Below are 57,110 nucleotides of genomic sequence, written 5' to 3'. Positions count from 1 at the left end.
CGAGCCACCGGCCTCCCTCCACGTGTGAGATGAAACCCGCGCGCCAGGCCTTGGGAGGACTTGGATAGAGGAAGAGCGCCTTCCATTCCTTCTGGAAGTGGGGCGGCGGCTCGTGCAGGCACGTCGTGTAGGAAAGGTCCACGATGACCTGCTCTTCCTCCGGGCGCGCGTAGCCGATGGCTTCCAACCACTGAGGCATCCGCGAGCCCCGGCCACTGGCATCCACGACGAGGTCCGCCTCCCACGACTCCTCGCCCTGGGGTGTCTTGACCCGGACGCCCGTGATGCGCCCCGTGCCCTTCTCGTCGGAGATGAGCCCTTCGATGGAGCAGCCCTCGCGCACCGCTACGTTGGGCCGCGTCTTCACCCGGCGCAGGACATTCCACTCGAGCAGGGGCCGGGTGCACAACAGCCCGGGGATGCCGCTGGTGTGGCGCAGCTTCCACACCCCGAAGTGGTGCCAGGCGAGGTCTCCACTCGAGTCGATGAACTCGGCGCCCTGGACCTGGAGCTGCTCGAACAGGTCCGGGAAGTACTTGTCGAGGATGCGCCGGCCCGTGTCCAACAGCACGTGGATGTGCGGCCCTTGCGGAACACCCTTGCGCGCGGCGGGCCCCTCCACCCGGACATCCCGCTCCACCATCGTCACCTTGTCGAAGTGGTCCGCGAGCACCCGCGCGCTCAGGAGCCCCGCCATGCTGCTGCCGATGACCACGGCGCTTCCGAATCTGCGTCCAGGGGTTTCCAAGTCCCAAGCCTCCAAGGTTTCATGTCGTGGCGCTGCGGGTCAGAGGGGTCCGCCTTCCCCAGAGCCGCTCGCCCCCGCCGAGGAGATTGCACATCACCGGTCTGACATGCCCTCTCGGCCCCGGGGCTGGAAAGCTTCACCGCCACCCTGGACGAAGCGCTCGCCCGAGAGAGCGACGGAGCGAGCGAGCCGCTACGGCTCCGCCCAGGCCAGCAGACTCCGCCGCCCGGCATCGCTTGAGAAGTGCCGGGCCCTGGGGAAACTCGCTCCTACGCTTTGACAGTGCCGGGGCTCACGGCCCGTTCGGCGAATTCGGCGCGATGAGAAGCTGGTAGTCGCCGCCGGAGGGGCCTCTGTAGGTTTCCTGATTCCCGAACGAGAACGTCCCGCTGTTGTTGAGCAGGAAGATGTTTCCCGTCGTGGAGTCACGCAGGCCGATGTCCTGCCTGCTGTCTCCGTCCCAATCGCCGGTGATGGGCTGGTAGTTCGAACCCGCTGCCCATGAGAACGTGAGTGCGTTCGAATAGGTATAGGGGGCGACCCAGTGCGCGAGGTACCACGCGCCACTGGCGGTATCGCGCAGCCCGATGTCGGTACGGCCGTTCTGGTCGAAGTCGCCGATGAAAGGCTGGTAGTTCCCCCCGGCCGCCCACGTGAAGCTGTTGTTGTGCGCGTACGTGTAGGGCCCGACCTGGCGGGCGAAGTGCCAGGCGCCGGTCGTGGTGTCGCGCAGGCCGATGTCGGTGCGCCCGTCGTTATCGAAGTCGGCGACGAGGGGCTGGAATTGAGCGCCCGCGGCCCAGGTGAAGCTCACCGTGTGCGAGTACACATACGGAGCGATTCGCCGCGCGAAGTGCCACACGCCGTTGAGTACATCTCGCACGGCGATGTCGCTGTACCCATCGTTGTCGAAGTCGCCGGTGATGGGCTGAAACTGGCTTCCGGCCGCCCACGGGAACGTCGTGGTGAAGTTCGAGCCCCCGAGGTCGTTGCCGCCCGCGTAGTACTTGAACAACCAGTTGCCTGAGCTGATGCTCCGGAGCACGAAGTTCGGGGCATTGCGCTTGTACTGCGCCACCTTCGCCTTGAGCTGGTCGTAATAGAACGTGCCGTGTCCGCCATACATCGGCTCGAAGTCCGATGAGAACTCCGGATTCCACTCGTCGGTCAGGAGCGGGCGCAGGCGCGGATACGGGCTGGACAGGTTGCCGGGGTTCACGTTCTGAGAGCCCCACTCGTTCCAGCCGGTCACGAAGACGTAGGTGGGGTTGCTGCCCGTCACGCTCGACCACTGCTCGTTCAGGGTGGCCCCACCACGGCGCCCCAGCGCATTGCCGAGGCAGCTGTTGATGTAGTCCGCCTGGGTCGCCGGCACCACGGAGATCTCCTCGGGCCACCCGTTGCTCGAGTAGTACGGCTGCGGCGTGCGCTCCTTGAACGACCAGGTGGCGGTGCTGTTTTGCAATCCCGCGATGGGCTTGCACGTGAACTGGGTCGCTCCGGTGCAGTCATTGGACATCAGGAGCGGCTTGCCGCCGACGTGGAAGAAGAGACTGGCGGGGAACGCCGTGTAGAACGTGTTGTAGAGGGTCGAGTGCGAACTCCCCGAGTTGAAGAAGGCCACCTTCGGTGTGGCCTGGCCCGCGGCCATCCGGTCTCGAAAGCGTGTCAGCAGTGTGAGGGTGGCGTTGTTGAAACGCGAGTCCCCGAGGTTGCTGTTCGAGTAGTCGATGGTGATGAAGTCGATTCCGGCGGCGGCAAGGAGGCTCGCGTGATTGTCGATGAGCGCGTTGTTCGCGGTGCCGTCCGCCTTGCGGAAGCGGTACTGGTTGATGTCCCCGTTGAACAGCGCTGGCGCACCCCACCAGTGGAAGGACGTGTACGGGCACTCCGCCACCGATTGATCCGCCACCGGGCAGCTCGCGTCGTAGGGGGCTGGCAGCCGGCACCACGTATTCGCCGGCCCGAAGATTGACAGCCAATAGTCCGCCCACGTCTCATACAAGATGGTGACGAACTTGTTCTGGGTGGGCGCCGCGTGGGCAGGACTGGCGAGAATGAGACAGGACACACTCAGGGCGAAGGCATGTGGAAATCTCATCTTTCCAGGTTCGCCGCAGTTGCGCGGAATGTCAAAGGGCTGCAATCGCTGCCTCAGCCCTCAAGCAGCCGGTGCTGGCCCTGCGCTCACTTTCCGGTGGGCACGCCAAGCTTCTCGAGGACCTTCACCGCATTGGCATTGCCCGCATCCAGTGCGAGTGACTTCCTGTAGCTCGCGATGGCCTCTTCCTTCTGTCCCAGCTGGAGCTGTGCCTCGCCCAGGCTGTCGTAGGCATTCGCATCCGTGGGGAAGAGCTTCACGTTCGCTTCGAACACCCGCACCGCTTCCGCGCCCTTGCCGTCGCCCAGCAGCCGGTAGCCGAGCTGGTTCAGCTGCCCCGACTCCAGGCCCTTCACGCCCTCGCGATGTTTCGCGGTGTACCAGGCGAGCGCGGTGTCGATGCCCTTGAACCGCATGAGCACATCCACCTGGGCGGACGGCGACACGGGCTCGGGCTTGAACGCGGTCCAGGCATACTCGGCCGCAACGCTGGCGATAAGGCGGTCGAAGAGCAGGAATCCGTTGTCGGAGTTGGCCATGACGACCACGCCGCTGCCCGTGTCACCGAAGGACATGAACGCGGCCTGGAAGCCTTCGTCCGCGCCTCCGTGCCAGAAGCGGTCGGTGCCGGGTTCCACCTGGAAGCCCAGCCCGAACCGCTCCGACTGCAGCGTCAGCATCTGCTTCGTCATCGCTTGCGACAGCACGCGCTTGGACTTCCCCGCTTTCGCGTTGGACACTTCCAGTGCGACCCGCGCGAGGTCGGACGGCGTGGTCCACAGTCCGGCCGCGGCCATCTCCGGGTACACGTGCCAGCGGCCCGCGACGCTCTTCCCGCTGGAGTACGTACCGGTCGCGGTCCTGGCGGCGAGGGCCGGAGGCAGGGGCTGCTCGTAGGAACTGCTGCTCATGCCGAGCGGCTTCAGCACCGTCTCCCGCATGACCTGGGGGAAGGGCTTCTGGAGCTGATCCACCATCATCAGCTGGACGATGGACGTACCCCCGCCGCTGTAGCGCGTCTTCGTCCCGGGGACGAGGTCGACGCGCACCGGGCCGGTGTTCGCGGGCGCCGCGCCCTCCAGCACCTGCACCAGCGTGGGCATGGGAGCGTCGACGGCGTACCCGGGGAAGCCATGCACGGTCGTCCCCGCGCTGTGGCTGAGCAGCCGGCGCAGGGTGACCTTCTGCTCCTTCGTGAAGTCGTTCTCGGGGACCTTCCACGAGCGCAGCCTGTCGTTGATGTTCTCGTCGAGCGACCATTTGCCGGCCTCGACGAAGTGCAGCGCCGCCAGGGCGGTCACCGGCTTGCTGATGGAGCCCGCCTGGAACAGCGTCTCCAGGGTGACGGGCTCCGAGCCACCGGCCTCCTTCACGCCATAGGTCCTGGCCCAGACGATGGAGTGCTTGTCGAAGACGGCGATGCTCAGCCCGGGGATCCGGTACAGCGCCATCCACTGCGGGAGCGTCAGGCTCTGGGGCTTCTCGCCTTCGATGACGACCGGGGCCAGGCCGGCCTCCACTCGCGCCGCGCGGGTCGCCTGAGCAGGGCTGGCCAACCATTGCGTGGCGGGCTTCTTCGTCCCCTCCGCCGCGAGGGCCGCACCTCCCGGGCTGAACAGGATGGCCGCGAGCACGAGGCGGGACAGGGAAGGGCGCATGGGTTCACCGAAGGAAGGGGTGGGACGCGAGGTGTACGCCTGCCCCTTCGTTCGATTGCCGGTCCGGGACGCGCCCTGGTGCTCGACCCGGCCGGTGGCGAGCTGGTGGTCAGAGGCCCTGAAAAGCGAAGGGCCCGGAACCTTTCGATTCCGGGCCCTTCTCAGTAGCGAGGAGTACGGGACTTGAACCCGTGGCCTCCGGCGTGACAGGCCGGCGTTCTAACCAACTGAACTAACTCCCCGTAACGGCGCCGATCTACCGCTGATCCCTGGATGAGCACAAGAGGAATGAGCGCCCTCCTGCTGGGCCGCGGGTTCAGCGGTTGGGCGGCCCACGAGAGCCTGGCCGGGGAGGCGCGTCGAGGGATTCGACGCGCGATTCCAGCCGGTTTCGGGTGGCTCAGGGCGCCAGCGGCGCAAGAGCCGTGAAGTTCACAATGGTGCTGCCGTCGCCCGCTGCGGCAAACCGGGTAGGCCTGGGTCCGTCCAGCGACCTCAATGTCTGCGCTGCGGTGTGCACGGTGCTCCAGGTGCTGCCATTGAAGAACGCGATCGTGTTCGCGGTCGTCACCGCATAGATGCCATTCTTGCTGAAGGAGAGCACGTCCAGGATATCCGGGACACCCGGCGCACCGTTGGGAATCGGGAGCTGCGGCAGGGGATGCCAGCCTGCTCCGTCGGTCCACTCGAAGGCCCGCCCATTGTCGCCCGCTGCGTATGCGTAATGACCGTTCAGGACATGCACCGATCTCATGAAGGCTGTATCCGAAGCCCCCAGAGGCTCAGCCGCCCATGTGGTTCCTGTCGAGTTGACACGATAGGCCTGTGCCTTGAGGTCCGCGTTCGCATTGCCTACCGCTATGAGTGAATCCACTGACTTCAAGCCCCCAATTGCACGGAGGTTCGCGGGGACCTGCGCGATCTCAACCAGGTCGCTTGCGTTGATGTAGGGCGAAGCCCAGCGATAGATCTTTCCGTTGCTCGCGACCGCGAAGATCGTGGCACCGACAGCGGGGTCATCAATCCCAAAGATGCCATTGAAGTCCGTATTGTTCTTGTCGGTCGGCACCTGCGGCGTGAAGCACTCTTCATTGGCTTCGACGAACTTCCGCGTCGACAGCCACCCGTCCTCTCCGACGACGAAGACCCGACCATCCTGGGCTGCCCAGGCCGCATTCCAGGACTTCCTACAAGAGCCACTCGTGAACTCCTTGATGCCAGGGCTCGCGCTGTCCAGATGAGCGAGCTTGTTCGGGCCCGCGATCCATCCCTTCTGCCCCTGGTCGTAAAGGGCAATGGAATTCAGCCTATCCGTGGGTCCGAGAGCCCCTTCGTCTGTCGTCCAAGTGAGGGGAGCGCACCCCTCATCCACGCCGCCGACGCAGTTGTTGTCCAGCCGGTCGCAGACCTCCGGCAGCCCATTCCGAACGTAGGTAGAGCTCTCATCGCAGTCGTCGGATGGGGTGGCGGCGCCAGCCACGGGGGGCTCACATCCCATCCCCGCAGCCTGGCCCTTGGACCCGTCGCCGTCGCCATCCACGTACCAGATCGCCGGGTTCGCCCCTGGGAGTCGCACACAAGCTGTCTGGCTCGGAGTGGGGGCACACGCGACCGTGCCTACGCACTTGAGTTCATCCATGCAATTGTTGCCGACGCCGAAGTCCTCGTCGTTCATGCCATTGCAGTTGTCATCCTTGCCATCGCAGCGAAACTCCGCCCGATCGGGCCGGACCTGCGCATCGCTGTCGTTGCAGTCACCGCCAGCTGTCACGGCCCCTGTAGGTAGGACACAGGCATTCACCTCGGTGCTTCCGTAGCCGTCCCCATCCACGTCCGTGTACCAGCTCAGCTTGTCGATCGCGTCCGACTCCCCGAGGGTGCAGTTGTCATCCTTCCCGTTGCACACCTCCGTGGCGCTGGGGTTCACCGCGAGGTCCCCGTCATTGCAGTCAGTGCCGCTGACGACACCTTCAGCATCGGCGCTGCTGAAGTAGCCGTCCCCATCCGCATCGATGGCCCTCACGGTGAAGGGCACGTCCAGTGTGCCCTCCTCGGGAACCTGAGCCCTCGTCTTCTGCGGGTCGCCCACCAAGGGGCCCGAACAGTCGAACTCACGCAGCTGCGCCGTCACGCTCAGCATGCGGCCCCAGTTCTTCTTCCGGTACACCGTCACCGACACGGTGCCCGGCGTCTTGCCAGGGATTGCCACGTCGAGGCTCCTCGTGTTCCCCGCGTTGTCCGCGTCCGTGGCGGTCACCGTGACGCATCCGCGCATGAAGCCGCTGTATCCGAGGGTGACGTTCAGCGCTCCGGACGTGTCGTCCAGCTCGTCACACCGTTCGGGGTACTGCTTGCACAGCTTCTGCTTTTCCAGGTCGAAGTCGGCACAGGCCGCGCTCGCGAGCACGAACATGGCCATCGCTGCCCGCAGTGGAATGAAGCTCATGGCCACCTCCCGTACACGAGCGCCGACCGTCCATCCGTCCCCATTTGCATGGCGAGGTTCTTCTCGGGAGCACCGATCAGATACATGCCCGTCGCCAACCCCAGCCCAAGTACACCGACCCCCAGCAGGCCTACACCCGCGGCTTGTAGTGTTCGCCCACGCGACGCGGCCCGGTCGATGTCCGCGAAGTTCGCCAGGGACGGGTCCGCGTTGCGAAGCTTTGACAGCTCTCCACGAGACAGGGCCCAGGAAATCCCACCCGCGACGGTGAGCGCGCCGCCGGCGATCGCGGGGATATAGGCCTTGGATCGCAAGGAACTCGTCCGCGTCTCCTGTGTCACCTGGAGCGGGGGCGCGGTGGGCGCCGATGCCGTCCCGACGCTGGACGGGGAGGCGATTCGAGGCGGTGCGGACGGCGGAGGCACGTCACGCGGTGCATCCGTCGCCTGCCGCGGCGCGGGCGAGGGATTGGGAACGCCACGGCGCGTTAGTTGTGTGCTTTTCACGGCCTTCCGCAGCGATTCGAACTGGTTCGACACCTTGGGCGACACCTTCACGGGGAGCTGGGCGTCCGGCCGCAGGAACAGGGCTGCCGTGAAGGCAGCGGCAGACTCCTCCGTCCGGCTCAACTCCGCCATGAGCAGGCCTTCCCAGAGGGAAAGCTCGAAGTCGTCATCCGGTCCGCTCACCTGCCGCCGTGCCGTGGCGAGTTGGTCGAGGGCGCTTTCAAACTCGAGTTCCTCGTAGAGGCTTGCGATGGCCTCCAGATGGCGCTTCACCTGGCTGCTTGGAGCCGCCAGCCCGACTGACGGTAGGATGACAAGTAAGACCCAGCAGAGGGGTGGCCCCAATGTCTGACATGAACGCATGAATTCCTCCCGGAACCGGGCGGCTCCCTAACATGGGGAGCATGGGAGGGGAAATGAGAGCCGTCCACTATCCCCTCCCAACCCGTCTTCGTTTCCGGGGCACTGCCCCAAGCCCGCGCCGTGGCTACGGAGCAGGCAACGGCTGCCAGTTCGGATCGGGCCAGACGAAGGGGTTCCCACCCTGACCCGGAGCCGCGTTGCCGAAGAAGCGCTGGCAGCCTTCGACGTTCTGGGGACTCCCGAGGATCCCCCAGAAGCCAGGGCAGACGTCCCGAGGGATTCGCGTGCGGCAGTCCTCCATCGTCCGCTCGCCCGCGCCAGGCTGCGCGTAATAGGCGCTCACGAACTCCCACGCGATACGCTGGAGGGCCCGGACGGTCGTCGCGTTCTCTCCAGACGGCACCCGGGCCCCTTCGGGCGACTCCCGGAACACGGACGCATGGTGGACCGCGGCCATGTAGTACGCCCCCAGGGACGTCAGGTGGACGTTGTCGCTGAAGAGCACGTTGAGCTTCTGCGAGGTCGAACCGGTGATGCCAGGCACCTCGTTCGCGATGACTCGCTCCACCAGATGGACCAGGGCCGTGCTCCCAGGGAGCGCAACGACGCGGTCCGACCGTCCATCATTCTGCAACGTGAGGTTCACCTTGGAAGACACACACTCCCAGGCAGACCGGGCGTTCTTCTCATAGGTCATCCATTGAGACGGGTTGGATTTATCGATGTCCAGCCACGTGTGATAAAAGTATGTAACGGCCTGCGGGTTGCCGGCGATCAAGCGGTCATGGAAGTGCCGCAGGTAGCCGATGGTGTTCTCCCACTCGATGGTGCCCAGCAGGTCATGCCGCTCGGTGATGAGAAGGGTGTCGTACTTCTCTCCTGGGCCCAGCGTCTGGGGAGACAACAACTCCTGGACCACGTTCATGCTGTCTCCCGAGCGGTTCTTGCCCGAGCGGTACCCCTCCCATCCGTTATTGCCCCAGGTTCGCACCCGCAGGGGTGAACCAATCACGTTCTGCTGGTTCCAGTTGAAGTCCTTGCCTCGACTCGTGGCGATGTCGTCGAAATGGTCGGGCATGGGGTTGTCGAGCAGGCTGTGTCCGGAGAAGAAGACCCGGGCGCTCGTGATGGAGGACATCCCAGCATCGGGGCTGCCAGCATCCGGCACGCCCGCGTCACCAGCCCCGGCGTCCTGCTGTGTCCCAGCGTCGTCCTGGGGATGCACGCCTGAATCCGGAGGGCCTTCCGCGGGAACGTCCTGGCCGAGCTGACCCGTACATGCGAGCCAGAAGGAGACCGCCAGGAATGCGCACGGCTTCAGTCTTGATGTGTTCACGGCCCCAAGCATAGATGAAGGCACTCCACCCTGGATGGAACGGACGGCCGGGCCTCCTGCTATGAATGCGTGACGCTCAAGGAGCCTCATGGGAAACGCATCCGGCAGACAGAAGCAGAAGCCGCTCATCCTCGGTCCAGCTCCTGGCTCCGGGATGGGGGCCTACGCGGTGGCGTTCGATGAGCTGGAAGACCGCGAGCTGGCCACGCTCAAGGAGAGCGAGTCCCCTGATGCCTTCTACCTGCCGTGGAAGACCGGTGACGTCACGGAGGGCGATATCGATCTCACGACCGACACCCTCGCGTACTTCTTCACAGCGAACCTGAGTGGTTGCAGCCTCTGGTACAAGTTCCAGGATGGCCGCATCTTCATCCGGCACGAGGCGCGCACTGACAGCGCCTCGCAGAATCTGCACAAGCTTGCCGGCTTCAAGTGCGTCGTCGACAGCAGCCTGAACCCGGACGACATCCAGCTCTCGGTCGACGAGGAGACGATGGTCCGCAAGGCGCGGTACTACGTCGTCTACGCGCTCTTCGACCACGATGCGCGGCAGGTGGAGTTCCGCGCGCAACTGGTCGCGCAGCAGACGAACCTGCTCAACCGGCAGGAGTCCTACGACCTCGTCAAGGTCACCACCGCCGTCGTCAAATTCCCCAAGCTTTAGAGCTGGAGGGCGGGCTACTTCTTCTTGCCCTTGCCCTTGCCGCCCTTGTGGTGGTCGTCGTGATGATCATCGTGGTGATCATCATGGTGGTCCCGGTCCCGGTGGTGGTCGCGCTCATGGTACGACGCGGGCACGGCAACATGCTTCTTCTTGTGCTTCCACCGCTTGTAACGGCCGGGAGGCACCTTGACGACGGTGACGGGGACTCGCCGCTCCTCCACGTACTCCCAGCCTCCGTGGTAGTCGCGCGCCCTGAACCACCGCCCATCGCGGCGCACCCAGTACACATTGTCCACGACGTAGAGGTCCTCGTCGTAGTCCTCCACCACCTGCACGCCAGGCTGCACGACGACGAGTGGCGGCGGGGTCGTGAAGACGATGTCAGGCAACTTCACATCGATGCGCACCTGCCCGAAGGCCATCGAAGGAAGAAGGATCAACGCTGCAAGCAGTCGGGTCATCGGGCGAGCGTAGAGGCGGGCCTCCTCGCCAGCCAACCTCCATCTATCGCGGAGGGATGGATGAAAACTTCGACTCCGGTTGTATCAAATTTCCACGAAGCGTCCTGTTGATCGACCCGACCCCGCACTGTGTGTCGTTGCGTCCGGGCTCGCTGCTCAATCGGTGCGCTTGCGCCGCCGCGACACGATGCGGCTCAGGCCCACCTCGGTGATGCCGAGGTAGGCCGCCACGTCACGCTGGGGAATCCGTCCCTTCAGGTGCGGATGCTCCTCCCAGAAGTTCACGAGCCGCTCCTCCGCGGACAGCTCCAGGAACTCCTGCTCCCGGCGCTCCTTGAGGAGGAAGTGCTGCTCCGCCACCCGACGCGCCAGCCGCTCCCAGCACACGTGGCCCTGCTCCAGCGTCTGGAAGTCCCGCGTCTGGAACACCAGCACGCGGCTCGGCTCCAGCGCTTCAATCGCGGTCATCGAAGGCTTCCGCTGCAACATCTCCGCGTAGGCGCCAATCAGCTCGCCCTCGGCGCGGAAGGCCTTGATGGACTCGCCCCCGCGTGGTGACACGCGCACGCCCCGGAAGACGCCCTGGAGCACCACGGCGAACCGGTCCGCCGCATCCCCCGGACGCATGAAGAACTCCCGCTTCGCGAGCGACTGTTCCTTCGCCACGGCCTCGGCCTTCGCCCATTCCTCGGGAGGAAGCGGGGCCAGCGTGGCGAGGCGCTCGAAGAGCTTGGGGAATCTCACGTCTCTCAGGACCCTGGCTTGACCTGGGTTAAGGCGCAGGCCGCTCGGGGGACCATATACCGGAGACATGTCCATCAACGTCTACGCCGTGGCGACGCCCTTCGTCATCGTCCTGGCCCTGACCGAGTTCGCCTGGTGCGTGGTGCGCCGCAACGGCTACTACAGCTTCCAGGACTCCATCGCGAGCATGGGCACGGCGGTGATGAACCAGTGCGTCAACATCGCGGTGGCCCTGATGGTGCTGCCCCTCTTCACGCAGCTGGGCCAGTTCGCGCCGTGGCGGCTGGACGCATCATCGCCGCTGTCACTGGTGGCGCTCTTCCTGGGGGTCGACTTCCTCTTCTACTGGTTCCACCGCTTCGGGCATCGCACCAACATCGGTTGGGCGGCCCATTCGCCGCACCATTCCACCGAGGAGCTCAACTACGCGGTGGCCCTGCGCGCGAGCGTCACGCAGCGCCTCTTCTCGTTCCTCTTCTACTGGCCGCTGGTGCTGGTGGGCTTTCCGCCGGAGGCGGTGCTGGCGATGGTGGCCTTCCACCTGGTGCTCCAGTTCATCCCCCACACGCGGGTCATCCCCAAGCTCCCGCGGTGGGTGGAGTCGTGGCTGAACACGCCGTCGCACCACCGCGTGCACCACGCGCGCAACGACGCGTACATCGACAAGAACTACGCGGGCTTCCTCATCATCTGGGACCGGATGTTCGGCACCTACGAGGAGGAGACCGAGCCGTGCTCCTATGGCCTGACGACCCCGGCGAACACCTGGGACCCGACGGTCATCAACTTCCAGGCGTGGGCCCGGCTCTTCGCGGACGCCGTCGCCACGAAGAGCCACTGGGACCGGCTGCGCCTCTGGGTGATGCCCACGGGCTGGCGGCCCGCGGACCTGCCTCCTCGCACGTTGGGCTACTGGAAGCAGGAGGGCGCGGAGGTGAAGTACCACTCGCGCGAGCTGCCTGGCGTCCGGGGGTACCTCGTCTTCCAGTTGTTCGCGTCGATGCCGTTCATGCTCCTGGTGAGCCACCATGCCTCGCCGCTCTCCGGCTGGCAGAAGGTCGCGTTGAGCCTGCTGCTCTGGGCGATGGCGACCGCCTGGAGCGGGATGCTGGAGTCGAAGGCGTGGAGCGAGCCACTGGAGCTTGCCCGGGTGCTCGCGATGGGGGTGGCCGTGACGCTGTGGTTGGTCTGGGCCAGCGCGCCCCAGACATGGAGCGCGCTCACGGCGGCGTGGCTGATGGTCTCGCTGGTGTGGCTGCGCGTGGCGCGGGGGGCCACTGCCCGGGGGCCCCAGTCGAATCCCTATCCAAGCTGAGTCATCAGGCCTGGACCCCGGTCTGGGTTGTCGCGGTCGTGTCGGCCCCCCACCTTCCGCGCCGTCCCGCGCCACGCGCGGGCCCATTCGGAGAGGCCGATGAACGCTCAGCGATTCACCCAACAGAACGTATGCCGGTTGGGTCTGCTCTATGCCCTCTGGGCACTGATGGCTGTCAGCGCCATTCCCTCCCAGGCCGTTGCAGCCGAAGACGAATGGAGCACCGGCTGTCGTCGCAAGCCCACCATCGTCCTTGTCCACGGCGCATTCGCCGACGCATCCGGCTGGGCCGATGTGATCAAGCGGCTGCAGAAACAAGGCTACACGGCCCACGCGTTCGCGAATCCCTTGCGAAGCATCTCGGGTGATGCGGAGTACCTGCGGTACTTCCTGGGGACCCTTACCGGTCCCATCGTCCTGGTCGGCCACTCCTACGGTGGCGCCATCATCACGAACGCAGCCACCGGGAATACGAACGTGAAGGCGCTCGTGTACATCGCCGCGTATGCACTCGACGAGGGGGAGACCATCTCGGAGGCGAACACACTCGGTGGCGGCCATTCCGAACTCGGCGAGCACCTCATCTTGCGCCCGTTCCCAGGGGGTGGAACCTCGGACGCCGACGCATATATCGACCCCGCCTTCTTCCAGGAACTCTTCGCGGCAGACCTCCGTGAGAAGGACGCGGCGGTGGGGGCATCGAGTCAGCGCCCGGCCGCGGCCTCTGTCTTCAATGAGCCATCCGGACCGCCTGCGTGGAAGGTCATTCCGTCCTGGTACATGGTTGCCCGCGACGACAACACCATCCCGCCCGAAGCCGAACGCTTCATGGCCCGGCGCGCTCGCGCCCGTACCGTCGAGATTCGCAGCTCACACGTTGCGATGATGAGTCACCCCGAAGCCGTCACCGAGCTGATCTTCAAAGCGGTTGGCTGCCGTTGATGAGCGCGGAAGGTGACCAGGCAAGCGACGGGCCGCTCCTCACGCCTTGATACAGTGATGGGCAATGAACACCGTTGAGTCCGTCCACCTGCCACCTGGAGGGACTCCGATGCCTCGTACACACAGCCTCACGCTTCAACGACAGCTTCCTGTCACTCCAAGTAAGGCGTTCGATTTCTGGGTGAATCCTACGAAGGTCGCCAGTTGGTGGGGGCCCAACGCGGGTGACACGAGCGACGTGCGGACGTTCGAGCTGCGCGGCGGCGGTAGGTATCGGGTCGTCACCCACGCGCCGAACGGCGACACCTACGATTTCACCGGCGAATTCCGAGCGCTCGAGCCCGGCCGGAAGGTGTCGTTCACCTGGGAGATCGAAAAGAGTGGCCCCTCTCAAGTCACCGTCGCTTTCGACGAGCAATCGGGTGGCACGAAGCTGACGCTTGTGCACGAGGGCCTTCACTCGGAGGAGGAACGGGACGACTGCATCGACGGCTGGAACGGAGCGCTCGACAAGCTGGAGCTCGAGGTGCGCCAGTGGGGAGGCGCTCAGGGTGAAGCCCCCGCTCCACCTTGACCTCGTCCGACAGGTCCACCGACGGCGGGCCTTGTCGAGGTCGATTCCCGCCAGCCGGGTCCCGTGACCAGCACGTGTTCAATCGGCGTGGGGAACTCGTCAGAGAACCTCCCGAGCCGTTCAAAGTCGGTCGCGTCAAAGGCCGTGATAATCGGTCTGACTCACGTCGGCAGCTCCGTCCCGGCCCGCTCCGCGGCCATGTACGCGGCGTACCAGTCAGGCCAGTTCGTGTCCCTCTGCCCGGTGCGCTTCTCGTGCTGGCCGTGGGCGGCCTCCGCGCGTCGCAGCGCGCTCGCCAGATCGCTCGCGGAGCCGAACGCCGTCTCGGCGGGGTCGACCCGGCCGGGCAGCCGCGTCGTGACCTCCTGCAGCAGCCAGCCGTTGCCGTCGGGGTCGCTGAACGAGGCGAAGGTGCGGTAGCTGCCCTGACCGGGCTCGGGCCCGCTCAACCGGCCGTCCGCGCCGAACTGAGCCCCTGGCTTCCCGGCGTGGAATACCTCGCTGACCTCGACACCGCGGCGGACGAGGTCGTCTCGCGCGGCCTGGATGTCGGAGACAATCAGGTAGAGACCCTGGGCCGTGCCGGGCGCGGCTGACGTGACGTTCGTCCCGAATTGGATGGAGCCCCCCGAGCCAGGCGGCGTGAACTGGATGACCCGGAAGCCGTTATCGAAACGGAAGTCGGCGTCGAGCCTCCACCCAAGCTTCCCGTAGAACGCCTTCGCGCGGTCGACATCCGAGACGGGGATGACGGCGGCTTCGAACTTCATGTCGACCTTCCCGGCGCGCGCGTCGGTGGTCGCATCCTGACTCCGGGTTGCGGTGGTGCTCATGGCTGCCTCCTGGCAATGGCATCGCGTGCGGACGAGCGCATGAGGGCTTCCTCATCGCTGAGCGCGTAGGTCAACCCTGTATATGGACGCGAGGGAAGACAATGCAGGCGCCCAGGCCAGGCGCTCGGGAGGCGTACTTGGCCTCTACCGGAATCAAGACACCCACGGCGGGCCCACGCATCAGGCCCGCCGCGAGTCACGGCGGTAGCACTCTCGTGCTCAGAGCAACTGCACGTTGCCGCCGAGCGAGGCGATGTACTTGGTTCCGCCCGAGTGCACGACCGTGGTTCCGAAGAAGGACCGGATCGCGCTGCCGGTGGGAACGACGAGCGAGTAGGGCTTCGCGCCATACACGTTCGCCATCGTCCCGTAGGGGCCGTAGGTCTTGCCCCGCGCGGTCTTGAACGTGACCTGGGCAATCTGCGTCATGCCGAAGTACGTGCCCGTGTAGCCCGTCATCGACACGATTCCGTCGTCCGTGAGGTCAATCGTGTGCGCGTTGCCTCCAGGGCCGCCCTGGTAGGGCGCGGCGTTGGAGCCATAGCTCGGCTGGATGGCGTCGATGATGTCGCCCGAGCGCACCAGGAGGCTCGTCATGGGACCCCAACCGCTGACCGTCGGCAGGTTGTCCCAGGCGGTTCCCGGCCCGCCCTCGGGGCCCATGGGGCCGTAGGGCATGCCCCCGTTGAACCAGTTCAGGATGAGCTGGAGCTTGATGGCGGACAGGTCGCGGCTCACCGGCATGTGCAGCGGCTGGCTGATGTCCAGGCCGAGCACCCGCGCGATCTTCTCGCGGTTGCTGATGACGCCGTCATAGGTCCACAGCTGGAAGCGGCCCATGATGGGGTAGAGCATGCCGTACTGCCGCAGGATGTCTCCAATGCCATTGACCCACGTCGGCGCGCCGGTGATCGGCGTCTGCTGGTAGATTTGAACGCTGACCAGGTCGTTGGGGTCCGCGTTGTAGTCCGCGACCGTGGGGCTGAAGGTGTACTGGGTGAAGTACACCTGCCCGTCCACGTAGCCTCGCGGATTGCCTGGATCCGTGCCGGTCAGGGTGACGGTGGCCTTGCCTCCGGTGACGCTCACGACGTTCGAGGAGAGCTGAAGCTTGCCCGTGGGCGTCGAGATGTTCGCCTCGCTGATGCCATTGGTGCCCGACGTGCCCAGGGTGCTCAGGGTGTATTGGGCCGCAGCGCTCGGGCTGAGGGTGTTCAGGGCCACCTTCAATTGCTCCGTCCCCTCGACGCGGCCGAACTTGCGCACGTAGAGGTTGACGGTGTTGGTCTCACCGAGCCGGAAGCCAGGCGTGGTCTGCATGCCCGGGTTCATGCGGTAGATGAACTGGTCCGCGCGCAGGCTCAAGCCCTCGGAGTTCTCCTCCAGCAGGGTCTGCGTGCCGCTGCTGGTCGTGCTCCGGAGCGCGAGCGGCAGGCTCGCGAGCGTATTGGGATCGACGCCGCCAAAGTTCGTGACGACCAGCATCCCGGACTGCTTGTCGATGAAGTCGGGGTTGCTGTAGTCAATCGACGGGACGATGGTGGTGTACGTCTTGGAGGACCCTGAGCCCGTGTAGTACGCGAGCGACAGCGTCCCCAACTGCTCCGACCAGAGCGGACGCCCCGGCAACCGGACGGGCAACGAATTGCCCAGGTCGAGCGTCAACGAGGGCGTGGAGCCCAGGTTGAGCTGCGCCGGGGCCCACCACGCGCTCAAGGCAGGACTCGGGTTCTGGATCTGTGCCAGGGTGCGCGCCGGCACGGCGAAGACGGGCTCGTCGTCCAGGCAGGGGCCCACGGAGCCGACGAGCTTGCCGTAGTTGAAGTCATAGAGCGGCTGCTCGGGCAGGGGCTCCTTGGTGGTGTAATTGATCCACGGCTTATAGGGCTGCTTGGTCGCCGCCAGGATGGTGGGACCGTACTGGTCAGCCGCGCTCTGGCCCAGCAACTGTTCCAGCAGGGAGCTGACGTACATCTGCGTGGGGATGTAGCCCCGTCCCGGAGCCACCGGCTTGCCGGTGCTGTCCACGTTCATCACGTAGTCCTGGAGGCTCGCGATCTTGTCCAGGATGGCGGAGGGGACCCCCTGTGCCTGCATCGTCTGGAAGGTGGCGGGGATGAAGGCGAAGAGCTGCGGGGCGTTGTTGTGGGCGCTGACCACCAGGTGGATGGACAGCCGGTTCGGCGACGCCTTCTGCAGCGCCTGGAGGACCGCCGAGTTGCCGACGTTCCACTTCAGGTTCGTGAGCGTCGTCTGGTAGGCGGCGGAGCCGCTCGCGGAGTTCCGGGGCGTGTTGGGGCCCTGCGAGTTCCCCCAGATGCCGTTGAAGGCGACCGGCGTGAACACGCCCTGGACGTAGGCGCCGCCGAGGTCGCCGATCAGGACGGTGAAGCCCCAGATCTCACTGCCGTTCTGCTGCATGGGATCCAGGTCCACCATCTTGGGCGGAGACCCTGTGTAGAGGGCGCTCACCCCGGTGCCCACCAGGGAGTCGCTTCCGCCGCCGGGCAGCTCGACGGTGGTCACCTTGCAGTTGAGCAGGTCGAAGATGCTGTCACCCTTGGGCTCCCAGTAGAGCTCGATGTTGTTGGGCTTGAGCGAGTCCGCGTTGTAGTTCGCCGGGTTGTAGTTGTTGGGCGTGTTGTTGATGGTGGCCGGCGAAGCCTGGAATGAACCGGAGAAGTTGATGCGAGGCGTATCAAGGTAGCTCATGGAGGTCTCCTCGGGGTTCTAGTTGCCGCTGCCGATGTAGGGGGCGCATGCGGCGGGAAGCGAGCCGTTCGTGCATCCGCCGGGCATCTGGACTTCGTCGAACAGGTGGCTCAAGCCCGCGGGCGGCAGGTTCTGGCTTCCGGTGGGGCCCTCCATGTTGTGGCAGCTCAAGCAGTTGTAGGGATTGCTCACGGCCGCGACGCCGTTCTGGACGAAGGTCTCCATGGAGGTATTGGCGGCGGACAGCGAACCCTGCTGCGCTTGCAGATAGGGCGGGACCGTGCCGTTGACGGTCCACACGTTGCCGACGAGCTCGTAGTTGGCCCAGACCTTGTTGATGCGGCTGGGGTTGGCCTGGATCAACGCCTGGACGCTGCTGTTGATGGCGTTGAGCGCCTGGGTGCTCTCCGCGAGCATCGTGCGGGTCTTGTCCTGACAGGCGAACTGGTTGGGATTGACGCTACAGTCGACGCCGCCGGGGAAGGTGCCGATGGCCGAGTCCCCCTGCGGGTGCATGCGGCAGACCTGGGCGGGCTTGCCGGGTTGATACGTGTTGGTCACGCAGTCGGTACAGCTCGGGTTGTAGAAGTTCCATGTTCCTCCGAGCGGAGGCGCCGCGGAGAGGTTGCTACAGTCGGGCGCGTTGTTGCGGTGCTCGAACGTGGCCCAGATCATCGCCGGGAAGCTGGGCGTCTTGGACACGATGTGCATGCCGGTCAGTCCCAGGTTCACCTGCCGGCAGGGGCTGTCCTTGACCTGGATGAGGCCGGGAACCACATAGAAGAGGCCCGAGCTGGCCGTCGCCTCGTCGAGCACCATCCAGCTCGTCTTCAGCTCGACGGCCGTGTCCGGGTACGCGAGGTTCGGATACTTCTTGATGATGTCGATGCCGTTGTTCCCGGGCTTGAGCTGACCCGCGCAGTTCGCCTGGTAGAGCTGACAGGACGTCAGCATCGTGTAGGTGCTCTGGTTGACGGACATGCCGTAGTAGACGAACTCGCCCTTCAGGTCGATCAGCGGCTGATCCGCGCCGGCCTGCTTGATGATGTCGGTGTAGAGGCGGGGCGGCTTGCCACCCGCCGTGGGCTTCACGGCGTTGGTGCAGGAGACAGGCGGTTCCTGGCCCCAGGCCGTCGGCACCCCGTCCTTGATGAAGATGCCGTAGGACGGCATCCACGTCTCGAACTGCACCATGTCGGGCTTGCCGCTGGCAGGCTGGACGAGCGCGAGCATGCTCTGCCACATGAACTGCTCGAAGTTGCAGATGGACTTGTTCCCCGGCACTTCGCTGGGGAGGGTGGAGCTGTTGAGCCAGGCCACGTCCGCCGGGCAGTCATTGGCTTCGAGCGCCGTCGCCTTGGGGGCGGAGGGGCCCGAATCCATGAGCGACGTCGTTGGGCAGGCCAGGAGGCCGGTGGCACCCAGTGCCACTGCGAACAGGACGCGCGGTTTGTTGGACAAAGGCATTCTCCCCCATGCGGTTGAGCCCGACGAGACGCCGGGCTTGGGCGCAAGAGTTTAATCGCTGCGGGGGAGAAGCCGTCGAGGGCTAAACAGATGAAAAGCGGACTTCGCTGAAATTCGTGCTGGGGCGGCAAAGTCCGCTGTCAGTCCATTGTCGATGTCTGGGTTGCGGGACGCCCGGGTAGAAAGCGCCGCACCAGCCAGAGCGCGAGTCCAGGCAGTAAAACCATGCCCAAGAACAATGTCAGGAATGACCCGAGTCGCGCCGAGTACGCACCCACCGCCGCGTAGGTGGCGCAGACGCCCAGATTGGAGAGCGCGCAGGCTCCGAGGAAACTCCCCAGAGGCATGCGGCTGGCGCCAGCGAAGAGGACGGAGGACTCCGCCAGCATTGGCACGCCGCGCAATGCAATCAGCAACCAGGCCCCCCGGCGTTCGGCCAGACGTGACAGGCGTTGGAGTTCCACCGGACCCAGGGTGCGTCGCAACGCCGCCTCGCCGCCCCTGGCGCCCATCAGGTAGCCCCAACCACAGCCCACCATCATTCCCACCCAGCAGGCCGTCATTCCGCCCCAGAAGCCCAGCAGCGCCCCGGACGCCGTGCCGACGAGGCTGGAGGGCACCGGCAGGACGATGTCGCCCGCCAGCAACCCTCCCAGCACGAGCGCCACCTGCCAGTCGGGTGGACGCGCCTCCAGGAAGGATTGGGTGGCGGCCTCCAGTTGTTCGCCGAAGAGGAGGAAGGGAACGAGGATGGCCGCCAGCACCACGCAGACGCAGAGGCTCCAGCCCACCGCCGCGCGCTTCGTTCCAGGGCTCGCCAGGGTCATGGTGCGGCTCAGAATCCAACGCCGAGCGTGAACGAGGCGCTCGGCTGGAAGCGGGCCTGCGGTCTGATCAGCTGTGGCGCGGCGTTGAAGTACGCGGCGCTGAACCCCAGCTCTCCCACGAACTCAAAGCCGGAGGAGATGGGCAGCAGGGCCCGGAGGGACGCGCCCACCTCGGGGCCGGCGGTCTCCACGCCGGTGGGGCCGGAGCCCCCGAAGTCGAAGCCCGAGCTGTCCTCGCCAATCTGCAGCTCGGCGAAGCCGGCGCTCAACCGGGGCTGGAGCCAGCCGATGCGCGTCTTGAAGGAGGTGAGCGTCAGGTTGGCGCGGAAGTGGGCAATCTCCGGCTCCGGGTCGCGGTGGAGGAACCCCGAACCCGTGCCGCAGGCCTCCACGCCGAGCCGCGCCAGTGGAGACAACTCCAGACAGATGCTGGGACGCCGGCCAGAGGTGGACGCTCCGGCGCGCAGGTTGCCGTAGTTGCGCGGAGGCTCGTCCCGCCGGTCCTCCGCGACGCCCACCGGGGCCTCCTCCGCGACCGAGAAGCCGCCACCCATCAGGGTCGCGAACACCAGGAGGCGCTGCGGAAGACCAAGGCGTGTCATCAGGCACCAGGGATGCGACCGCGGGGGAAGGCTGGCCATGTTGCCCGAACGGAGCAGGCGCATCCAGGCCATGTCTTGAATTCGCGCCCGGCGGTCATCATCGACCCCTGTACGACAGATTTGTCATTCCTCCCCCCGATTCTTCCTGGATGTTTTCACCCTGGCTGTCTTCATGAGCGAAAGACATCCACGTCTGGCCGGCGCCGTCGTCAAGGCCGGGTCAGGAGAAACCGCGGCCCGGGCCCACCCGGTCCGGAGCCACACCTGGATGACGGCAGGCCGCATGTCAGAGTCAGAAGAGAAGATGGCCGGTGTCGATGTACGAAAGGAACCGTCCATGTCGAGAGCTGGCTTGTTGCTGTCAATGTTTCTCATCGGGTGTGGCGAGCCGGCGAGCGAGGTTCGCCCGGAGGCTGTCGCCGGTACGTCGGAGGTGGAGCTCGCGCTCGCGCCTGGGGAGTACCGCTGCGAGGCGATGACGGAGGCCGCACGCGCCGCCGTGCCTCCGCCTCCCCCCAGCGTGGAGAAGGCCGCGTTCGCCCCCCGTGTTCGCGCCGTCTGTCCCCCGGGCCAGGTGCCGATCTACGCGCAGGCGGAGCTCCGGACGCACAAGGCCGGTCCGCCGTTATCTGGCTCGGCCGCCAGGCACTCGCTGGCGGGGTCGTACTGGTACGCCGGAGTGATGAAGCCCACGGACGCGTTGAGCCAGAGCGGCGTTGGAGCGTCCATCCTGTTCTCCAACCCGACGGTGTACGACCAGAGCGACATGGTGACGTCCCAGATGTCCATCGTCCGTGGCGCCAACTATCACCTGGTGGAGATGGGCCTGCGGAAGTTCTGGGACGCCTTCCCTCGACTGATGATCTCCCAGTGGAGCTACGGCCAGTTCAACGACGCCGCCGGCTTCGTCCAGGTCCACGGCGTCTACGGGCCCGGGATGCCGCTCTCCAGCTATTACGGGTACTCGGTCCAGCAGTACATCCGCTATGACAACGGCAACTGGTGGATCTGGTTCAACGATGCCTGGGTCGGCTACTTCCCCGGCACGCTCTGGAATGGCCAGTTCACTTCTGGCGACATGGCGCACTTCTACGGCGAGGTCTATTCGGCGCAGAGCCGCGTTCCTCCGCTCACCGACATGGGCACGGGACAGTTCTCCGGGACCTTCGGCACCGCGTCCATGCAGGGGATGTGCATTCACACCGCGGGCCCCAACTGCACCTTGCTCACCGACGGCTGGCCTTTCCAGACCAACGCCGCGTATTACTCCCTCTCGTATTGGAATGGCTCGTATATGGAGTTCGGCGGGAACGGCGGCGGCTGAGCTATGCCGGCGCCGTGGTGCGTTGGCCCGAGCCGTCATCCCGGCGCATCGGCTGGGCCTTTCCATACGTCAGCGACCGCCACACCCACTCCGCGGGGCCGAAGCGGAACCTCGCCAGCCACAGGTGGCTCCACACCCCCTGGACGCAGAAGATGGCCAGGCAGTACGCCACGCACGCCGCGGGGCCCAGCTTCGTGATGAAGCCCAGTCCGTATCCGTAGAAGAACAGCACGCTGATGATCGACTGTGACAGGTAGTTCGTCAGCGCCATGCGGCCCACTGGCGCGAGCAGACCCAACGCTCGCTGCCAGGTGGCCCGCTGGAAGAGCAGGGTGATGCCGGACACGTAGACGGCCGCGAAGCCCAGCTCGCCCAGGTTCCGCAGCGGCGCCATGGCGAAGGACACCCACGCCGGCAGCGTCTCCGGCGTGAAGACCTGCTTCAGCATGAGCTGTTGCAACACCAGGCCGCTGCCGCTGCCAATCACCCCCGCGACGAGCCCCCACCCGAGGATTTTGCGGAACAGCCCCAGGTGCTGGGGCACGTCGTGGAAGATGCGGCGCTTCCCCGCCAGCAGGCCGAGCAGGAACCGGCCAAACGTCGAGAGCGTGATGGCCAGCAGCAGCGGGAAGTAGTCGCGGAAGAAGAAGTGGAAGGTCGCCTTCGTCACGTCCAGCCAGCTCCCGCTGGCGTAGGCCGCGAGCGTCTGCGCCTTGATGGCCGCGGACTTCTCGGTGGCCGCCTTGGCGATGGCCGCGCCGGCCTCCGGCGTGTCCGCCATCAACTGCGGGAGCTTGAGGATGGCCACGCCGACGACGGACCACCCCAGGGCGAACAGCAGGGCCCAGATGAGCAGCGTTCGCTCCGAGCGCCCCCGGAACAGGAGCAGGCCGAATCCCAGCACCGCGTAGGTGCTGAGGATGTCGCCGTACCAGATGAGGAACAGGTGGGAGAGCCCCATCACCAGCATCACCCCCAGCCGCCGGACATAGAGCGGCGTGATGGAGGTCCCTCGCGCCTCGGCGCGGCCCATCTGCACCGCGAAGCCGAGGCCGAAGAGGAACGAGAAGAGGGTGATGAACTTCCCGGCCACGAGGAACGAGAACGCCTGCCAGGCGACGGTGTCGGCGAGCGACGCGTTGTTCATCGCCGTGAGGACCTGCTCACGCGGCAGGAAGACCCTGCCGCTGAACCACACCATCACGTTGGAGATGAACACGCCGCACAGGGCGAAGCCGCGCAGCGCGTCAAGAAGCGCCAGTCGCTCGCCGGAGTCCACGGGACGGGCTTCGGCGCTGGGGAGCGAGACCTCGGAAGGAGCTGGGGGCATGCTCGGAGAAACTGTGGGCAACGTGAATCTGCCTGCCCGTATTCCACGCGAGCGATGCTCTTCGGATTCACGAACCCCCAGGCGTCCGTCCTGGAGTGAATCCTGAACGCCAGGGTGGATGCGCGACCCTGACGTTCACGAAGCTTGGCCCGGGCTACAGATGCCCGCCGATGTAGCGGCAGGTCCACGTCGCGCTGCAGTAGAAGTTGGGCGGACAGCGGCCCTCCGCGTCACAGGAGATGGCCTGCTGGTGGGGGCCCTCGGGCTGGGACTGCTCGATGCCCGGGGGCGACACCTGCTCCTGGGCGTCGGTCTCTTCCGGGCCACCACAGGCGCCCACCGCCATCGCCACCGCGAAAATCGCTGCACTCAGCCATCGGCTCTTCATGTTCGGCCCCTTGTGTCTGTTCAATGAAATCCTGTCGAAGCTCACGCTCAGCGCGTGGACCAGTTCTGGGCGTTCGTGCCGTTGCACTCCCAGACTTGAATCTTGGTGCCGGGGGTCGTGCTGGCATTGAAGACATCCAGGCAGAGGTTGGGGGCCAGGGCGCTCCGCAGCGTGGCGCCTGCCACCGTCCACCGCTGGGCGGCCGACCCATTGCATCCATAAATCTGGACGCGCGTGCCCGGCGTCGGGTCACCGTTGAAGACGTCCAGGCAGAGATTGGGCGCCAGGCTGCTTCGCAGCTCCCCTTGAGCGGTCAGGGTCCACTGCTGCGCGGCGGTACCGTTGCACTCCCAGAGCTGGGTGGCCGTTCCCTGAGTCGCGCTGCCACCGGTCACGTCCAGGCAGCGATTCGGGTCCAGGGCGCTGACCAGGGCGGGGGCGGAGGCAGCCGTGTACATCGCGGCCAGCGCGGTGCGGTCGCTGGCGGTGAACTCGCCCGTCTCGACCGTGCGGAAGCAGGAGTTCATGATCGAGGCACCGACGGTCGCCGTGGTCGGCGTGCCCGGGATGTGGATCGCGCCGACACCGGCGTCACCCTCGTTGCCGCCGGAGCCGCAGCTGATGGCGCGGTTGTAGTAGTCCGAGTGCCGGAAGCCGATGGTGTGGCCAATCTCATGCGTGATGACGTGCTCGATGACGTCGACGCCGTACTGGCTGAGCAGGCCGCCGATGGTGATCTGTCCGAACGGGTTGCCGTTCGCCGGGAACCCGGCCACGCCGCCATTCATGCTCGGGTCGATGACCGCATTGATGGTGAAGCTGCAGCCGGTGCTCGGCGTGCGCGCCATGGTGAAGGTGAGCGGCAGTTCGGCGTAGTTCTGGATGGCGAGGTCCAGCGCCGTGCTGAACGCGCCGGTGAACGCCGAACCGTTGATGCAGATCTTCGTCAGGGAGGGGCTGACGACGTTGTTCGTGCGGTACTGCTCCCCAGGGGTTGGGCCGGCCTCGAGCATCTCGCGAGAGGCCTCCAGCGACACCTCTGCGTCCCGTCCGACATAGACCTTCCCCTCGACGACCATGATGTCGTTGGACGGGAACCCGGCGCTGACCAGGTTGCCAACGATTTCCTGCGTCTCATCCGCGGGCTCGCCACACCCGAGTCCCAGCGCGATGCACCCTGCCGCGAGTACGAGGCTTCTTGAGAACATGGAGACTCCTTTGTGAATGGGAACGAATGGCAGTCCAGTATGAGCAATACCTTTAAAAGCGGATATAGCCCACTACCCCGCTCGTCTCGTTCAAGGGCCTACTGTCAGGGGCCTGGAGTAGAACCGGCGGCGCACGCTGTCAGACCGCGAGGGCTACCCCCCACATCCCTCGTGGCCCCCGTCATCCGCCATGCTCGCCGCCTGGGGGAGCGGAACTGGCCGGAGTTTCGCGCCTGGCACGAAGACGCCATGAAACCTCGTGAGGATCGCCCGCGGTGGAGGCACCAGTGATGCCACGCGCCGTAACAGGTCCATCCCGGTGAAGAGCTGGATGGCGTGGATTCGATGGAGGACTTCCGCGAGCGCATGCTGTTCTTCAACCTGGACCGGACCGGTTCGCGTCCCCCCCAGACGCGGGTGGTGCTCCTGGCGCTGCCGGACGGAGGGCTGTGCGCGAGCAGGACGTGCCGCTGAAGTACAACGTGGAGACGGACGTGGATGGGGCCCCGCAGGGCGCGGTGTGACTGCTCCTGCCGGACAAGCTGGCGCGCACGCGGGTGGAGGAGTCGGGGCCCGCGCACGCAAAAGCGACGTGGGCCCGGCAAGCGCGGACGCCGGTCTTGAGCTCAGGCCCCAGGGGACATGGGGGGGACGAACGAACGCGCGGCGTCAAGGGGCCGGAGATACGACCGCCGGGCCCCCCCGTGAAGGAGGACCCGGCGGCGGAATGCGAAGGTTCAGCCGGAGCGACAGGGACTACCGGGCGTCGCGCGCGTCCACGGTGAGGCAGGGCTCCATCTTCTCCGGGGCGACGAGGAACAGCTCCTCGCGGCCCAGGTCCTGGGTGAGGCCCGACGTGGCGAAGCCAATCTGCCCGCCGCCGTCATACGCGAGCGCCGTCCAGTCGTTCTGCGACGCGGGGAAGATGTTGTTGGGGCTGCCGGAGCGGTTGAAGTCCCGGGCGTAGCTCGCGGCCTGGATGCTCCCATTGGCATTGAAGTCCAGGTTGGTACTCGCGTTGCCCGTGACCTGGATGTCGTTGAAGCGAAGCCCGCTGATCTTCGCGAGGTCCGCTTCGGTGGTGGGGGCGACGGGCGCGAACCCGGAGACCTCGTTGACGCTCTGCTCGCTGAAGGAGGCCACCTGCACGCGCGAGTAGTCGAGCACGTTGTTCAGGCCGCCAATGCCGAAGCCATAGAACTGGTACTCGTAGTTCATGATGCTCAGGTAGTTGGGCTTGTAGTTCGAATCGTCGTTGCCGCCGTGGCGCAGGCCGATGTTGTGCCCCAGCTCGTGCATCAGGGTGCCGGCCAGTTGCAGCTCCGTGATGCCGGCGGCGAAGCCCAGCGTCACCACGAAGTCATGCGCGGGGATGCCGCGCGAGATGCCGCTGGAGTTGCCACCGCCGTACCGGTTCGCGAACAGCATGTAGTGGAAGTAGGGCGCGCGGTTCGCGGCGAAGTACTTGCCCTTGATGACGTCGAAGTCCGTCCACACGGGGTTCAGGTCCAGGTCCGCGTCCGCCGCGGTGATCTGCTGGTCCACCACCAGGTGCAACGTGATGCCCGTGGAGCCATCCGGGTTGGACACCGGCGCCTTGGAGAAGGCCGTGATGACACGGTTCAGCATCGCCTGGGTCGGCTGCTGTCCCGGGTAGTAGTCCACCTCGATGAAGATGTCCTTCTTGCGCGCGTTCGCGCCGAGGGCCGTCAGGTCCAGGCCGCCGCCGAAGCCGAACGACTCCGCGTAGTCGTTGAGCCGGTCCCCATCCGTGTCGGGGTTGTTGGGGTTGGTGCCCAGCAGCGTCTCCACCAGGTCACAGACGCCGTCGCCATCCGTGTCCAGCGCGCCCGCGCAAGCGGGGATCGGCAGCGGGATGGCCGCCGCCACCTGCATGCCCTGCTGGGCGGTGGCCAGCTCCGGCTCCGGAAGCTCCGTGCCACCACACCCGTTCAACCCCAGGAGCGCGACGGAAGCGGTCAGCAGCGTTTGATGAAGCTTGGACATGGAATTCCCTTTGTTCGCAAAGGATTGGCATCGCGCCAATCACCCCGTACTTGCTATCCACTGGCTTTTTTGGCTATTCATTTTTTACATGAATAGGTCGATTTGCTGGAATCGGGCTATATTTGCTGCCGATGCGGAACCGCCGGAGCCCCCCTGACGCGGGGCCCGGCGGTGGAGTGCGACTTCCAGGCATGTGGGATGGTGACTACCGGGCACGTTGTTCACACCGCCCATGCGAAAGCCATACACCTGATACTCGTAGCGCCTGAGGCTCAGGTGGCTGACGCGGAGCGGCGCTCAGTAGCAGAGATAGTTGTTGTTCCAGCCGTGAGCGGAATCCGCGGGCTCGTTCCACGCGATGCAGGTCTTCCCAGAGATGGGGCCTGCGCTGGACCACTGGAAATTGAGCAGGCTGAGGTTGGGCACGCAGACGTAATTGTTGTTCCAGGTGTTGGGGTCGCTGGGCTCGTCAACGAGCGTGCACCGCATGCCAGCGATAGGCCCCGCGTTGCTGAAACGCACGCCTTCGTCCACCTCGGAGCACAGGAAGTTGTCATTCCAGCCATTCGGGTCGGCCGGCTCGTTGACCGAGACGCAGGTGGTACCCGCGATCTTCCCCGCGGGGGAGAACGCGAACCGCTGCGTGTAACACAGGTAGTTGTTGTTCCAGGAGTCGGGGTCGCCCGGCTCATTCCACTGCGTGCAGCGCATCAAGGGGATCGGGAGCAACGAGGACCAGACGAACTGCAGGGGGCTGTAGGTGGGCACGCAGAGGTAGTTGTCATTCCAGCCATCGGGGTCGAGGAGCTCGTTGATCAGGGTGCAGCGCTGGCCCGCGATGGGGCCCGCATAGGACCAGCTCACCCCCTCCTGACCCGCGGTGCAGAGGTAATTATCATTCCAGCCGTGGGAATCGCCCGGCTCGTTGACCAGGGTGCACGTGGAGGGGAACGCGTAATGCTGGAACTGGAACTCGAGGGGAGACACGCCATAAACCTGGCGCAAGCCCTGGATGTCCAGGGCGCTCAAGGTCGGCCGGCCCCAAGCGGCGCAGTAGTTCATGGTCGAGAGAGGGTCATACGCGGTGATGACCTCTCCATTGGCCTGCTGAACGATGGTGTTGTCGCAGTAGCCCGGCGTGTTGGGTTGATTGCCCGGAGAGTCCTGCTCATGCCAGAAGCCCAGGGCGTGGCCGAACTCGTGCAAGGCGACGCCGCGGATGCAGTATTCGCGGTCATCTCCCGGCAACGATGCGTCATCAACACCGTCGTTGCAGACGTGGCTCCAACTGGCGAAGTTGAAGTTGAGCCACATGCTGGGGCTGCTGTTCGAGCGGCCGACGATGGAGCGCGGGCCGCTCTCATCCACCTGGATGCGGATGGCCTGAGCAGGAGTAAGGATGTCGCAGGCGCCCCAACCCGTGAAACGCAAACTGCTGTTCGTGTCCCACTGCGCCTCGACGATCTGCCTCACCCACGTTTTCTCCGAGTTCCAGCCTGCCGTGGTCCAACAAACGGGGACGTCGGTGAAGCCCGCGGCGTTCGTGGGCCAATAACCGGCGGGATTGCCATAGAGTTCATCCTGCCGTGAGTCCACTGCCACGACTTCCATGTCCGGGAAGGGCTCGGCCGCGGGATTGCAAGCCACGAGGAGCGAGGAGAGCAACCCAAGGACCTGGGTCACTCCAATGACACGCAAACTGTTTTTCATGAATTCCCCCGGTGAAGCATTTTTCACTTCGGGTCATTGTCTAGCACGGAATAAAAACCGGCCCCAAGCGAAGACTTGTTGCCTTCCAGGGCGATAAGAATCGTCTGGCTGGAATAATCCACAAAGTCAGACGGAAGGTGCGCCGGGACTCCAGGGCTCGAACACCTGATGCGTTTTGACGTGCAAGTGTATGTCGACCCCCAGCTCCCTCCCGGCTGCGAGGACACGCCCCCACGCCCCTCCTTCGACGCGGGGACCCCGGATGCCGGCCCCTTTGTCTGGGGCGGCACGTACTCCGAATTGGAGGAGCACGGAGATTGGGGGGCCGGGACCCCTTCGCGCCGTGCGGCTTCGATTCGCGGGACGCGTCCAGCAGCGGCTGCGAGGAACTGTCCCGCTTCGATGTCTCGAATTGCGACCCGGCGGCGCTCGCCATGCTTTCCCAGGAGGGCATCTGTCTGGCCAACACCCGGGATGAGCGGCGCCTGGAGGACGGGGGCACCCTCATCAGCACCGGCCCTGTCGGCTTCCAGCTCCGGAGTGACGGAGGCACGAGCACGTTGTACGACGAGCCGCTCCGCTTCCGGGACACGCAGCGTGGCCGGCAGCAGGAGGGGCGTCCTTGTCTACGACCTCGCCAATCCCGCGCTGCCTGTCTTTGCGTATAGGCGGGATAGCGGCCATGTGGAGGGTGAGGGCAGGAGCGGAGGTGCCGCGGAGGGCCGCGGACGGGGTCGCTCAAGCAGTGTGAGCCAGGCGGGTGGAGGAGCGGCTTGAGCCCCTTGGGGTACACGCTGGCCCTGGCCGCCCGCTCATGAGGTGCGCGGCAGGGGCCTGGCTCTCTGGGCCCTGGCGGCTTGAGCTTCAACACCCTGCGGCTTGGATGGATCCGCGCGCCGGGGCGAGCCTCGCACCTGCCGTGGGCAGGCCCAGGTGCTCTAGAATCGCTCGCACCCCTCCTGCCTCGTTCACGTACGCCAGCACCCGGCGCCTGCCGTCACACCTCGCGCGGGCCCACACGTCCAGCGCCCTGCGTGCGGCGTCCCGTTGTACGAGGTGCTCCAGGGACCTTGAGCATCCCGCCTGGGGTAGAACCACCGGAGCAGGCTGTCAGACCGCGAGGGCAAGCTTCCTTCGACTGGCACCGAGCGAAGGACGTTCATGGCAACCCTGAAACAGCTGGCGTTCCGGATGGCGCGGACCCCCGCCTCCGGCTCCCTGGTGCGCTTCGGCTTCGCGCACGCGGACCGGCTCCTGCCCCTCACCTCCGTGGACCGCTCGGAGCAGGCCGCCATCTACCGGCACCCGCGTCCCGTCTACGGCACCTTCCACCACATCGCCGTCCCCCTGCGGGGAGTGCCGGACGTCTTCGCCCTGGCGCATCCGCGCCATGCCGGGCTTCGCACGGGCCTCTTCGCGCTCATCGCCGGAGCACGGCAGCGGACCCCCGTGTCGGTGCTCGTCAACGCGGGGCCTCGGCAGGACGTGGGGCAGGTGCACTTCCACCTCACGGACGACACGCCCTTCAGCGACGCTGTCCGCTCGGAGCACCTCACCTGGCCGGACTGGGACGCGGCAGTCCGCGCGCTGACCTCCGTGCCCGACATCCAGGAGCGCTACCGCGCCGGCTTCTCCCTGCTCCAGGACGCGGGGGACCCTCGGGTGCGCCTCATCTGACCGCGGCATGGATGCGGCCGTCTTCCCCCTGGCTGGCGGTGAACCCACTGCAATCGCTCGCACCCCTCCTGCCTCGTTCACGTACGCCAGCACTCGCCGCCTGCCTCCACACCTCACGCAGGCCCACTCGTCCAGCGCGAACGTCCTGCGTAGCAGCCCCGCTGGCGCGCCCACTTGGCGGGTGGGCGCGCCGTTTCACCGGGCTTCCATCACTGCCAGGACGGTTCGACGTCGTTCGCGCTCACGGTATTCGTCAGGTTGGTCAGGGTGCCGTTGACGGACCGCATGAAGATTTCGCCACTGCTCGCGCTGTTCGTGAAGCGTTCGAACACCAGGGTATCCGCAGTAGGACTGTAGGCCGGGCATTGGTCGTCCTCCGGCCCGTTCAGCAGCGCGACCAGCCCCGTCCCGTCCGCGTTCATGGAGTAGAGGTCCCGCTCGTACAGGCTCTGCACCGAGATGCTCGCGGTGAAGGCAATCTTCGTCCCCGCCGCGTTGTAGACCGGGAAGAACGAGGTCCAGTTGGACGGGCCTTCGTTCAGCCTCACCAGGCCCGTCCCATCCACGTTGATGCGGTAGATGCCCCGGAAGGGAATATCCGACGTGCTCAGCGCCTCGTAGCCGAACACGACCTGCAGGCCATCGGGGCTGAAGCTCGGCGTGATGTAGCTGCCGGCGCCTTGCAGGTCCGTGGCCAGGAGGGCCAGGTGCTGGCCGTTGGCGTCCATCAGGTAGAGGCTGCACCGGGAGGTGCAGTGGACGAAGACGATGCGCGTCCCGTCGGGGCTGAAGGCGGGCTGTTCGTCATCACCTTCCCAGTTCGTGAGCCGCTGCATGTTGCTGCCGTCGATGTTGGCGGTGACGATCTCGAAGTCGCCAAAGTACGGATACGTCTGGCCGTAGGCGCGCTGCCAGACCACCTGGGTGCGCGCCTTGTTGAGTTTGGGGCGCCGGTCCATCACGAGGTCGTTCGTGAGGCGGTTCAAAACGGTGCCATCGGTGCCCATCACGAAGATGTCGTAGGTGTTGATGGGGTGGGCGGGGTCGCTTCCCCGGTTTGACGCGAAGGCGATCTTCGTCGGCGGTGGGCAGTTGGGGAGGCACGTCTTCGCCGTGACATCGTCCTCCGCGACTTCCTGTTCAGGGTTGGAGACACCACACGCGGCCGTCAGCAGGACTGCTCCAAGGATGCAGCTTCTTCCCATCATCATGGCACTGGCTCCCAGCTGTGTTTCAGGTTCGCCGTCCTGGCCCCGGCCTCGCGAGGCTCACCCTGGAAGGGGGTTCCCAGGCGGACCGGGACGGAAGGGCGGACATGACGTCGACAGAGCAAGGGCAGGGCCAATCCACGTTCCAGGCCGCTTCCCCTGGAGCAACCTGCGAGGACGGCAAGTCTTGCCGCGATCCGGCGCTTCGGGCTGGCAAGAGTTGCTGTTGCCGGCTGGGTTTGCCGGCCGTGGACCTGCTCCAGGACGCCGGGGACCCGCGGGTGCGCCTCATCTGACGGCTGTGGGGGACCAGAAGCCCGCCAGCGCTCCCGAGACGTGGGCCTCGGTGTAGCGGCGCAGGTCCTCCGCGTTGTCCGCCTCCAGCCAGCCGGACGCGATGGGCACGGCGTGGACCGCCACGCCCTCGGAGATGAGGTCCTGGAGGAAGGCCGTCATGGAGATGTTCCAGTAGCGCGGATCCGTCGCCACGCGCTGGTCGAAGCGCTCCAGGAGCGAGTGCAGGACTCCGGGCCCGAACCGCAGCAGCCCGATGTATTGCCCCTGCACCTCCTCCACCGAACGCACCCGCGAGCCGATGTCCACGATGCGCTCGCCTTCGAGACGCAACGACTCGCAGTCCGTCGTGGGGTCCTCCATCCGCAGCTCCCAGAGGCGGCGCCACTGCGTGTCGATGGCGACTTCGACATCCCGGGACGCGGCGAGCATCCGCCCCAACACCTCGTGAGAGAAGACGATGTCCCCATAGGAGACGAGGACCGGCTCCGTGCGGGACACCACCGGCAGGCTGAAGCGCAGCGTGGAGACCATGTTGCCGGTGGTGTAGGCCGGGTTCACCACGACGCGCACGTTGCGGCCCGCCCCGGTCAGCTCGGGATACGCGCCGGCCATCACCGTGACGTCCACGCCGAAGTGCGCGTAGACAGCCAGCTGATGGTCGAGCAGCGGGGCTCCCGCCAGCTCCACCAGACACTTCGGCCGGTTCGCCGCGAGCGGCCCCATGCGGGTGCCCAGGCCCGCTGCAAGGATGATGGCTTTCACGGTTCGTACGCCTCCATGACTTCGAGGACCGAGGGAAGGTGATGGGGCGCGCGCTCGGGGTGCCAGAGGACGCCCAGCGAGCGCCGCTCCCTGTTCGCGAAGGCCTCCACCGCTCCGTCCTCCGAGCGCGCCAGGACGTCCCATCCGTCAGGCAGGGAGTCCTCCGCCACGCCCCAGTGGTGGAAGCTCGCGACCTCTGTTGGGCCCCGCCACGCCTGGGCGAGTGGACCCGTCAGCACGTGGCGCACGCGCACGTGGCCTTCGACGGGCACCAGCCGCATCCCCGCGAAGAGCGCGAGCATCTGCGCGCCCCGGCACACGCCCAGCACCGGCGTCCGCGTCCGGAGGGCGAGCGACAGCAGGACCGACTCCGTCTCGTCGCGCGCGGGAACGGAATCCGGTCCCGTTCCCGGAGCGTCGTTGCCTCCACTCAGGATGACGAGCCCGGGACGGAGGGCTTCGAACTGGGCCACGGCCGCGGCGGCCACGTTCACCGCGGGGAACGGCACCCAGCCGGCCGCCCACAGGCCCGAGGCCCAGGAGTCCTCGAGCGCATCCCGCACCTCCAGACGCCCCGGGACACGGTCGCTGCGCTGGGTGATGAGTGCCACGCGGCGCTCACTCATGGACGAGCCTGCGCCCCCCGCAGTCCAGCGTCATCACCCGCCCACCTGACAGCCGCCGGAACTGCTCCCGGCCCACGCCGATGGCGGCGGGCAGCTGCAGCTCGGTGCAGCGCACCGCCATGTGCGAGTTCGCGCCTCCGTACGCAGTGACGATGCCTGCGACGCCCAGCGCGAGCAGCCCGTCGTAGCCGGGGTCGGCGCGCTCCAGCAGCACGATGTTGCCGCGCACGCGCTCCGGGTCTGGCAGCCCGTCCGCGACCAGCACCGGCGCGCGCACGCACGCCTTGGTGACGAACAGGGGCTGCTCTCCACTGCTCACGTGGAAGAGCAGATGTGACGCGCGCGTCAGGATGTCCGGCAGCTCGATGAGGGTGACGGCGGCGGCATGCTCGCGAGCCTCCTCCACGGCGTCGCGGCACCACGACCGGGCTTCGAGTGGCGGCAGCGCCAGGGCGGTCTCCACCTGCTCCAGCGACAGGTGCGCCAAATCATCCCGGCTCAGCCCCAGCGGCTCGCCCCACTCCGCGAGGTGTTCGAGCACGCCACTCAGCGTCTTCGTGAACACGTGCTTGCCGTACTCGCGCCCCGCGATGCCCGCGCCCAGGTGCGCGAGAAACACCTCGCTGGTCATCGACAGGCCGGCGCTCCGGAGGCCCGCGCCCAGGCGTTCGTGGAGGCTCCGGGACAGGGGGGCTTCGTGCCTGAACGGTTCCTCCGCTCCGGAGATGAGCGGGCCTAAGTAGCGCTCTGGATCCGCGCCATAGCGTGGCACCCGGATGTCATAGGTCCCGGGGCGCAGGTGCCCGAACTCCGCGACGAGCGCCTCCAGGCCCAGCTCGCCCCGCCGCACGCGGAACGCGTCCGCTTGCAGTTGGCCCGCAACCGTCCGGATGCGCTGGAGCACTTCGCGCTGCTCGCTCGAATTCATCACGCCCTCGCGCACGAAGCTCTTGAGCAGCGCGGTCACCACGAACGCCGTGCGTGCCAGGTGCGCGAAGGGCAGGGTGCCCAGCTTGCGCAGGCGCGCGAGGATGGGACCGAGCCCGCCCTCGAAGCCCGGCGCGAACGGTTCGGCCCGCAGCCGCTGCACCTGCTCCACCTGCGCGGGCAGGTCGCGAAGCCCGTGGAGCGTGATGTCCCGCAGCGCGGTGGCCAGGGCATCCAGCTCGCCTGCATCCAACGAGGACGCATAGAGCCTCCGGAGCCGCTCGCGCAGGCCGAGGCTCGCGCACGTGTCCGCGATCTCGAACTCCACCTTGTCATGCAGCTCGGGGGCGCTGGACAGCCGGGCCAGCTGCTGGGAGACCAGGACCTCCGCCACGCGCGCCGGGGTGACGGCCGGAATGAAGGAGTTGAGCGATGCGCGCACGTCCACGTAGGCGTGCCCCGCGAAGTCGCGCAGCAGGGGCGTGCCGCGCAGGTCGCGGTACCCGTAGGCCGCGCGCTGCTCCGCCCAGGTCTGGTCCGTGATGAGCCTGCCGTAGAGCGTCCGCGCGAGCGGAAGCGGACGCCGGCCAATCATCTCCGCCGGGTTCCAGTCCGTCATCGTGCTGTAGACGGGCCCGTCTCCGACGACGGGGGCCTTGGGCCGCAGCAGCGCCTGGTGCGCCGTGCAGGCATCCGCCAGCAGCATCGCCCGGCGGACCTCGCCTCCCTCTGGCAGCGACGAACCCTTGGCGATGGGGCGCACCTGGAGGAGGTGGAAGTCACCGCCCGCCAGCGCGAACTCAATGTCCAGCGCCTCCACGCCAACGAGCTTCACCAGCTCACGCCCCACGGTGACGACGCGACGGAGCGAGTTCGGCAACAGGCCCCGCGGCACGCCGTGCTCCACGTACGCGGAGGAGGGCTTCTCCAGGGCGCCGGACGTAATCTGATCCGTGCGCCCGCTGGAGACGTCCGACGCCACCACCCAGTACGAGGCCAGCGTCTCCGGGTGCCGCGCCATCAGCACGCCGCTTTCACTCACGGGGTGGACGTAGGACTGGAGGAAGACCTTCTCTTCCCGTGCCCCCGGACCGTACGAATCGAACACGTCCGCGATGGCGCCGCCCACGGCCACGGCATCGCCCGCGTCCACGTCGAGCACGGAGAGGAAGCGTCCCGCGTTCGACGCAGTCCACGCATCCTCCGCGGAGCAGGAGGAGCGCACCACGATGCGCTCGCTCCCGAAGCGCTCCCGCACGCGCTGGAGCACGGCGTCCCGGTCCTGGGCCCAGTCCCCGCTCCACACGATGTGCGGCCGGGAGACGCGCCACGGCCCGTGCAGCTCCGACAGGATGTCGAGCGTGCGCGCCTTGTCCCCCAGCACGAGCCGGCCCACGGGGGCCTGGGGCTCGCTGGAGACCTCGTCGTCTTCCAGCTCGAAGCGCGCCACGTCTCCGGCCTGGGCAAGCCGGTCCGCCACCTCGTCCAGGTCCCAGCCCTCCAGCGCCTCACGCACCGCCTGGGTCCTTCCGACGATGAAGCGGCACTCGCCCCTCCAGGTCGCGATGACGGCGGAGGCCTCATCGAGCAGCACGCGGAGCGCGCGCGGACGCGGGAGCACTGTTCCCTTGAACGCGAGCGTCAGCGGCACGCCGTCGTACGTCTGGGCGAGCGTGCTCAGGACGCGCTCGGCCCAGGTCCGCATGGAGGCGTGCACGGGGCCTGCGCCGCGGATGCGGCAGTCAGGAGGAATTCCAATCGGAGGGGTAGGGCGAAACGTCTCGACTTCGCATTCCAGGGCTGTCACAGGCGACCTCGCACGAGCGGACGTGGTGCATGGCGCGTGCGCGGCATCGCATTGTGGCCTCTGCCCACGTGTGGTGGATTCGATGCATGAGAACCTTCGCCACGGATGAGCGGCTGACGTACCGCCGCGCGGGCAATGAGCTTCAGCCCCGCCCGTCCGAGGACCATGTCCTCTCCTACGAGTACCGCTTGATGCAGCTGCCGCTGGTGCGGCCGGACCACCCGGAGGTCGTGCCGTTCGACCTCAAGGCCGGCTACGACTGGCTGGGCACCTACCGCGCGCCCCGCGTCTCGCTGGTGGGCTTCGTGGACTTCGGCGCCTTCGCGCAGAGCCCCCAGTTCAACCGCTTCATGAACGCCGTGGCGATGACCGCCGCGGCGCGGAAGATCGCCTGGGACATCGTCGAGCGGCGCAAATACAGACACCACTTCACCATCTGCAACGGGCTGCATGAACGGATGCCCATCGCGGACATCGTGCCCTTCGTGAAGCAGCGGCTGGAGGGCTTCCCCCGCTTCCGCATCCAGGTGAAGGGCGGCTGGCTCTGGGGCAAGAAGAACGGCCGCATCTACTTCCCCGTCTACCCGGAGCTGACGGACGGCCCGAACCCCGTGGACCACCTCACCGAGGTCCAGACGCGCCTGGGCCATTCGCTCCACCCGGGCTTCTACATCGGCTGTCTCCAGTTGATGGACCACCTGCGCTTCAACTCCGAACTGGACGTGCACGAGGCGGACGAGCTCTTCGGCGTGCTGAGGCGCTTCCGCGAGACGACCATCGTGGAGCTCGACGTGACCGAGCTCTCCATCCTGCGCACGCACGACGACCTCATCCTCAAGAGCCGGGTGCTCGAACGCGTGCCGCTGGGGGGGTGACGGGTTCATTCGAACTCCTGGAGCGCGCTGCGCAGGAGCACGCGCTCGTAGGCGTTGCGGACCAGCGCCCCCAGCGGACCGATGAGCCGCGTGAGGTCCGTCTCGCGGTACAGCGCCGGGTGGTGGAGCAGCTCCAGCACCGTGGCGACGAGCGCCGGCTCCACGCGGTAGTCGAACATCCCGGGCCGGCGTGGGTGCGAAAGCCCCGCCTGGACCGCGTCGTTCACCAGCGCCGCCTCGCGGGCCACGACCCGCAGGTACACCTCGCGGGACGCAGAGGGTTCGGAGCGGAGCCCCTCCAGCTCATTCGCTGCCTCGCGCCACGGAGAGACCAGCTCCTCGGGGAAGGGAGCGACGAGCTCCACCTCTTCCGCGAGGCGCAGGCGGAGGTGGACCAGGAACTCCAGGGGCGAAGGCCGCCATGCCCGCCCCACGACAGCCCCTGGCAACTGCTGGATGGCGGAGTTCGCGCGCAGGGTGGGGCGACCTTCCGACTCCAGGAGCATGCGCAGTTCACGGGGATCAAAGGCCGTGGCGGCCTCTTCAATCATGGCGCGCGTGTCGTCCGAGGAGTGCATGAGGCTCAGCGCACGCGTCGGGGCCTGGAGCCGGCTGCGCAGGTGGTGCGGTGAGCGCTTGTTCGGATCCGCCGACCCCTTGAGCGACTTGAACGCCTCGCAGGCCGACCGGCTCGGGGTGCGGAGGATGAGCGCGCAGGAGGACTCCAGCAGGTACACCTCGCCAGGCACGGCCCACGTCTTGTCGAGCGCGATGGGACGGTTGGGGCTGTACACCGCCTCGATGCTGCTCTGCGTGTATTGGACGAAGCGCCGGTCCACGACGCGGAAGCCCTCGCGCTCCAGGAACGCGAGCGCCTCCTCCGCGAGCCCGAGCCCGATGGCGTACGGGTCGAAGAACGTGAAGACGAACTCCTCGCTCCCCGGACGCGAGCCGAAGGCCTCCACGAGGCCGGACACACTGGCAACGTTTCTCATGTGAGGTCTCCACTCCCGGCTTCCACGAGCCACAGCACTTCTGAAGGCGCGAGCAGGACGTCCCCCTGGCCCTGACGCCCGCCGAGCAGGTCCGTCCACTTCCGCAACGGCACGGGGACGGACACGGGCTCCCCGCCGAAGTTCACCAACACGTGCAGGGGCTGACGGCCATGGCCTCGCGCCAGGTGCACGACGTGGGGCGCTGGCTGCCGCGCCACGCAGCCGCTGTCCTCCCTCATCGCGGGCGTCCGGTCGCGCAAGTGGATGAGGCCCAGCAGGGACTTCAGGATGCGCGCGTGCACCGGCTGTCGGACCCACGCACGCAGGGCTCCATCCGAGTACCGGTGCCGGTTCGCGGCGCGAGGATTGGAGGGCTCGACACCCACCGCGTCCGGCAACCCGAACAGCGTGGGGAAGTAGAGGCAGGGAGTGGAGGGGAGCGCGAAGAGCAGCGCATGCGCGGCCAGGTATCGCTCGACGTCGAGCCCTGCCTCCGTGGAGAAGATGCGGTGCAGGGAGCTGTTGAGTTCGTACGGCCGGGGTTCGCCCCCCACGTCCGCGTGTGACACCCGGACCCCGGCACGCTCCAGCCGCTCCATCACCCGCTGCAGGGTGGGAGCATCCAGCGGCGGATCCATGGGACGCAGATGCACGCCGTCATGCGTCTGGAGGAAGGCGTAGCCGTCGCGGCCGTGGGCATCGGCCGCGGATGCGTTCACCCAGTCCACCAGCGGACCTCCTTCGCCCGCGAGCGCCGCCGCGAAGACGAGCAGCGGCACCGCGAGGTGGTTGTCGTGCTGCGCCAGCTCCTCGCCCAGGTAGCACCGCTCGCCCGTGCGGTGGTCCGTCTCCGCGAGCAGGCGCACCGACGGGTCCACCAGGTCGGCCACGGCGCGCAGCGCTCGCACCAGCAGCTTCGCCTCCGGCTGGTGAGGCCCTCCAGGAACGCGCTTCCACACGTGGGGAATGGCATCCAGACGCACGACCCGCGCACCCGCCTCCACCAGCCGCAGCAGCGTGCCCGCCATGGACAGGAAGACGTCCGGCGAACCGTGGTTCAGGTCCACCTGCGCGCGCCCATACGTGCACCACGCCCAGACCGCGCCGAAGCGCTGGAGGATGGAGGAGGTCCGCACCCGCGTGCCCCATTCGATGTCCCGCGGCTCGGAGAAGAGGTGGAAGTCCCCGGGCCGTCCCTCCCCGCGCAGCACGTCACGGAACGCCGGGTGCGACGTGGACACGTGGTTCATCACCAGGTCGAGCATCAGCCCGCCGCTGACCTCCGACAGCCGCTCCAGGTCCTCCCACGCCCCCAGGCGCGGATGCACGGACTGGTGGTCCACCACCGCGAAGCCGTCATCCCCGTCCGACACATAGGGGGGGAGCACATGCAGCAGCGCCGGCCCCACGCCGCCCACCTCCTCTTCGAGGAATCGCCGCAGTGCCGCGAGCGGAGCCATGCCTCCATCGAGCACATGGTCCGGATACACGGCGATGACCGCGGGACGCGCGTCCACCGCCGCGCGCCCGGGCCGCGGGCGAGCGCGGACGCCCTCCGCCGCCTGGGCCAGCTCCCGGACGAGCGCCTCCGCGCGCTCCGCCCCGTAGAGCTGTCCCAGTGCGTCCCCCAGCCGCGCCCTCGCGGGGGCGAGGACCGGATGGGCCGTGTATCCGGAGGCGCTCATCCCTGGTGCTCGAGGACGTAGTCGATGCTGCCCTGGAGGAACTCCACCGCGCGCGCCAGCTCCGGCTCCGCCGACATGCGTTGGGCCATGCGCTGGTGGAGCGCTTCGATGCGCGTGAGGCATCCGCCCAACGGGCCCGTCGCGCAGTCCGCGTGCAGCAAGAGCCCTTCCTCGAGCAGGCCCCGGTCCACCTCACCCGCGGTGGCCATCGCCTTGCGCGACTCGATGAGCAGCCACTTGCGCGCCGCGCTTGTTATCCCGAGGGCCGCGAGGATGGAGACGAGCGCCTCCTCCACCGCGATGCGCGCCACGTGCCGGCTGGACTCCTCGCTGATGGCGCGGTGGCTGATGGCGTCCTCCAGGTATTCGTGGACCTCCATGAAGTGCCGCACGGTGAGGTAGGTGGGCAGCAGCTCCACCAGGAACTCGTCCCGCCAGCTCGCCACCAGGCTCGGGTTCATCAGCGGCAATCCCACGCGCAGCCGGTGCAGGAAGCGCAGCTCCGGGCCGTCGATGATGGGGATGAACTTCAGCTCGGACGGCTTGTAGAGCGCCGGCGCGATGGCCGTCATCCACGTCATGATCTCCGCGACGCGGCTGCGCTCCGCCAGCTCGATGTTGACCTCGATGCCGTCGCAGTACTGGAGCGCTTCACTGAAGCGGCTGTTCTTGAAGCGCACGCCCTCCTTCGTGGAGATGAGCGACGTGCGGTGCGGCACCAGCACCATCAGGTCCACGTCCGAGCTGGGCGTGCCATTGCCGGCCGCGAGCGAGCCCGTCAGCAACACGCCGCACGAGGCGGGGTCGCTGACCAGCTCCGACAGGATGCGTTCAACGTCCACGCCGTGAGCGCGAAGCGTCTGCGTGGTGAGCGTTTGACCACTGGAAAGCTGATGCGTGCGCTTCATGATGCCACCTTCCCCCGTCCCTGATGGGACAGCTGCAAGTCCGAGAAAACGTCCGCGCACGCGTCCGCGACGGTGCGCACCATCTGCTCCTCATGGGTCCGCATCACGCTCAGGCGCAGCAGGCCGTGGCCCGCCGGAACGGCCGGGTGGATGACCGGGTTGGCGTAGATGCCCCGGTTCCACAGCAGCCTCCATGCCTGGAGCGTGTCGAAGTCCGCGCCCACCTCCACGCTGACGATGGGACCGTCGGACGGAATGGGGCGCAGCCCGCGCTCCACCAGCGCCTCGCGCAGCGTGCGCACCCGTTCCTTCAATTGGGACACCAGCCCCGGGTCCTCATGGAGGATGCGCAGGGCGGCCAGGGCCGCGGCCACGGAGGCCGGCGTGTTGGCGGCGGTGAAGAGGAAGGGCCGCGTGAGGACGCGCAGCGCTTCAATCTGGTCCTTGTCCCCGATGATGGCGCCGCCGCAGGAGCCCAGGCTCTTGGAGAAGGTGATGGTGATGAAGTCCGCGTCCTGGACGACGCCGTCCTCCTCCACGGTGCCGAGTCCCCGAGCGCCCACCGTGCCCAGGCCGTGCGCCTCGTCCACGACGAGCGCCAGCCGCGTCTCGCGGCACACCTCCAGGAACCGGCGCAGCGGGGCCCGGTCTCCGCGCATGGAGTAGACGCCCTCCACGACACAGAGGCCGGAGGCGGTGTCGTCCTTCGCCTGGGCCAGCAGGTGCTCCGGGTCGTTGTGGCCGAAGCGCTTCATGTTCGCGCGAGCCAGCCACACGCCGTCCAGGACGGAGGCGTGCATCTCCTCGTCCACCCAGGCGCGGTCATTGCGGCCCAGCAGCGAGCTCATCAGGCCCAGGTTGGCGCCGTAACCGGTGGAGAACACCATGGCGCCGGTGCGGCCATAGAAGCGCCGCAGGGCTTCCTCCAGCTCCTCGTGGAGCGCCAGGTTGCCGTTGAGCAGACGTGAGCCCGTCACACCCGCGCCCCAGCGGGCGGAAGCCTCCTGCGCGGCGGCGATGACGCGAGGGTCGTTCGCGAGCCCCAGGTAGTTGTTGGAGCCGAAGTTGAGGATGTCCCGGCCCTCCATGCGGGTGATGGGGCCGGTGGCCGACTCCACGCGCGTGAAGTAGGGGAGGCGGCCAATGCGCTTGCCCAGGCGGGCCTGCGCCACGCGCGGGTCCCCGAGCAGCCGCTGGATGACGGGAGCCCGAGGGCGGCCCGCGGTGTCTTGTTCAGGTCGTGTCATGTTTTTGATCCCGGAAGTCGAACGCCAGGCTCGCGGCGGTCGCGCAGACAGCGGTGAAGGTGAGGATGACGGCGGTGCTCTGGAGCACGACGCTCCAGCGGCCCGCGCCGAAGGTGGCTTCGTTGAGCGCACGCAGGGCCCAGTAGTGCGGCGTGGCGTAGCCGAGCGTGCGAGACCAACCCGGCAGCGCTTCGGTGGCGACGATGGCGCCACCCACCGCGCTGAACGTCACCAGCACCAGGTAGGAGAGGTTGGAGAGCGTGGCGGTGCTGCGCGTGATGGCGAAGAGGAGGAAGCCCAGGGCCGAACCGCTGGTCACCAGCGCCGCGCCGGTGAGGGCCACCTGGAGGACGTTGCCGTTCAGCGGCAGGCCGAGGAACGCCGCCGCGAAGCCCGTGAAGAGCAGCAGCTGCACGAACGACATCGCGCACGCGGGCAGCACCTTGCCCATGGCGAACGCGAGCCGGGAGGGGCGGACCAGCGCCTGCCTGCCGTGGGTGTGGTACCAGAAGTCCCGGTAGAACGCGTGACCGGAGTAGGTCACCACCATGTAGCTGAACATCACCGCGAAGCCGATGGTGGCCCGGCCCATGGCGCCCGGAGCTGTATCGAGCCCGGACACACCCGGGCCCAGGATGGCGGAGAGCACCGCGGGCAGGATGAAGATGAACACCATGGCCGTGCGCTCGCGCGCGAGCACCCGCCACTCCGTCATCGCGTAGCAACGCACCACGTTGACAAAGCCAGCCACGCCGCTGGGAGCGGATGGGGCACTGGAAGCGATGTCGTGATTCATGGCCCTTCCGCCTCCCGGGCGAAGGCGCTCAGGGACGGGTCCCTCAGCAGGATGTCGCGGAGCCGGTTGCCGGACAGGCGCAGCTCGGACAGGTGGACATCGGAGGGGACCTCGCCCAGCTTCGAGCGGACCTCCTCCATGGTGCCGGTGGCGAGCGTGAGCTCCCACGAAGCCTCGGGACGCGCGCCACGCAGCGACAGCGTGCGAGCCTGGTTCGACAGCACGGTTCCCAGTTCACCCAGGTCGCGAGTCTTCCCGTCCCGCAGCAGCACCAGCTCCGTGGACAGCTCCTCGATGTCCTCGGGGTAGTGCGCCGTGACGAGCACCGCGGCGCCTTCCTCACGCCACGCGCGCACGCGGCGCACCACCAACTGGCGGGCCTCGAAGTCGAGCGCAACGGTGGGCTCATCCAGCAACCGGATGGGTGGCGCATGGACGAAGCTCGCCGCCAGGTGCACGAGCCGCCGCTGCCCACCCGACAGGTGATGCACGCGCATGCGGGCAATGGAACCCAGCGCGAACTCCTCCAGGGTCCGTTCGATGGCGGCCTTCGCCTCGCCGCGTCCCAACAACAGCCGGGCCAGGTGCCCGACGTTCTCCTCCACCGTGAGCACGGGATAGAGCGCGATGGCCTGCGTCGCGAACCCGATGGCGCGGCGGGCGTGCAGCCCACCCACGTCGAGCCGCACCGAGCCGCCAGTTGTTCCCCGCACGGTGCCGGTGAGCGCTCCGAGCAGCGTCGTCTTGCCCGCGCCATTGGCGCCGAGCAGTCCCACGGATGTTCCCCCCTTCAAGCAAAGGGAGACATCGCGAAGCACGGGCGTCCCCTGGGGGAATGCGAAGGAAAGCCGCTCCGCGGAGAGCAGGGCGGTTCCGTGCGCGGACCCCATGGACTGACGAAGACGCCCAGGTGTTTTGATTGGATCCTGAAATGCTGTTTCTTCAGGAAAAGTGATTTTGTCGGTCATCGTCGGGATGACCTTCTACAGATGCGGTCTGACATCCAGCGTCAGCACGTCGCGTCGAAGATGACGCGGACGCAACCCATCACGGCGCCCTCATTCTGGAGGGCGGTGATCCATTCCCCGATGCCATGCTGAGGGGCGAAGTGACACGAGGACTCCTTCTGGACACGGGGCTACATGGGAGGCGTCGTCCCCGTTCTTCCGGCTCCGGCTCGTAGTAGGACCGCCCCGATGTCCGAACTCGACGACGCCGCGCTCCTGGAACTGCTGGACCTGACCTTCGACGCGCTCTGCGCGTCCCGCGTCTCGGATTGGGTGGACCCCGATCGGGTTCTCGCCGCGGTCGACCTCTCCCTGACGCCCGAACGGGTGACGGGCTGGCACGCCCGGTTGGGGGTCCCCATGCGCACGCGCCTGCTCGCGCGCGCGGCGAAGAGCCGCATCAAGATGGGCGCGTGGCTCCCCGCTGAGGCCACCGCGTCCCTGACGGCGCTCCTGGGCCAGCCGGTGCACCTGCCTCGCAAGGCCATCGATGAAATGGTGGCGTCCGAGCAGGTACGGGAGACCGTGCGCACCACGCTCCAGGAGACCCTGTCGTCCCTGGTGAGCAAGGTCATTGCGGGAGCTCCCGGGGCTGGCGTCTCCGGGCTGAGGGATGCGCTGAGCTGGGGCGCGAGAGCGGCGGCCTCGGCGGGCAAGGGAATCCTGGGGGGCCTGGGCGGCAGCTTGCAGGACCGCGTGCGCGAGGTCATCGACGGCTCCATGGCCCTGGTACAGCGGCGGATCGCCGAGCGGCTCGCCAGCGAGGAGACCGCCCGCGCGCTGGGAGCACGGCGCCAGAAGGTCTTCCTGTCCACCCTGGAGAAGACGGAGGCCGAGGCCGCGCAGGCGCTGGGCCGGGTGCCCCACGAGCACCTCGACTCCCTGGGGCCTCAGGTGCTTGCGCACAACCTCGCGCGCCCCGAAGTGCGCGAGGGGCTGAAGGCCGAGCTCCACGCCGTCCTGGAGGACCTGTCGCGGCACACCGTGGGAGAGTTGCTCGAACAGGCCGGACTGCGTGAAGCGACACGCCAGTGGCTGCATGCGCACGGCCTGCCCTTCGCGCGCACGCTGGTTCACTCCGCCCCCTTCATCGCCTGGAGGACCCTCGTGAAGCGCTCCGGGCCGTAAGCCCCGCCGACGCAACGCGTGTGGCCCCCAGCGTCTGGGAGAGCTCCACCCCGGTCAAACCACCCGAGCATTCGTGCTCCGAGCGTCCTGCCGCCCTTGGTCGCGGCGTACCGGAACTCCTCGCTGAAGTGCTTCCAGGGAACTGGCAGGGCCGGAATCCCCCATGACTGCGTGTGGGTTTCCCAAACGAGAGACGCTTCAAGTTTCCGTTCACCCAGCGAGCAGAGGAGCTTCCCCATGCGGATCGCCAGGGTTCTGGCTGCACTGGTTGGCACGCTGCTGATCTCCAGCACGCCGATCACCGCAGCCGAGCAGCCGGGTTCCGGCGTGCAGACTCGTGCGGAGGTCCGCACCTCCGGTGCCACGCTCGAGATCTCCTGGGACCAGCCGATGCCGGCCGCCGAGGCGGAGGCGTTGACGAAGAGCCTGCAGGGCGACGGAGAGGAAGAAGGCGTTCAAACCTTCATGCCGAAGCCCAACGGCCATGGGCCGCAGTACGACGTTGTCAAATGCGATGAGGCCAACCACATCTTCACGGACCGGAACGGCATCTTCAGCGCCCGCTACAACTGCCGCTTCAACAACGTCAACTGGGGGTTCAAGGTTTCGCACAAGCTCGTGGCCATCGCTGTCGGAGACATGAAGGAGTCTGGGATGGTCTGGCATACAGCCACGAAGAAGCTGGGCCATAACGGGCACCACACCGTGCCCGTCTACTACCAGCTCCACGGCACCATCAAAGGAGTCAAGGATGGTGACGTCTTGCATTGGTCCGACAGGATCACCTTCCGCGTCAATGCGGGGGGCCGGGAGGGGACCGCCGTCCTCAACATCGGTGGAACCTTTAAAATCTCCCGCCGTTGAGAGCCTCTGCCAGGGGACAAGGTGCGCCGAGGACATTCAAGGAGGTCGTCATGAAACGCTCGATTCTGACCCTGCTGTGGGCCGTTCCCTTGTGCTTCCCTGCGTCATTCGCGGAGGCGCGTTCACTCCAGACTTCCAACGCCAATTACTGCGTCGGTGTCAATCACGCGAGCGAGGTCGCTGGTGCGAATGTCAAGCAGTTCAGGTGTGATGGCGGAGAGAATCAAGGGTGGGCCCAACGGGACGAAGGGGGCGGATATTTTGCCTTGCAGAATGATAAGAGCCGCCTGTGTATGGGAGTGAATCACGCGAGCAAGAAGCCTGGCGCGGACCTCAAGCAGTTCGAGTGTGACCACAAGGAAAATCAGAACTGGAAGTTCGAGAGGTGTCCTGACGGGAGCGGCAAGTGCCTGATGAACCAGAAGAGCGGGCTCTGTGCCACTGCCGATCCTTTGGCGCACGACGTCCAGCTGGAGCAAGAGCAGTGTATCGGTGGGCCGACCCAGGTCTGGAACGACGTCTAGCCTCGGCGGGTTCGAGGCCGGTGGAAGGCGGGGTTTCGAACGGTGGCCTCGGCGTGGCTGGTCTTGAAGTTCGCGCTGTCCGCCATCCTCTTCCGCATCCTGGGGCAATGATTGTCAGGTGGGCCCGCGGTTCACTGGAGTAGGCTCGCACTGTCCGTGAAGGAGACAGGAGCCACCATGAAGCTGATATCGAGCAGTGCCATTGTGACGGGAGCGGGCCAGGGCATCGGACTGGGAATCGCCGCGCGCCTCATGCGGGACGGAGCCAACGTCCTGCTCTTCGGGCGGACCCCGGAGAAGGTGGAGGCGGCCGCCAGCGAGCTCAACCGGGTGATGGAGGGGCGCGCTCGGGCCGTGCCCTTCGCGGGCGACGTGGTTCGCGCGGAGGATGTGGCGCGGGCCATCGAGGTGGCCACGCGTGAGTTCGGCCTCCCGGGGATCCTGGTGAACAACGCGGGGTCGGCCACCCTCCGCCCGCTCCTCGAATTGCCGGCGGAGGAGTTCGACCAGATCCTGGCCATCAACCTCAAGGGGCCCTTCCTGTTCACCCAGGCACTCGCGAAGTCGCTCGTCGCCGCGAAGCAGCCGGGCTCCATCGTCAACATCTCCTCGTTGAACCAGACGGCCGTGACGGACGGGCTCGCCCACTACTGCGCCTCCAAGGCGGGGCTCGCGAACTTCTCGAAGGTCGCGGCTTCGGAGCTGGGGCGCTACGGCATTCGTGTGAATGTCGTGGCCCCGGGTGCCATCCGCACCCCCCTGGCCGAGGGTGCCGGCCTCATGAAGGGAGCCATGGGGCGGGAGTTCCTCTCCCACACGCCGCTCGGAAAGCCGTGTGGCGAGCCGGAGGACGTGGCGAAGGTGGTGTCGTTCCTCTGCAGCGACCTCGCGTCATGGATGACCGGCGACACGCTGGCCGTCGATGGTGGCAATCACATTCGCGGGCTGCACAGCTACGCGGACACCCTGGGCCTCACCCGCCCCGTGGAAGGCTGAGCCGTCCGCCGCTGGTGGTCCCCGGGTGCCTGCCTGTCAGGTGCCCGGAGTCGGAGGCGAAGGCGGTGCGGCTGGACGGCATGGATGTCTCGGCTCCGACGTCCCGGGAGGACAGGGAAGGTGGAGTCAGTCACCGGCCGCTCCACGTGGGCATCGCGCCCATCAGGGCCGGCAGGACGAGGCCCACGGCCAGCCCGCCGAACGTCAGCGCCGTGGGCGGGGGAAGGCCCAGCACCCGCCGTAGCGGGGGGAGGGTGAGCGCCGCGATGTGCACGGCCGTGGCCCCCCCGATGAAGACGGGGAGGCGCCACTCGCCGTCCGCGGGGAGGTTGCGCCGCGTCTCCCTCGGCGCCCGGCACACGGCCGAGTAGCCCAGCTGCACCGCGGTGAGCGTCCCGAAAGCCAGCGGCGGCCCGCCCAGCGCCAGCCCCAGCCCTCCCACGCCCGCCATCAGCGCTCCGTCCCGCACCACGCGCCGCACCGCCGGGCGCGTCAGCAGCGGCATGCCTGGCGGCGCGGGCGGCCGGTCGAGGATGGCCGGGTCTCCGGGCTCCATCGCCAGGGCGATTCCCGGCAGCGTGTCCGTGAGGAGGTTGATCCACAGCAGCTGCAGCGGCGTGAGCGGATCCGCAAGGCCGAGCAGGCCCGCGCCCAGCACCAGCGCCATCTCCGAGAGGTTGGTGGCGAAGAGGAAGCGCAGCGCGCGGCGCAGGTTGTCCTGGACGATGCGGCCCTCGCCCACCGCGGACATGATGCTGCGCAGGTCCTCGCTGGACATCACCACGTCGGCCACCGCGCGCGCCATGTCGCTGGAGCGCACGCCCACCGCCACGCCCACGTCCGCCGCCTGGAGCGCCGGGGCGTCGTTGATGCCGTCACCCGCCATGGCGACGATTTCTCCGTGCGCGCGCAGCGCCTTCACCAGCTCCCGTTTGTTCTCCGGCGTCACGCGCGCCAGCACCGCCGTGCGGTCGAGCCTCCGGCGAAGCTCGTCACCCGTCAGCTCGAGCATCTCCGCCAGCGCCACCGGGGTGAGCGTGTCGCCCTCCAGCCCCACCTGCCGGGCGATGGCATCGGCCGTGCGGGGCTGGTCTCCCGTCAGAATCACCGTGCGGATGCCCGCGCGGCGCGCCTGCCGCACCGACTCCGCCGCGCCGTCGCGAAGCGGGTCCCTCAAGCCCACGAAGCCGATGAAGGTGTAGCCGCCCGTGGGCGCGTGTTCCCCGTCTCCGGGGAGCCTCCGCCAGGCCAGCCCCAGCACCCGCAGCCCGTCCTCCGCCAGCGCGTCGTTGCGCCGCGCCAGCCGCTCCCGCGTGCGCGCGTCCAGCGGCCCCTTCAGGTCCCGCTCGCACAGGGTGAGCACCTGCTCGGGGGCCCCCTTGACGAAGGCCACCATGCCGTCGCCGGGCACACGGTGGACGCTCACCACGTAGTGGATGCCCTCGGAGCGCTCGAGGAGGTGGCAGCGAGGGAAGTCGCGGCGCAGCGTGGCCCCGTCCAGCCCCGCGGCGTGCGCGGCGGCCACCAGCGCCTTCTCCGTGGAGCTGCCGGACACCGCCATCTCCTTGCCGTTGCGGTGGACGTCCACGTCGCTGTTGAGCAGCGCCAGCGCCAGCGCCAGCGTGGGTGGGTCCTCCAGCACGGCGTCGGGCCTCAGGCGCAGCGAGGACAAGTCCAGGGGGCCGTCCCCGACGTCCAGCACGTCCAGCCGCATCTCGTTGCGGGTGAGGGTGCCCGTCTTGTCCGTGCAGATGACGGTGACGCCTCCGAGCGCTTCGGCGGAGGAGACGCGCCGCACCACCAGGCCGCGCGCGTGAAGCCGCTGCATGGCGCGCACCAGCGCCGCGGTCGCCACCAGGGGCAGGCCCTCCGGCAGCGCCGCCACGCCCAGCGCCACCGCGCCGCGCAGCACCTGGGGCCCGGAGCGGCCATGCGCCAGCCCCAGCAGGGCGGACAGCCCCGCCGCGCCCACGGAGGCCACCGCCACGCGCTGGTCCAGCTGGCCCAGCTTGCGCGTCAGCGGCGTGGGCGGCGCGGACTCCTGGGCCACCAGCTCCCGCACGCGCGCCTGCTCCGTGTCCGCGCCGGTGGCAACCACCAGGGCGCGCCCATGTCCCGACGCCACCGTCGTGCCCGCGAACAACAGGGACGTCCGCTCCGCCAGCGGCGCCCGCGCATCCACGGGCGCGGCCTGCTTGGTCTGCGGCTCGCTTTCTCCGGTGAGGGGCGCCTCGTCCGCGGAGAGCCGGTGCGCGTCCAGCACGCGAGCGTCCGCGGGCAGCACGTCCCCCGCGCGCAGCAGCACCACGTCCCCGGGCACGAGCTCCGCCACCGGCACCGTGAGGAGCACGCCGCCGCGCAGCACCTGGGCCGCGCCCGCCTCCAGCTTCTGCCACGAGGCGAGCATCTCCTGGTTTCGGCGCTCGATGCGGTAGCCGATGCCCGCGTTGAGCCCCACCACCGTGAGGATGGCGGTCGCCTCCACCGCGTCACCGGCCAGCGCCGAGGCCCCCGCCGAGCCCATCAGCAGCAGCGTGGGCACGGAGGCCAGCTGCGAGCCCAGCATGGCCAGGCGCGAGCGCGGCTTCTCCACCACCGCCAGGTTGGGGCCGTAGTGCTTGAGCCGCCGCGCCGCTTCCTCCGACGTGAGCCCCTGGTCCGTGGCGTCCAGCCGGACCAGCACCGCCTCCACCGTCATCGCGTGCCACGACTCCTGGGGAGCGCTCCGCGTGCCTTGCACCGGGCGGGCCTGATGCGGGACGGGCCAGGGGACCGGCTCGTCGGGTTGCTGGCGCAGCTGGGCCAGCAGCGGGGCCCCCGGCGCGTAGCGCACCAGCAGGCGGCCGGTGCGGGGCTCCGCGCTTGCCTCCTCGATGCCGGGCCAGGTGGCGAAGGTGCGCTCCAGCCGCTTCCCGAGGGAATGGTTCCACCGCAGGCCGGGGACCTCCAGGCGCAACCGCCGCGCCGCGGTCGCGTGGCGGACCACCCTCGCGGGTGCCGACTGTCCATCCATCAGGAACACCACCATTCGCCCACCCCCCCCGACTGGCATCAAGAAATGGGGAGGGTGGTGCGTCCGGACAAGGAGGCTCGGCGCGCTGTCGGAAGATGAAGGTGTGACATCCGCGCGCCGGCTGTTCCACCCGTCAACACCCCGCTCCACCTCCAGGGCCTGAAAGGGGGGGCCTCAGTGGATGCGCGTCGGCTCCTCCCGCGCTCCTGCCGCCCGCGGGGCCGGCGCCCCCTTCCGGCCGGCCGGCTGGCGTGCCGGTCGCGCGGCTCGCGCCGGGGCGGCGAACGCGTGTGCCACGCCCTCCTCGCGGTAGCGGTGCACCAGCGTGTCCAGGTGCCCGCCGTCCATGGAGGTGTGCAGGGCCTCCGCGGCCCTGTGCAGCAGGTCGCGCTCGGCCGCGGACACGGTGAGGTCCGCGGCGGAGAGCTGGTGGAGGGACCACATGAGGACCTCGCGTGCCCTGGCCGGCGCCGAGCGCAGGCGCTTGAGCCACGCGGAGACATCCTCCACGAAGTGGCCCACGGTCTCCTGGCGCCGTGCCGGAGAGAGCCGGGAGAGCTGGTGGGTGAGCACGGCGGACTCCTCCTGCCGGAGACGGCCGTCGGAGACGAAGAGGAACCACGCGCTCTCCAGCAGCAGGCTCACCCCCTCCGGGGCCACGCGGCGGATGGCCGCTTCGGAGTCCTCCAGCGCACGGCGCAGTCGCACGTAGCTCAGCACCGAGTTGCCCAGGTGCCGGGTGCGCCGCCAGTTGGCCACGGAGGACGTCACCACGTTCAGGAACGGCACGAGGTTGCGCGACACGCTCTCGCCCAGCAGCTTCGCCCCCAGGTCCTCGCCCAGGTCGGTCGCCCTCGCCTGCGCCAGGTGCTCCACGCGCCCCAGTCCGAGCGAGTCCCCGTCCTTGTCCTCCTCATGTTCCCCCTGGCCGCGGGTGATGGCGTAGAGGCGCGAGAAGTCGGAGGGGTCCTCCGGGTCGAAGCGCACGCGGAAGGCGCTGGCCAGGTCGCACGCCATCCCCAGGTTGATGAGGGCGTTCACGAGCATCTCCGTCGTGATGACCAGGCCCGAGGCGGGGATGGCCAACATCAGTCCGGGGGCGCCCGCGTCCGCCGAGACCGCGGTGATGCCGGAGGTCAGCGAGCCGCTCCCCGCGCCGGAGAGGAATGCTGCCCCGCAGGCCCGCCGGATGATGGCTTCGGTGACGGCCGCGCCCGTCCCCTTCGCGGCGGGGGTCCTTTGCAGCACGTGCGCGTCGTAGTGCCGCAGGTAGATGGACAGCAGCTTGGTGAACCAGCGCCCCGTGCGCAGGTCCTTGGGGGAGAGCTCGTGCGTCAGCGCCCCTGCCAACTGCACGGAGCGTTGGAGGAGCGCCGCGCCTTCCCCTCGCTCTCGTGGAGCCAGTTCCATCGTCGCCGTCATGGTTCCTCCTCGCGGACCCTCGCCAATGGGGCCGGTCAGGCATTCCTGTGTGTCATTGCCTTGCAGGAACGTTGGACACGCGCGGACGCCCTGACAGGCACTGGCTCCGGAGGGACGGCCGCTGCCTGGGGCGCTCGGGATCCATGAACGCACCGGGCTGCGCCTACTCTCCGGCCTTCAGTACGTCGGAGCGGTCACGAATCACTTCGACTTCTTCGTCACGAAGAACGGCTGGTTCTTCGCCCGTCTACGGCACAGGCTTGGGAGCCGGCTTCACGTCGGTGTTCTGGCCCGAGACGATGCGCCACTGCTTCTGGGTGCGCTTCAGCACGTACCGCATCTGCGTGCGCAGCAGCCCCTCCTCGGTGTTCTGCACGCCGGGAGGGAGGCCCGTGTGGCCGGTGACCTCATGCATCGTGTCCACCACGGCGATGTCCTCGCTGGGGAAGCGGATCTTGCGCACGGTGACCTCGGCGTGGCTGGTCTTGAAGATGCTCGCGAAGATGGCGGCGTGGCGCGTCTCGATTTCCTCGCGTCCCTGGAACACCGTGCCGACGATGTTGATGAAGTCCGCGTCGTCCGTGAAGTCCCGCGTCCATGCCGTCGCGTCGTGGGCGTTCCAGGCCTCGGTCTGCGCCTTCACCCACTGGCGGAGGTCCTGCTCGTCCTGGGCGTGGTCAGGGGCCGTGCACGCCGTGGACACCAACACCAGACTCAGCGCCGCGACGACTGCGAAAGAAGAAGAGCGGGTCATGGCCGCAGTCTGCCATGAGGGACGGTGCTGGAAGGAGCTCACTTGCGAGTCCCAGCGCACGGGGAGTCAGTCGAACTGGACCACGCTCCAGACGTTGCTGAAATCCATACATGCCAGCGCTTCCTTCTGACGGACATAGAATCCCGCAGAACCTGGCGAAGGCGTCCGGTGTCGAAGTGCATGGGAGCAATAGGTAGGGAATGTGGGATATCGCTGCCATGCCGAGCGACGTGGAGCTAGACTCTGACGGAGCATGCGACTGAGGGCATATGCGTCTTCATCCCTTGCTGTTCACCGTGTTGCTGGCCGCGTGCGCCTCCCAGGGGCCCGCGTCACATCCGGTCTTCTTCATGCCCCAGGCAGCCGCGGTGGCTCCCGCCATCCCTGCCGAGGACTACGGCACCGCGCATCCGTTCGTGCTCATGGACTCCGCACCGGACGGGCGGTGGCTGTTCGCCTGCCAGGCACGAGAGGACACCAACAGCGATGGGCGCATCGAGATCGCCCTCGGCTTCCACGGCAATATCGTGGGTGACGCGCTTCGCCCGTACCTCTTCCTGGAGCCCGGAGCGGGCATCCGCATCGACGAGGTGCTCGCCGTGGCCCCCACGGGACGCTTTCTCGTCCTGGTGCGTGACACGACGCTTTGGCTCCTCGACGTGGAGACGCGCGAGGAGAAGATGCTGGCCACGGACGTAACGCCTGACACGACGAGCCCCCAGCCTCTCATCCGCGCCAGTTTCTCCCGGGACGGCCTGCGGCTTCTCTACCTGCGTCCCGAGGGCGGGCGCCCTGTCGCCGTCGTGCGAGACCTGCTTCAGGGGACCGAGCGCATGCTCGACGCTGGTCGTGGCCTGCTCGGACAGGCCCTGCTGGATCCATCTGGTCAGTGGGCGGTGTTCGACGTGGTGGAGGACACGAACGCGGATGGAAAGGAGAGCTGGCCCCGGGAGGACACCACGCTCGCACCCGCCACATGCCGGGGGCCGGTCATCTCCAGCTCGCACTTCGGCTGGAATGGCGATACCCCTGTGCGCCGCTACCGTCGGCTGGAGGGAGGCCCACTCCTCCAGGGCGACGACATCCTGCAAACCATGGGGGAAGGAATGCTGCGTCGCGCTCCGGACCGCTCCATCGTGCTGGAGCATGCGAATGGACGACGGGAGACCTGGGTCCCCTCGAGCTGCAATGGAACCCTGGTGTTCGCGGACGCGGTGCACGAGCAGGTCGTGGTGGTCTGCGAGACACAGCCGGACCTTGGCCCCTTGGAGTTGCACGGCGCCAGGATTCATCAACCCCTGGGTTGGCGGATGTTTCTGCCGTTTTCGGGCAGGCACATCCGCTTGTCCGGAAGTGACGGAAGGCTGTTGTCGTTGTTGGCTGCTTCCGAGTCCGAGCCTGCCAGGGCGGTGCACACCGTCATCGACCTGGAGCGGCGCACCGTTCGAGGGGTGCCCTTGGGGGACGTCTTGGTGTCCCTGGGGCCTCATGCCCTGCTGCGCGAGAGCGTCAACCCCGTTGAGCCCGACGGCCGGTGGGGCGCGCGGCTGTGGCTCTGGAACGTGGAGACGGGATTCCCACCGAACGTCTTGAGCGAAGCGCCGGACTCCGACCTGTTCTGGGCAGGCGACACGGTGCTGATCATGGGGAAGCGGATCGACCTGCGAGCGGGCAAGGTGCTGGAGGATGCCTCGGACGAGGTTCTGGCTCTCGATACCCAGGGGCGGGTTCTGCGCCCGATTGAACCGGGCTCGCCCCTATATGGCCCTGTCCGGTGGGAGCCCGCGCTGAAGGCTCACGAATCCCAGCGCACGCGGTAGGAACAGGCGTGGCCGTTGAAGTCGAACGGCTCCACGCGGATGTTCTTCGCGCCGGCCCGGGTCAGCCCCGCTTCGATGATGCCCATGTGGTAGCCCGGGTTGCCGTTGCACTCGCTCACCTTGATGGTGTGGTCCGCGCGGCCGTGGGTGATGAGCTCGGTCTTCAGGTAGTTGTTCACCGTGGCGAAGCTCTCCTGCATGCGGGAGAGCACGCGGTCGGGCCCGAAGATGGGCCACAGGGACACGAGCGCCTTGCCCAGCAGCGTGTGCTCCAGGCCCTTGATGACGCCCATGCCGAGCCGCCGGTAGCCTTCCTTCGCGTCCACGTCGGGGTACAGGTAGCGCGCGGTGATGCCCAGGGCCTCCGCGAAGACGTGGCGCGGCGTGTGGTGCGGAATCTTCTCGTCCAGGTCCAGGCCGATGGCCCGCAGCCGGTCCTTGAGCTCCGGCGTGAGGCGCGTGCCCACGGAGCGCAGGAAGAGCCCCTCGATGGCATGGCGGTAGACGATCTCTTCACTCAACGCGGCACCCATCCCATGCGTCGCCCCAGGGCGGGGCGGGACGTGCGGGAGCATCCCTGGATTGCCCCGGCGATGCACACGGGCGCGGGGTGAAGTCGAAGACGCATGTGGCATTGGCCGCTACGACGCGCATCGTACTGTAGCTCCTGACGTTACAGGAAGCCCTTTCGGTTGCGCATGCACGGGGCTGAGAGTGCGAGGCATGGAACGTGCTTTGTGCGTGCCTTTCCACCCTCACGAAGGTCGTCTGCCATGCCCCTCCGTTGGTCCCTGCTGAAATCGCTGTTCCTGTTCGCACTGCTCGGGGCGGCCCCAGCCCTCGCCGCGGATGCCCCGGCCATCCCCGAAGGCTGCGTCGATGAGTCCTTCTGTGATGGCAAACAGTGCTACCCGCCGGAGTCCTCCATCTCGCGGCTTGCCTGCGCTTGTGGCCTGCTCAATCCCGTCTGTGGCGTGGGCCGCTGTGAAGGCGACTCCTATTGTGAGGGCCGGGGCTGTGGGGGCGACGATGCGTTCTGTCATCCCGCGAGTTCACCGGTCTCCCAGATCATGTGCGCCGGAGCGCCGATGGGCGACACCTGCGACCTGCCTCCCGCCAGCTGTGGCCAGGGCTCCTGTGTCGATGGTGCCTTCTGCGATGCCTGCGGTTGCCAGCCGCTCGACGCCGCCGCATCCCAGGCGCTGTGCGCGTGCAAGCTCGCGGACCCGAAGCCGGGCCTGGGCATCTGCCGCGACGGAGCCTATTGCGATGACCTCGCCAGCGAGCACGGCTCCTGCTACCTGGCGGAGGCCGTCGTGTCCCAGGCCATGTGCCAGGGCGTTTCGCTCCAGGCCTGCGCGCTTCCGCCGGCATCCTCCGACCCGGGCGAGTGCAAGGACGGCGTCTTCTGCCAGGACGGCAAGTGCCACCCGGACGACTCGGCGCTGTCCAAGGCTCGCTGCACGGTGTCCTCCGCCCCCAAGGACCCGCAGGCCAGGCCTGGCCTCATGGGGCTCATCGGGCCGTATGACATTGGGGTGATTCCGAAGAATGGCTTTTCGTGTCCCACGAACAGCCTCTTCACCACCATCTACATGGACGACGAGGACTCCAGTAACGCCAACTATACCTGGGGCTGGATTGGCGCCACGGAGCAGAACCGCTACGGGACGAAGTTCGGATTCTGCCGGGTGAATGGCACCCAGTTCCGCCCCTTGAGCCACAACGCGAACCTCAACGTGTTCCAGGAAACCTACGCGGTCCTCAAGCTGGGGGATTACTGCCCCATGGGGAGCAAGGAGTTCATCCGCCACTTCGACAACGAGGACCGGAACAACGCCAACTCATACACGGGCTTCCCCTGGCCCAACGTCATCAACTCCAACACGACCCTGCGCTTCTGCATGTTCGAGCCCTCCTACGGCTACTCGATGCCGTCCTTCCCGAACCTGGGCGTGGAGTACGGCGTCTTCGCGCCGTCCCACTACGCGTCCCCGCACTGGCTCGCGGCCGGCTTCATCCACACCGACGATGAGGACCGCAACAACGCCAACTGGTTCAGCTACGACGGCGCGAACACGCCCGGCTTCCTCGTCCACTCGATGATCGGCGGCGCTTCCAACACGGACCTGCGGCTGGCCAAGGTGTCCAACGGGCGGCCCCGTTGTTCCAGGCCGGTCCAGTACTTCACGGGCGCCTACCTGATGCCGACGTTCGATGGAATGAACTGCTTCATCCGGAATGCCCCGGCCCGGAGCGCTCCGTTCATCTCCTTGAACGGCTACTACGTGATGTGGGACTGGTTCACCATGAGCTGCCCGGAGGGCGTCTGGGACGGTACCGGTTGCCGCATCATGACGGCCCCCGCAGGCACGACTCCGTTCGTCTGGGGCAACCGCTTCTACTACGGCGAGTAGGCGATGAGAGGATGCGCCCACGCTGGCCGCGGTGGGCGCATCCGCGACCCCGAGCCCCGTCTCCTACGCTCACACACCCAGGGGAATGGGCCCGCACACGGTGCTCTTCGGCCAGGCGCGCGCCCGTAACGGCCACGTCACGTGCGCGCTCGAAAAAGCGCGCGCGAAGCCAACCCAGCGAGTGGTCACAACCTGAACAGATTTTCAAGGGCGCAAACGCGCGGCGGTTCGGCTACAGGGCGGCCAATTCCCTGACACGGCTGCTCCCGTCAGCCCGTGGGTGCCCCAGATGCATGCCTCCGCTCCTGAAGTGCCTCTCTCCTCACCGCCCCGCGCCAGCCGCCTCAAGCGGTGGATCATCGGCGTGGTGCTCCTGCTCGCGGTCTTCGCGGGGCTCGTGGCTATCAAGGCGGGCCAGATCGTCTCGATGATCAACGCCGGTGAGACCTTCGTGCTGCCGCCTGAGTCCGTCACATCCACCCAGGCGGAGTCCTTCGGCTGGCAGGGGACCCGGATCGCTGTTGGCACCGTGATGGCGCTTCGGGGCGTGACCCTGAGCGCGGAGCTGCCGGGCGTCGTCAACGACATCCGCTTCGAGAACGGCGCTTCGGTGAAGAAGGGCCAGGTGCTCGTTCAGCTCGACACCTCCAGCGAGCAGGCCCAGCTGGCCGGCGCCGAGGCCGACGCGGAGCTCTCGCGGCTGAACCGTGAGCGCGCCGAGAAGCTCAACGCCCAGGGCGCCAATACCCAGTCGGACCTGGATGCCGTCCGCGCGCGGTCGCTCCAGTCCTCCGCCACCGTGGCCCACCTGAAGTCCCTCATCGCCAAGAAGACCATCCGCGCCCCCTTCGATGGTCGCATCGGCATCCGCCAGGTGGAGTTGGGCCAGCTCGTCTCTCCGGGCAACCCCATCGCGTCCCTGCAGTCCTCCACCCCCGCGCTCGTGGAGTTCCAGCTTCCCCAGCAGGCGCTGGCCCAGGTGAAGCAGGGCCAGAAGGTGCGCCTGCGCGTCGACGTCTTCCCGGGCGAGTCCTGGGAAGGGGACCTCACCACCATCAACCCCGAGGTGGAGCTGTCCTCCCGCAACGT

47 protein-coding genes and 1 tRNA gene (2 of these 48 only partly in view) are annotated in these 57,110 nt (G+C 67.5%); 15 read left to right on the top strand and 33 right to left on the bottom strand.

Going from position 1 to position 57,110, the window contains the following annotated elements:
• The 7 genes from D7Y04_RS33135 to D7Y04_RS33105 all read right to left on the bottom strand — a co-directional run.
• Positions 1 to 748 carry the 5' portion of an NAD(P)/FAD-dependent oxidoreductase gene (locus tag D7Y04_RS33135; protein WP_121761893.1) on the bottom strand. Its footprint begins 701 nt before the window's first position, so 748 of the gene's 1,449 nt are visible here — the first part of the coding sequence; it begins with the start codon at positions 746 to 748; the stop codon falls past the left edge of the window.
• Positions 749 to 1,040: 292 nt separating this feature from the next.
• On the bottom strand, positions 1,041 to 2,849 hold the full coding sequence (locus D7Y04_RS33130; protein ID WP_147477244.1) for a VCBS repeat-containing protein: 1,809 nt from the start codon (positions 2,847 to 2,849) through the stop codon (positions 1,041 to 1,043).
• A gap of 86 nt (positions 2,850 to 2,935) precedes the next feature.
• Entirely contained in the window at positions 2,936 to 4,507 is a 1,572-nt protein-coding gene (locus D7Y04_RS33125; protein ID WP_121761891.1) for a serine hydrolase, read from the bottom strand.
• Positions 4,508 to 4,675: 168 nt separating this feature from the next.
• Positions 4,676 to 4,749 (bottom strand) — tRNA-Asp (locus D7Y04_RS33120).
• Positions 4,750 to 4,907: 158 nt separating this feature from the next.
• Positions 4,908 to 6,953, bottom strand: a complete 2,046-nt coding sequence (locus D7Y04_RS33115; RefSeq protein WP_121761890.1) for a putative metal-binding motif-containing protein — start codon at positions 6,951 to 6,953, stop codon at positions 4,908 to 4,910.
• Positions 6,950 to 7,732, bottom strand: a complete 783-nt coding sequence (locus D7Y04_RS33110; protein WP_158627631.1) for a hypothetical protein — start codon at positions 7,730 to 7,732, stop codon at positions 6,950 to 6,952. Before D7Y04_RS33110 ends, D7Y04_RS33115 begins: the two co-directional genes overlap by 4 nt.
• 214 nt (positions 7,733 to 7,946) lie before the next feature.
• On the bottom strand, positions 7,947 to 8,960 hold the full coding sequence (locus tag D7Y04_RS33105; protein ID WP_233601677.1) for a hypothetical protein: 1,014 nt from the start codon (positions 8,958 to 8,960) through the stop codon (positions 7,947 to 7,949).
• A 286-nt stretch (positions 8,961 to 9,246) separates the two neighbouring features.
• On the opposite strand from D7Y04_RS33105, the gene D7Y04_RS33100 reads away from it, so the two are divergent.
• Positions 9,247 to 9,822, top strand: coding sequence for a hypothetical protein (locus D7Y04_RS33100; protein WP_121761887.1), 576 nt, complete (start codon positions 9,247 to 9,249; stop codon positions 9,820 to 9,822).
• Between the two features lie 14 nt (positions 9,823 to 9,836).
• Here D7Y04_RS33100 and D7Y04_RS33095 read toward each other — a convergent pair whose 3' ends face one another.
• Positions 9,837 to 10,244, bottom strand: a complete 408-nt coding sequence (locus D7Y04_RS33095) for a hypothetical protein (protein WP_233601676.1) — start codon at positions 10,242 to 10,244, stop codon at positions 9,837 to 9,839.
• A 195-nt stretch (positions 10,245 to 10,439) separates the two neighbouring features.
• Positions 10,440 to 11,027: a Crp/Fnr family transcriptional regulator gene (locus tag D7Y04_RS33090; protein WP_120575021.1), complete on the bottom strand. Its 588-nt coding sequence runs from the start codon at positions 11,025 to 11,027 to the stop codon at positions 10,440 to 10,442.
• Positions 11,028 to 11,094: 67 nt separating this feature from the next.
• Here D7Y04_RS33090 and D7Y04_RS33085 point away from each other — a divergent pair, with 67 nt between their 5' ends.
• The 3 genes from D7Y04_RS33085 (at position 11,095) to D7Y04_RS33075 (ending at position 13,858) form a co-directional block, all read left to right on the top strand.
• Complete coding sequence (locus tag D7Y04_RS33085; protein ID WP_121761886.1) at positions 11,095 to 12,342, top strand: sterol desaturase family protein; 1,248 nt, start codon at positions 11,095 to 11,097, stop codon at positions 12,340 to 12,342.
• Positions 12,343 to 12,441: 99 nt separating this feature from the next.
• A complete protein-coding gene (locus tag D7Y04_RS33080) occupies positions 12,442 to 13,284 on the top strand; it encodes an alpha/beta hydrolase (protein ID WP_121761885.1) in 843 nt (280 codons plus the stop codon).
• Positions 13,285 to 13,348: 64 nt separating this feature from the next.
• On the top strand, positions 13,349 to 13,858 hold the full coding sequence (locus tag D7Y04_RS33075; protein WP_121761884.1) for an SRPBCC domain-containing protein: 510 nt from the start codon (positions 13,349 to 13,351) through the stop codon (positions 13,856 to 13,858).
• Between the two features lie 161 nt (positions 13,859 to 14,019).
• Here the strand turns inward: D7Y04_RS33075 and D7Y04_RS33070 are convergent, their stop codons facing one another.
• The 5 genes from D7Y04_RS33070 to D7Y04_RS33050 form a co-directional block, all read right to left on the bottom strand.
• The gene (locus D7Y04_RS33070) at positions 14,020 to 14,691 is read right to left on the bottom strand and encodes a VOC family protein (protein WP_121761883.1); all 672 of its coding nucleotides are present in this window, start codon (positions 14,689 to 14,691) and stop codon (positions 14,020 to 14,022) included.
• 219 nt (positions 14,692 to 14,910) lie between these two features.
• Positions 14,911 to 17,403 (bottom strand): hypothetical protein, encoded by a 2,493-nt coding sequence (locus D7Y04_RS33065; RefSeq protein ID WP_121761882.1) that lies wholly within the window; start codon positions 17,401 to 17,403, stop codon positions 14,911 to 14,913.
• An 18-nt stretch (positions 17,404 to 17,421) separates the two neighbouring features.
• A complete protein-coding gene (locus D7Y04_RS33060) occupies positions 17,422 to 18,786 on the bottom strand; it encodes a hypothetical protein (protein ID WP_147477242.1) in 1,365 nt (454 codons plus the stop codon).
• A 224-nt stretch (positions 18,787 to 19,010) separates the two neighbouring features.
• Positions 19,011 to 19,697, bottom strand: a complete 687-nt coding sequence (locus tag D7Y04_RS33055) for a TVP38/TMEM64 family protein (protein ID WP_121761880.1) — start codon at positions 19,695 to 19,697, stop codon at positions 19,011 to 19,013.
• Positions 19,698 to 19,705: 8 nt separating this feature from the next.
• Entirely contained in the window at positions 19,706 to 20,299 is a 594-nt protein-coding gene (locus D7Y04_RS33050) for a hypothetical protein (RefSeq protein WP_233601675.1), read from the bottom strand.
• Positions 20,300 to 20,651: 352 nt separating this feature from the next.
• On the opposite strand from D7Y04_RS33050, the gene D7Y04_RS33045 reads away from it, so the two are divergent.
• Positions 20,652 to 21,623, top strand: coding sequence for a neprosin family prolyl endopeptidase (locus D7Y04_RS33045; protein ID WP_158627629.1), 972 nt, complete (start codon positions 20,652 to 20,654; stop codon positions 21,621 to 21,623).
• A gap of 1 nt (position 21,624) precedes the next feature.
• On the opposite strand, the gene D7Y04_RS33040 is transcribed toward D7Y04_RS33045, so the two are convergent.
• From D7Y04_RS33040 to D7Y04_RS33030, 3 genes are all read right to left on the bottom strand, one after another.
• Positions 21,625 to 22,953 carry a DUF418 domain-containing protein gene (locus D7Y04_RS33040; RefSeq protein ID WP_121761878.1) on the bottom strand — a complete coding sequence of 443 codons (1,329 nt, stop codon included), beginning with the start codon at positions 22,951 to 22,953 and terminating at the stop codon, positions 21,625 to 21,627.
• A 154-nt stretch (positions 22,954 to 23,107) separates the two neighbouring features.
• Positions 23,108 to 23,341: a hypothetical protein gene (locus tag D7Y04_RS33035; RefSeq protein WP_147454417.1), complete on the bottom strand. Its 234-nt coding sequence runs from the start codon at positions 23,339 to 23,341 to the stop codon at positions 23,108 to 23,110.
• A gap of 47 nt (positions 23,342 to 23,388) precedes the next feature.
• On the bottom strand, positions 23,389 to 24,549 hold the full coding sequence (locus tag D7Y04_RS33030) for a M57 family metalloprotease (protein WP_121761877.1): 1,161 nt from the start codon (positions 24,547 to 24,549) through the stop codon (positions 23,389 to 23,391).
• Positions 24,550 to 24,885: 336 nt separating this feature from the next.
• Here D7Y04_RS33030 and D7Y04_RS44620 point away from each other — a divergent pair, with 336 nt between their 5' ends.
• The gene (locus D7Y04_RS44620; protein WP_158620550.1) at positions 24,886 to 25,023 is read left to right on the top strand and encodes a hypothetical protein; all 138 of its coding nucleotides are present in this window, start codon (positions 24,886 to 24,888) and stop codon (positions 25,021 to 25,023) included.
• Between the two features lie 282 nt (positions 25,024 to 25,305).
• On the opposite strand, the gene D7Y04_RS33020 is transcribed toward D7Y04_RS44620, so the two are convergent.
• Positions 25,306 to 26,556 carry a hypothetical protein gene (locus D7Y04_RS33020; protein WP_121761875.1) on the bottom strand — a complete coding sequence of 417 codons (1,251 nt, stop codon included), beginning with the start codon at positions 26,554 to 26,556 and terminating at the stop codon, positions 25,306 to 25,308.
• A gap of 297 nt (positions 26,557 to 26,853) precedes the next feature.
• The gene (locus D7Y04_RS33015; protein ID WP_126933156.1) at positions 26,854 to 28,266 is read right to left on the bottom strand and encodes a hypothetical protein; all 1,413 of its coding nucleotides are present in this window, start codon (positions 28,264 to 28,266) and stop codon (positions 26,854 to 26,856) included.
• Between the two features lie 1,161 nt (positions 28,267 to 29,427).
• On the opposite strand from D7Y04_RS33015, the gene D7Y04_RS44615 reads away from it, so the two are divergent.
• Entirely contained in the window at positions 29,428 to 29,943 is a 516-nt protein-coding gene (locus D7Y04_RS44615; protein WP_158627627.1) for a hypothetical protein, read from the top strand.
• Positions 29,944 to 30,152: 209 nt separating this feature from the next.
• Here the strand turns inward: D7Y04_RS44615 and D7Y04_RS32995 are convergent, their stop codons facing one another.
• The 4 genes from D7Y04_RS32995 to D7Y04_RS32980 form a co-directional block, all read right to left on the bottom strand.
• A complete protein-coding gene (locus D7Y04_RS32995; RefSeq protein WP_120593655.1) occupies positions 30,153 to 31,154 on the bottom strand; it encodes a PD40 domain-containing protein in 1,002 nt (333 codons plus the stop codon).
• 285 nt (positions 31,155 to 31,439) lie between these two features.
• Positions 31,440 to 32,210, bottom strand: a complete 771-nt coding sequence (locus D7Y04_RS32990) for an NTP transferase domain-containing protein (protein WP_158627626.1) — start codon at positions 32,208 to 32,210, stop codon at positions 31,440 to 31,442.
• Entirely contained in the window at positions 32,207 to 32,836 is a 630-nt protein-coding gene (locus D7Y04_RS32985) for a gamma-glutamyl-gamma-aminobutyrate hydrolase family protein (protein WP_121761871.1), read from the bottom strand. Before D7Y04_RS32985 ends, D7Y04_RS32990 begins: the two co-directional genes overlap by 4 nt.
• Positions 32,829 to 35,468, bottom strand: a complete 2,640-nt coding sequence (locus tag D7Y04_RS32980) for a PEP-utilizing enzyme (RefSeq protein WP_147477241.1) — start codon at positions 35,466 to 35,468, stop codon at positions 32,829 to 32,831. Before D7Y04_RS32980 ends, D7Y04_RS32985 begins: the two co-directional genes overlap by 8 nt.
• A 188-nt stretch (positions 35,469 to 35,656) precedes the next feature.
• Here D7Y04_RS32980 and D7Y04_RS32975 point away from each other — a divergent pair, with 188 nt between their 5' ends.
• Positions 35,657 to 36,445, top strand: a complete 789-nt coding sequence (locus D7Y04_RS32975; protein WP_121761869.1) for a hypothetical protein — start codon at positions 35,657 to 35,659, stop codon at positions 36,443 to 36,445.
• Between the two features lie 5 nt (positions 36,446 to 36,450).
• Here D7Y04_RS32975 and D7Y04_RS32970 read toward each other — a convergent pair whose 3' ends face one another.
• Genes D7Y04_RS32970 through D7Y04_RS32945 form a run of 6 tightly spaced genes read right to left on the bottom strand, consistent with a single transcriptional unit; the run spans position 36,451 to position 42,966 of the window.
• A complete protein-coding gene (locus D7Y04_RS32970; RefSeq protein WP_121761868.1) occupies positions 36,451 to 37,440 on the bottom strand; it encodes a nucleoside-diphosphate kinase in 990 nt (329 codons plus the stop codon).
• A complete protein-coding gene (locus D7Y04_RS32965) occupies positions 37,437 to 39,125 on the bottom strand; it encodes an alpha-amylase family glycosyl hydrolase (RefSeq protein ID WP_121761867.1) in 1,689 nt (562 codons plus the stop codon). The genes D7Y04_RS32970 and D7Y04_RS32965 overlap by 4 nt, the downstream gene beginning before the upstream one ends.
• Complete coding sequence (locus D7Y04_RS32960) at positions 39,122 to 40,033, bottom strand: nucleotidyltransferase domain-containing protein (RefSeq protein WP_121761866.1); 912 nt, start codon at positions 40,031 to 40,033, stop codon at positions 39,122 to 39,124. The genes D7Y04_RS32965 and D7Y04_RS32960 overlap by 4 nt, the downstream gene beginning before the upstream one ends.
• Entirely contained in the window at positions 40,030 to 41,280 is a 1,251-nt protein-coding gene (locus D7Y04_RS32955; protein ID WP_121761865.1) for an aminotransferase class I/II-fold pyridoxal phosphate-dependent enzyme, read from the bottom strand. Before D7Y04_RS32955 ends, D7Y04_RS32960 begins: the two co-directional genes overlap by 4 nt.
• The gene (locus D7Y04_RS32950) at positions 41,267 to 42,076 is read right to left on the bottom strand and encodes an ABC transporter permease (RefSeq protein ID WP_121761864.1); all 810 of its coding nucleotides are present in this window, start codon (positions 42,074 to 42,076) and stop codon (positions 41,267 to 41,269) included. Before D7Y04_RS32950 ends, D7Y04_RS32955 begins: the two co-directional genes overlap by 14 nt.
• Positions 42,073 to 42,966 carry an ATP-binding cassette domain-containing protein gene (locus D7Y04_RS32945; RefSeq protein WP_255428729.1) on the bottom strand — a complete coding sequence of 298 codons (894 nt, stop codon included), beginning with the start codon at positions 42,964 to 42,966 and terminating at the stop codon, positions 42,073 to 42,075. Before D7Y04_RS32945 ends, D7Y04_RS32950 begins: the two co-directional genes overlap by 4 nt.
• A 306-nt stretch (positions 42,967 to 43,272) precedes the next feature.
• Between D7Y04_RS32945 and D7Y04_RS32940 the strand changes: the two genes are divergently transcribed.
• The 4 genes from D7Y04_RS32940 to D7Y04_RS32925 all read left to right on the top strand — a co-directional run bounded on the left by D7Y04_RS32940 (position 43,273) and on the right by D7Y04_RS32925 (position 46,595).
• Complete coding sequence (locus tag D7Y04_RS32940) at positions 43,273 to 44,211, top strand: hypothetical protein (protein ID WP_120574997.1); 939 nt, start codon at positions 43,273 to 43,275, stop codon at positions 44,209 to 44,211.
• Between the two features lie 237 nt (positions 44,212 to 44,448).
• Positions 44,449 to 45,075: a hypothetical protein gene (locus tag D7Y04_RS32935; protein ID WP_121761862.1), complete on the top strand. Its 627-nt coding sequence runs from the start codon at positions 44,449 to 44,451 to the stop codon at positions 45,073 to 45,075.
• Positions 45,076 to 45,125: 50 nt separating this feature from the next.
• Positions 45,126 to 45,599, top strand: a complete 474-nt coding sequence (locus tag D7Y04_RS32930) for an RICIN domain-containing protein (protein ID WP_120593667.1) — start codon at positions 45,126 to 45,128, stop codon at positions 45,597 to 45,599.
• Positions 45,600 to 45,776: 177 nt separating this feature from the next.
• Positions 45,777 to 46,595, top strand: coding sequence for an SDR family NAD(P)-dependent oxidoreductase (locus D7Y04_RS32925; protein WP_121761861.1), 819 nt, complete (start codon positions 45,777 to 45,779; stop codon positions 46,593 to 46,595).
• 130 nt (positions 46,596 to 46,725) lie between these two features.
• Here the strand turns inward: D7Y04_RS32925 and D7Y04_RS32920 are convergent, their stop codons facing one another.
• From D7Y04_RS32920 to D7Y04_RS32910, 3 genes are all read right to left on the bottom strand, one after another.
• Positions 46,726 to 49,608: an HAD-IC family P-type ATPase gene (locus D7Y04_RS32920; RefSeq protein ID WP_233601674.1), complete on the bottom strand. Its 2,883-nt coding sequence runs from the start codon at positions 49,606 to 49,608 to the stop codon at positions 46,726 to 46,728.
• Between the two features lie 174 nt (positions 49,609 to 49,782).
• Positions 49,783 to 51,030 carry a TerB family tellurite resistance protein gene (locus tag D7Y04_RS32915; RefSeq protein WP_121761859.1) on the bottom strand — a complete coding sequence of 416 codons (1,248 nt, stop codon included), beginning with the start codon at positions 51,028 to 51,030 and terminating at the stop codon, positions 49,783 to 49,785.
• Between the two features lie 247 nt (positions 51,031 to 51,277).
• Positions 51,278 to 51,784: an SgcJ/EcaC family oxidoreductase gene (locus D7Y04_RS32910; protein WP_121761858.1), complete on the bottom strand. Its 507-nt coding sequence runs from the start codon at positions 51,782 to 51,784 to the stop codon at positions 51,278 to 51,280.
• Between the two features lie 269 nt (positions 51,785 to 52,053).
• Between D7Y04_RS32910 and D7Y04_RS32905 the strand changes: the two genes are divergently transcribed.
• Entirely contained in the window at positions 52,054 to 53,604 is a 1,551-nt protein-coding gene (locus D7Y04_RS32905; protein WP_121761857.1) for a hypothetical protein, read from the top strand.
• On the opposite strand, the gene D7Y04_RS32900 is transcribed toward D7Y04_RS32905, so the two are convergent.
• On the bottom strand, positions 53,580 to 54,125 hold the full coding sequence (locus D7Y04_RS32900; RefSeq protein ID WP_233601673.1) for a DUF2378 family protein: 546 nt from the start codon (positions 54,123 to 54,125) through the stop codon (positions 53,580 to 53,582). The genes D7Y04_RS32905 and D7Y04_RS32900 overlap by 25 nt on opposite strands.
• A gap of 252 nt (positions 54,126 to 54,377) precedes the next feature.
• Here D7Y04_RS32900 and D7Y04_RS32895 point away from each other — a divergent pair, with 252 nt between their 5' ends.
• Together D7Y04_RS32895 and D7Y04_RS32890 are read left to right on the top strand one after the other, a co-directional pair.
• A complete protein-coding gene (locus D7Y04_RS32895; protein ID WP_121761856.1) occupies positions 54,378 to 56,021 on the top strand; it encodes a hypothetical protein in 1,644 nt (547 codons plus the stop codon).
• 289 nt (positions 56,022 to 56,310) lie between these two features.
• On the top strand, positions 56,311 to 57,110 hold the 5' portion of the coding sequence (locus D7Y04_RS32890) for an efflux RND transporter periplasmic adaptor subunit (protein ID WP_121761855.1). The gene runs 379 nt beyond the window's last position; 800 of the gene's 1,179 nt are visible here — the first part of the coding sequence; its start codon is at positions 56,311 to 56,313; its stop codon lies off the right edge, out of view.

This window comes from Corallococcus sp. AB038B (assembly GCF_003668955.1).
Taxonomy (GTDB): Bacteria; Myxococcota; Myxococcia; order Myxococcales; family Myxococcaceae; genus Corallococcus; species Corallococcus exiguus.
The sequence above is the reverse complement of the archived record's forward strand: the minus strand, read 5'-3'. Positions and strand labels throughout refer to the sequence as shown.

Coding starts and splice junctions, on each gene's coding strand:
- D7Y04_RS32915 (WP_121761859.1), bottom strand. CDS start 51,030: ATGACGGCGACGATGGAACTGGCTCCACGAGAGCGAGGGGAAGGCGCG.
- D7Y04_RS33055 (WP_121761880.1), bottom strand. CDS start 19,697: ATGACCCTGGCGAGCCCTGGAACGAAGCGCGCGGCGGTGGGCTGGAGC.
- D7Y04_RS33105 (WP_233601677.1), bottom strand. CDS start 8,960: ATGTCCTCCATCACGAGCGCCCGGGTCTTCTTCTCCGGACACAGCCTG.
- D7Y04_RS33020 (WP_121761875.1), bottom strand. CDS start 26,556: ATGTCCAAGCTTCATCAAACGCTGCTGACCGCTTCCGTCGCGCTCCTG.
- D7Y04_RS33060 (WP_147477242.1), bottom strand. CDS start 18,786: ATGGATTCGGGCCCCTCCGCCCCCAAGGCGACGGCGCTCGAAGCCAAT.
- D7Y04_RS32925 (WP_121761861.1), top strand. CDS start 45,777: ATGAAGCTGATATCGAGCAGTGCCATTGTGACGGGAGCGGGCCAGGGC.
- D7Y04_RS32920 (WP_233601674.1), bottom strand. CDS start 49,608: ATGGATGGACAGTCGGCACCCGCGAGGGTGGTCCGCCACGCGACCGCG.
- D7Y04_RS32995 (WP_120593655.1), bottom strand. CDS start 31,154: ATGATGATGGGAAGAAGCTGCATCCTTGGAGCAGTCCTGCTGACGGCC.
- D7Y04_RS32940 (WP_120574997.1), top strand. CDS start 43,273: ATGTCCGAACTCGACGACGCCGCGCTCCTGGAACTGCTGGACCTGACC.
- D7Y04_RS33100 (WP_121761887.1), top strand. CDS start 9,247: ATGGGAAACGCATCCGGCAGACAGAAGCAGAAGCCGCTCATCCTCGGT.
- D7Y04_RS32930 (WP_120593667.1), top strand. CDS start 45,126: ATGAAACGCTCGATTCTGACCCTGCTGTGGGCCGTTCCCTTGTGCTTC.
- D7Y04_RS32905 (WP_121761857.1), top strand. CDS start 52,054: ATGCGTCTTCATCCCTTGCTGTTCACCGTGTTGCTGGCCGCGTGCGCC.
- D7Y04_RS32895 (WP_121761856.1), top strand. CDS start 54,378: ATGCCCCTCCGTTGGTCCCTGCTGAAATCGCTGTTCCTGTTCGCACTG.
- D7Y04_RS32965 (WP_121761867.1), bottom strand. CDS start 39,125: ATGAGCGCCTCCGGATACACGGCCCATCCGGTCCTCGCCCCCGCGAGG.
- D7Y04_RS33065 (WP_121761882.1), bottom strand. CDS start 17,403: ATGAGCTACCTTGATACGCCTCGCATCAACTTCTCCGGTTCATTCCAG.
- D7Y04_RS33040 (WP_121761878.1), bottom strand. CDS start 22,953: ATGCCCCCAGCTCCTTCCGAGGTCTCGCTCCCCAGCGCCGAAGCCCGT.
- D7Y04_RS33030 (WP_121761877.1), bottom strand. CDS start 24,549: ATGTTCTCAAGAAGCCTCGTACTCGCGGCAGGGTGCATCGCGCTGGGA.
- D7Y04_RS33080 (WP_121761885.1), top strand. CDS start 12,442: ATGAACGCTCAGCGATTCACCCAACAGAACGTATGCCGGTTGGGTCTG.
- D7Y04_RS33070 (WP_121761883.1), bottom strand. CDS start 14,691: ATGAGCACCACCGCAACCCGGAGTCAGGATGCGACCACCGACGCGCGC.
- D7Y04_RS33130 (WP_147477244.1), bottom strand. CDS start 2,849: ATGAGATTTCCACATGCCTTCGCCCTGAGTGTGTCCTGTCTCATTCTC.
- D7Y04_RS33125 (WP_121761891.1), bottom strand. CDS start 4,507: ATGCGCCCTTCCCTGTCCCGCCTCGTGCTCGCGGCCATCCTGTTCAGC.
- D7Y04_RS32945 (WP_255428729.1), bottom strand. CDS start 42,966: ATGGGGTCCGCGCACGGAACCGCCCTGCTCTCCGCGGAGCGGCTTTCC.
- D7Y04_RS33115 (WP_121761890.1), bottom strand. CDS start 6,953: ATGAGCTTCATTCCACTGCGGGCAGCGATGGCCATGTTCGTGCTCGCG.
- D7Y04_RS33035 (WP_147454417.1), bottom strand. CDS start 23,341: ATGAAGAGCCGATGGCTGAGTGCAGCGATTTTCGCGGTGGCGATGGCG.
- D7Y04_RS33050 (WP_233601675.1), bottom strand. CDS start 20,299: ATGACACGCCTTGGTCTTCCGCAGCGCCTCCTGGTGTTCGCGACCCTG.
- D7Y04_RS32975 (WP_121761869.1), top strand. CDS start 35,657: ATGAGAACCTTCGCCACGGATGAGCGGCTGACGTACCGCCGCGCGGGC.
- D7Y04_RS32970 (WP_121761868.1), bottom strand. CDS start 37,440: ATGAGAAACGTTGCCAGTGTGTCCGGCCTCGTGGAGGCCTTCGGCTCG.
- D7Y04_RS32960 (WP_121761866.1), bottom strand. CDS start 40,033: ATGAAGCGCACGCATCAGCTTTCCAGTGGTCAAACGCTCACCACGCAG.
- D7Y04_RS33075 (WP_121761884.1), top strand. CDS start 13,349: ATGAACACCGTTGAGTCCGTCCACCTGCCACCTGGAGGGACTCCGATG.
- D7Y04_RS33015 (WP_126933156.1), bottom strand. CDS start 28,266: ATGAAAAACAGTTTGCGTGTCATTGGAGTGACCCAGGTCCTTGGGTTG.
- D7Y04_RS32935 (WP_121761862.1), top strand. CDS start 44,449: ATGCGGATCGCCAGGGTTCTGGCTGCACTGGTTGGCACGCTGCTGATC.
- D7Y04_RS32980 (WP_147477241.1), bottom strand. CDS start 35,468: ATGCGGACCTGGGCCGAGCGCGTCCTGAGCACGCTCGCCCAGACGTAC.
- D7Y04_RS33085 (WP_121761886.1), top strand. CDS start 11,095: ATGTCCATCAACGTCTACGCCGTGGCGACGCCCTTCGTCATCGTCCTG.
- D7Y04_RS32985 (WP_121761871.1), bottom strand. CDS start 32,836: ATGAGTGAGCGCCGCGTGGCACTCATCACCCAGCGCAGCGACCGTGTC.
- D7Y04_RS44615 (WP_158627627.1), top strand. CDS start 29,428: ATGGCAACCCTGAAACAGCTGGCGTTCCGGATGGCGCGGACCCCCGCC.
- D7Y04_RS32910 (WP_121761858.1), bottom strand. CDS start 51,784: ATGACCCGCTCTTCTTCTTTCGCAGTCGTCGCGGCGCTGAGTCTGGTG.
- D7Y04_RS32955 (WP_121761865.1), bottom strand. CDS start 41,280: ATGACACGACCTGAACAAGACACCGCGGGCCGCCCTCGGGCTCCCGTC.
- D7Y04_RS33095 (WP_233601676.1), bottom strand. CDS start 10,244: ATGGCCTTCGGGCAGGTGCGCATCGATGTGAAGTTGCCTGACATCGTC.
- D7Y04_RS32950 (WP_121761864.1), bottom strand. CDS start 42,076: ATGAATCACGACATCGCTTCCAGTGCCCCATCCGCTCCCAGCGGCGTG.